Origin of the sequence: Actinoplanes sp. NPDC026670 (assembly GCF_040638175.1) — a bacterium.
Taxonomy (GTDB): domain Bacteria; phylum Actinomycetota; class Actinomycetes; order Mycobacteriales; family Micromonosporaceae; genus Actinoplanes.
Genome location: NZ_JBEZXU010000017.1, coordinates 113143 through 168968 on the forward strand (window position 1 = coordinate 113143; position 55826 = coordinate 168968).

Genomic DNA, 55826 nt, shown 5'->3' on the forward strand with positions numbered 1-55826 from the left:
GTGGAACGGGCGTCGAAGACCATGCGGCGATCCTGCCTGCTCCGGCAAGCCGGGGCAAACATCGTGTCACTGTGGCGTTCCCGGCGACCGCAATCCGACACCGCTGGAGAAGACGCCGAAGGGGTCACCGACCGGTGCTGAGCGGGCGGACCGGACCCTCCTCGACCAGCACCAACGGCGCTTCCTCACCGTATCGGGCGCGGAATTCCCGGCGCGTCGCCTCCAGATCGAGGGTGCCGATCTCGACACCCGCCCCATCGTGGCGACTACCCACCGTGGTGATGTGAATGCCCTGTGCCGACCAGTAGGGCAGGTCGGCCACCACCCGGTCGTGCCACTCGGTGAGTTCCGTCACGGCGTGCGCGGCGTCCCGGACCACCACGCAGTTGTCCTCTGCGCTGTTCCTGATGAAGGTGTCGAAGGCCGCTGAGGGAACCCGGTACACGATTGCCCGTACCCCAGCCTGATCGACCTCGAGGCCCGCGAAGCTGTCGGCGAACCGCTCACGCCCGCCACGGTCGATCCGTTCCATCGCGGCGGTGAGCCGCGGCGGCGTCGCCGGCAGCCGCCGGGTGCCGAGCGTCGTGAAGTGCGGCGGGTGATTGAACTCGCAGCCCGCAGTGCGCCAGCCGCCGGTCGGGCCGGCCGGCTGCGACGGGTCGGCGTCGTCGCCGGTGGCGCAGCCGGGCGCGGTCATGACGAGCGCTCCGGCGAGCAGCAGCCGGACCACTCGTTCGCGATGCATGGCATCCCCCTTCAATACCCGCCCGGGACAACGAGCAGCAACTGCCGACGTTCCGTCATCGGCGGGGCGGATCGGGAGCCTCAGCGGCGAATTAGCTTGAAAGAGGCTTGTCCGAGAATGAACACCGCGACCCCGGCCACCAGAAGGAACAATCCGGGCAGCGACTCGGCGCGCGGCGTCTGGCCCAGCCACCACCAGGCGAGAAACGCCGCACCCGGCACCTCCAGCAGGATCAGCACGCTGACCGTCGTCGCCGAGGTGCGCTGGAGCGCGTAGTTGAACATCGAGTGCCCGAGCAGCTGCGCGCCGGCGACCAGCGCCAGGATCGCCGCCCAGGTTCGGCCGTCGTAGCCGGTCAGCTCCACGCCGAAGGCCAGGCAGACCCCGAGCAGCAGGACGGCGCACGTGCCGTAGCAGATCCAGGTGTACGTGGTGGTGCTCAGCTCGGTGCGGGCCCGCTCGCCGAGCGCCGTGTACACCGCCGCGGCGAGGGCCCCGAGCAGCGCCAGCACGTCGGCCAGGACGGCCTGCGAGGACACTCCGAGGTCGACTCCGGTGGCCCAGGCCGCGCCGGCCACGGCCAGCCCGATGCCCAGCCAGCCGGCCGTCGACGGGCGCCGCCCCTGCACGGCCGCGATCAGGCCCTGCCACACCGGCTGGGTCGCGACCAGCGCCGTCGCGGTGGCCACCGAACCCAGCTGCACGCTCGGCATCCAGGTGGCGAAGTGTGCGGCCAGCGCGATGCCGGCCAGCACGCAGAACAGCCCGGCCGGGCCGCGGGCCGCCCGGCTCACCTCGGCCCGGCGCGGGCCGAGCGCGATCGGGGTGAGCACCAGGCTGGCGAGGCTGTTGCGCCAGAACGCGATCGCCAGCGCCGGGGCGGCCGCGAACGCGATGAGCGGCGCCGACGACGAGACCGCGAGCACGGCGACAGTCAACGCGATCGCGGTCGGTGCGGCCACTTGAGCCGATGAGCGCACATTCATCCCCGGCCATCGCTTCTTGCGGAGCCGACCAGTGCACTTGGTAACTGTCTATTGGCTGACAGTGATGGACTCGCTACAGTCACCGACGGCTTACCGCCCGTTTCCATCCCTCGATGTCCTGGAGGACGATTTACATGCCCGCGTACCGTGCGGTCGTGTTTGACTTTTTCGGCACTTTGACCCGATCTGTCCAGCGTGGCCCCCAGCACGCGGCGATCGCCAGGTCCCTCGGCGCCGATCCTGAGGCCGTCACCGGCGTCCTCGACCGCACCTTCCGGGCCCGTGCCTGCGGCCGATACGGCTCCGCGGAGGCCACCCTGCGCTGGGTCATCGAACAGGCCGGCGGACGACCGCGCCCCGGCGCCATCCGCGCCGCGATGCCCGCCCGCGTCGACGCCCTCCGCGCCGACACACAACTGCGACCGGAAGCGGTCAGCGCCCTGACCGCCATCCGAAGCCGTGGCGTGCGCACCGCGCTCATCAGTGACTGCACCCACGAGCTTCCCGCCTTCCTGCCCGGTCTCCCCGTGGCCCCGCTGCTGGACGCTCAGATCTACTCGGTCGAGCTGGGTGTCTGCAAACCGGACCCGGAGATCTACCTGGCCGCGTGCGCCCGCCTCGACGTCGAACCGGAGGACTGCCTCTACGTCGGCGACGGCGGCAGCCACGAACTCACCGGGGCCGCCGCGGTCGGCATGACCCCGGTCCGGCTGACCGCTCCTGATCTCGCCAACCACCTCGTCTTCGACGCCGACACCAACTTCGCGGGGCGGACGGTGCGTTCCCTCACCGAGGTCCTGGCCCTCCTGGACCCGGTTCCCGCCCTGCTATGACCGGATTCGGTACGGCCATCGGCCCCCGACCGCAGCCATGGCGCACCCGGGCCACCCCGCGACGCGGCTGCCCCCTCCCGCATCCAGCGCGCCCGCCGGGCGGGCTGCGTGGCCCCGGCGGGTCTGGTGCGCCGAGTGCGGGCCGGGTTCGTGGGAGGATGGCGCGGTGAGCTCTGGGGTGCTGGACGAGGCGATCAAGAAGGCGGCCATCGCCTGGATCTCCGTCGGGGACGGGCCGGCCTATGCGCTCTGGTGCATGCCGGTCGAGACCTCGCTGGTCGTGGTGAGTGGGCCGGGTGAGCAGTTCGCGCCGGGTCTGGCCGAGGCGGAGCGGGCCACGGTCCGGCTGCGCGGCGATCACGGCGGCCTGATCGTGCAGTCCGAGGCTACGGTGACGCGCCTGGTCCCGGGCTCCGAGGAGTGGACCGAGATCGCACCCCAGCTCGCCGGCAAGCGTCTCAACGCCAGCGGCACCGCCGACGATCTGGTCGCCCGCTGGGTGGCCGACAGCTGCGCGCTGGTCCGGCTGACCCCGGTGGCCGAGGCCGCGGCCGGTTCCGCGGAGCTGCCGGCTGATTCGCAGGCCGCACCGCCGCGGGAGACACCGGCCCGGGTCGAGACCCGCCGCCCGTTCCGTCTCCACCGGGTCACCAAGCGCTGACCCCAGCCGGGGCTCGGGGTCAGCCGATGAATGGGGGGACTGCCATCTCGCCCTTGGCCACCGGGTGGACGTGGCCGGTGACCGTCGTCGAGATCGCGGCGCCGGCCGAGGCGGTGACCGTGCAGTCGAGGCGGGACGGGCGTTTCATCTCCACGCCCTGGTGGATCCGGTAGGCCGAGGTGCCGTCGGGCGGGAGCAGGCCGGCGGCGACCAGCCAGACCCCCAGGGCCAGGGCGGCTGATCCGGTGGCCGGGTCCTCGTCGACGGTCCAGGTGGAGGAGAAGACCCGGGCGTGGGCCTCGCCACCGGACCACGCGAACACGCTCAGATCGGCACAGCCCGCCTCTTCGGCGGCCCGCGGGTTGACGCGGACCCGGGCGAGCGCCTCCCGGCGTACCGGAAGAAAGACCCAATCAAGACCACAGCCTGCGGTACGTGGGGCAGCAGCCCCGTCGAGGTCGGCGGCCGTCAGGCCCGCCGCCGAGAGCAGCGGCCCCGGGTCGAGTGGATCGCCGAGTGTCGGGGTGGCCCCGGTGAGGGTGGCCGAGCCCGCCGCGGTCACGGTGATCGGCAGCAGACCGGCGCCGCACTCCTGGACCACCTCGCCGGGCTGGAGGAGGCCGCGGCGCATCGCGGTGACCGCCGACCCGACGCTGGGGTGCCCGGCGAACGGCAACTCGATGGTCGGCGTGAAGATCCGGACCCGGTGGGTGGCCCCGGCGGTCACCGGCGGGAGCAGGAACACCGTCTCCGAAAGGTTGAACTCGCGTGCCAGCGCCTGCATCTGAACCGTGGCCAGATCGGCCGCGCCGAACACCACAGCCAGCGGATTGCCGGCGAACGGCCGATCCGTGAACACGTCGACGATCTCGTACGCCACGGTGGACATGTCCGGACCCTAACCTAATCTGGGGTCGTGACCATGGGGACGAGGGTTTACCTGGCTCGCCTCGCCGGTCTTCCGGTGTTCGACCCGAACGGCGACCGTGTCGGGCGGGTTCGTGACGCCGTCGTCCGGCTGCGTACCACCAACCGCCCGCCGCAGGTCGTCGGGCTGGTCGCCGAGATGAACCTGCGCCGCCGGATCTTCCTGCCGATCGGGCGGGTCACCAGCATGGACGCGGAGGCGGTCGTGCTCGGCACCGGTTCGCTGAACCTGCGGCGGTTCGAGAAGCGGCCGAACGAGCTGCTGGTGCTGGAGGACCTGCTGGACCGGCGGGTGACGGTGGTGGCGGAGCACGGCGACGGAGCGGATCACGCCGGTACGGTGCTGGACATCGGCATGGAGCTGAACCGGAACACCGAGTGGATCATCACGCGGGTGGCGGTCCGGGAGCACAGCCGGCTGGCCCGGCGGGGGCACGTCTATCAGGCCGAGTTCGATCGGGTACGCGGCCTGATCGGGCCCACCGACACGCAGGGCACCGCGAACCTGATCGCGCTGCTCGACCAGATGCGCCCGGCCGACATGGCGAACGCGCTCCAGGATCTGCCCGACGCCCGGCGCAACGAGGTGGCCGCCGCCCTCGACGACAGGCGGCTCGCCGACGTGCTGGAGGAGCTGCCCGAGCACGACCAGGTGGAGATCCTGGTCGGCCTGGACCGGGAGCGCGCCGCGGACGTGCTGGAGCGGATGGACCCGGACGACGCCGCCGACCTGCTGGCCGAGTTGCCGCAGACGGAGCAGACGGTGCTGCTGGACCTGATGGAGCCGGACGAGGCGGCCCCGGTGCGGCAGCTGATGAGTTACCGGCCGGGCACCGCGGGCAGTGTGATGACCTCGGAGCCGGTGATCCTCACCCCGGACACCACGGTCGCCGAGGCGCTGGCCCGGATCCGCAACCCGGAACTGTCACCCGTGGTCGCCGCGCAGGTTTTCGTGGCCCGTGCGCCGGCTGCCACGCCGACGGGTAAGTACCTGGGCATGGTGCATTTCCAACGGCTGCTGCGGGAGCCGCCGGCGTCGATCGTGGGCGGGCTGGTGGACAGCGGGATCGAGCCGCTGCGGACCGAGACCGGGCTGCTCGAGATCACCCGGCGGATGGCAACGTACGACCTGGTGGCGATGCCCGTGGTCGACTCGACGAACCGGCTGCTGGGTGCGGTCACCGTCGACGACGTGCTGGACCATTCGCTGCCCCGGGACTGGCGTGACCGGGACGCCCACGACGAGGGGGCGGCGTGAGCGAGCGCAGGGACCGGCTCGACCAGCCACGCGAGCCGGGTCGGGTGCAGTTGCCGAAATTCGATCCGGAGGCGTTCGGCCGCTGGTCGGAGAGCATCGCGCGGTACATGGGGACGGCGAAGTTCATCGTCTACATGACGGTGGTGATCGCCGCCTGGTTCGCGTGGAACACGCTCGCGCCGGAGAAGTTGCGGTTCGACCCGTACACGTTCACGTTCCTCACACTGGTCCTGTCGTTGCAGGCGTCGTACGCCGCGCCGCTGATCCTGCTGGCGCAGAACCGGCAGGCCGACCGCGACCGGCTGATCATGGAAGAGGATCGACGTCGCGCCGCGATGCAGAAGGCCGACACCGAGTTCCTGGCCCGCGAGATCGCCGCGCTGCGGATCGCCCTCGGTGAGGTCGCGACCAGGGATTTCCTCCGTTCCGAGCTGTCCCGGATGGCCGACGAGCTGGATGAAGCGGCGTTAAGGCGGGAGAAGCGGGCGCGTATGGACTGGGAAGAGGACCACACCTGACCTCGACGTAGCATGGGCTGCATGTCCGCTCCTGCATCCACGCTCGAGGACGCCATCCAGGCCGCTCTGGCGACCGTGGACGACCCCGAGATCCGCCGCCCGATCACCGACCTCGGCATGGTCTCGGGCTTCACCGTGAGCGACGGCCTGGTCAAGGTCGATCTGCTGCTCACCGTCGCCGGCTGCCCGCTGCGGGACAAGCTGAACAACGACATCACCGCCGCCGTCACGAAGATCCCCGGCATCGACCGGGTCGAGATCAACTTCGGCGTGATGACCGAGGAACAGCGCAAGGCGCTGCAAACCACCCTGCGGGGCGGCGGCGCGTCCGCCGAGCCGGTCATCCCCTTCGCCCAGCCCGGTTCTCGGACCAGGGTGTATGCGGTGGCCAGCGGCAAGGGCGGCGTCGGCAAGTCGAGCGTCACCGTGAACCTGGCCGCGGCGCTCGCCAAGCGGGGCCTGTCGGTCGGCGTGATCGACGCGGACATCTACGGCCACTCGGTGCCGCGGATGCTCGGTGTCGAGGGCAAGCCGACCCGCGTCGAGGAAATGATCATGCCGCCGCAGTCGCACGGCGTGAAGGTGATCTCGATCGGCATGTTCACCGCAGGCAATGCCGCGGTGGTCTGGCGTGGCCCGATGCTGCACCGGGCGCTCCAGCAGTTCCTCGCCGACGTCTACTGGGGCGACCTGGACGTGCTGCTGCTCGACCTGCCGCCGGGCACCGGTGACGTGGCCATCTCGCTGGCCCAGCTCCTGCCGAACGCGGAGATCCTGGTCGTCACCACCCCGCAGATGGCCGCGGCCGAGGTGGCCGAGCGGGCCGGCGCGATCGCCCTGCAGACCCATCAGCGCCTGGTCGGTGTGGTGGAGAACATGTCGTGGCTGGAGCTGCCGGACGGTTCGCGCATGGAGGTCTTCGGCGCGGGCGGCGGTGAGACGGTGGCCGACTCGCTGTCCAAGACGATCGGTGCCCGGGTCCCGTTGCTGGGTCAGGTCCCGCTGGACACCCGGGTGCGTGAGGCCGGCGACGGCGGCACCCCGATCGTGCTGGCCGACCCGGAGGCCCCGGCCGCCAAGGCCCTCGACGGTGTCGCCGACAAGCTGGCGGTCCGGCGGGAGTCCCTGGTCGGCAAGCCGCTGGGCCTGATGGTCAACGCCCGTAAACCCTAGGTGGCGTCGAGGTCGTAACGCTGCGCCGGTCGGGGAGCCTCAGCGGCTTTCTCGGCCGGCGCGCTGCCTTTGCGGATGTCGACGGCCGACGCGACGTCGTTCAGCTCGGACTTGACCCCGTTGAGGTCCTGCTTCACGTCGTCGAAGAGGTTCTGCAGGGGCTTGCGCAGCGCCTGCTCGTCCTCCTCGCTGAGCAGGTGCTTCCGGATGAACGCCTTCGGGTGCAGGTCTTCCAGCTGGATGTCGGTGCCGAGCTCCCGGCTCAGGTCGGCGGTCGCCCCCTGAGCCATGTTGCGCAGCCCGCGAAGCATCTTCAGCCCGTCGCCGAGCACCTTGGGCAGACGCTCACCGAAGATCAGCAGCGCGAGCATGAGCAGTGCGCCGATCTCCCACCAGTTCAGATTCTCGAACACGTCCGGCCTCCCAGGCTTTCCCGCGCCAAGACTACGCACGCTCCCTGTGTGAACGCAGCCCGCCCGGACCCCTCAGTTGGTGTCCGCGGCGAGGGTCACCGACGTCGACGTGATCTTGCTGCCACGCCGGTACTCGACGGCGACGACCGAGCCCGGAGCGTATTTCCGCACCATGGCGATCAGGCCGACACCGTCCTCCAACGGGTGCCCGTCGAGCTTGGTGATCACGTCACCGGCTTTCAGACCGGCTCCGGCGGCGGGACCGGCCGGCTGGACCGACTGGAGGCGGGCGCCGACCGCGGACTCCCCGGTCATCACCTCGGCGCCGATCACGGTGCGCCGGGCCTTGCCGGTGTCGATGATGTCCTCGGCGATCCGCTTGGCCTGGTTGATCGGGATGGCGAAGGCGAGACCGATGTTGCCCGCCTCGGCGGTGGTGCCGCCCACCGAGCGGATCACCGAGTTGACGCCGATGACCCGGCCCGCGCCGTCGACCAGCGGGCCACCCGAGTTGCCCTGGTTGACCGCGGCGTCGGTCTGGATGGCCGCGTAGTAGCGCCGGGTGCCGGACTCCTCGCCGGCCTGAATGGTCCGGTCCAGGGCGCTCACGATGCCCTGGGTCACGGTGTTCACCAGCGCCAGCGGTGAACCGAAAGCGAGCACCGGGTCACCGACCGCGATCTCGTCGGAGTTTCCGAGCGCCACCGGGATGAGGCCCTCTTTTGCGACTTTGATCACTGCGACGTCGGACTCCGGGTCACGCCCGACGAGCGTGGCGGCGGCCGTGGAACCGTCGTGGAAAGAGACCGACATGGTGTCGTCGGCGCCCTCGACCACGTGGTCGTTGGTGATCACGTAGCCCTCGGTGGAGACCACGAAGCCGGACCCGATCGCCCCGCTGACCCGGACCGTGACGACGCTCGGCTGGACCCGCTCGACCACTCCGCCGTTCGACTCGGGGGCCCGCTGGGCCGACTCCGGGACGCTCTGCCCGGACGCGCCGAGATCGGTGTGACCGCCCTGGACGTAACCGCCCTTGACCGCGAAGAGAAAGCCGAGCGTGCCGCCCACACCGCCCGCAAGCAGGGCGGTGACCAGGCACATCACCAGAATCGGGCCGAACGGGCGACGTGGCTCGTCGGGGTTGGGCGGGCTCTCCAGCGGGGGGCCGCCGCCTGGCGGCGGGGGCGGCAGAAGCACCGCCGACGGAGCGTACGGGTCACGCCACGGATCGGCCTGTCCACCCGACCACCAGGGCGACGGCTGCTGCGGCTCGCCGGGCGCCGGGTGCGCAGAGGACGTCGGTGGCCGGCTCCAGTTCCAGCCGTCGGTCACGTCGGTGCCTCCACTCCGCTAGCCCGGCTCCGCGCATCCAGGATGACACGGATTCACCGGTTCACACCTTGCCACGGGTCGGCACCTGCGCCGAGGTGGGTTGTTTATCCATCGACGGCGCGGTGCATCACCGGAGAACATCGCTCTACTCTCTTATCCGATGTGCGCGGTTCCGCCGCGGGCATCCATTGCCCGTACGGAGGTCGTCATCATCGGTCCTGCTCGTTCATTCGGTCAGCCGGCGGCTCAGTCAATGCCGTTCGCCGAGACCTTCGCCACCGAGGACCCGGTCCTGCAGACCGCGCGTGCTCTCGCGCACGAGCTCGGCCTGCCCTGTGTCTCCCCGGGGGCCGGCTCCGTGCTGAGCCTGCTGGCCGCCGCCGGGCGCGCCAAGGCCGTCGTCGAGATCGGCACCGGCACCGGCGTGAGCGGCATCTGGCTGCTGCGCGGCATGCGCCCGGACGGGGTCCTCACCACCATCGACGTCGAGCACGAGCACCAGCGGATCGCCCGGCGGATCTTCCAGGAGGCGGGGTATGCGCCCTCGCGTACCCGGATCATCAGCGGCCGTGCCCTGAACGTGCTGCCCCGGCTCTCCGACGGCGCCTACGACCTGATCTTCGTGGACGCCGACACCACCGAGTTCGCCGCCTGCACCGAGGCCGCCCTGCGCCTGCTCCGGCCGGGCGGGGTGCTGATCGTGAACGGGGCGCACGCCAACGGCCGGATCAGCGACCCGGCCGCCCGTGACGTGGACACCCTCACCGTCCGGGCGACGGTGAAGGCGATCCGTGAGTCCGAGGACTGGATCCCCGCGGTGATCTCGTCAGGCGCCGGCCTGCTGACCGCCGTCAAGCGCTGACAGATAGTTGAGCAACGTCCGGGCGCCCCAGCCGGTGGCGCCCTTGGTCAGCTCCAGGTCGTGCTCCTCGGCCCAGCTCGGGGCGGACATGTCCAGGTGGGCCCAGCGGACGTCACCGAAGAAGTCGCGCAGGAACAGGGCGGCCATCACCGAACCCGGCCCGCCCGGCGCGCTGACCCGGTCGGCGATGTCGCTGCGCAGGTTCTCCAGGTAGTCGTCGGAGAGCGGGAGCCGCCACATCTGCTCGCCGGCCTCGGCGCCGGCTGTGGCCAGCGCCGCGGCGAGCGCGTCGTCCGGACTGAACAGGGCGGCTGTGCGCTTGCCGAGGGCGACCGAGTTGGCCCCGGTCAGGGTGGCCAGGTTGATCACCAGATCGGGGTGCAGCACGTCGGCCGAGTAGCCGAGCGCGTCGGCCAGCACGATCCGGCCCTCCGCGTCGGAGTTCGTGTTCTCACTGGTCGAGCCGTCGTAGTGGGTGATCACGTCACCGGGGCGGAAGGCGGAGCCACTCACCGCGTTCTCGGCCAGCGGGGTCAGTGTGGTCACCCGTACCGGAAGATTCAGGTCGGCGGCGCCGAGCGTCGCGGCGATGACCGCGGCCGCACCGCCCATGTCCTTCTTCATCAGTTTCATGCCGTCGCGCGGCTTGATCGAGATGCCGCCGGTGTCGAACGTGATGCCCTTGCCGACCAGGACCACATGGGTGGTGGCGCCGGGCGGGTTCCAGGACATCTCGACGAAGCGGGGCGGTGACACCGAGCCGCCGCCGACCGCCAGCAGGCCGCCGAACCGGGCCAGTTCCGCACCGGCGCGCACGGTCACGGTCAGCCCCGGGCGTGTCGCGGCCTCGGCGACGACCTGGCCGGCGAGCCACTCCGGGTTCTTCACCGACGACGGGGTGTTGGTCAGGTCCCGGGCGAGCCAGGCGGCCCGCGCCGCGACCCGGGCCCGGGTGAGGCTCTCCGCGTGGGGCGTGCCGTGGATCCGCACCTCGCGGGTGCGGGGTTGCCGGGGCGCGTCGCGATACCGGTACCCGCCCAGCCACAGACCCTCGGCCAGGCCGCGCACCGCCTCGGCGGTGGTGCCGGCGGGCAGGTGGATCTCGAGATCCTCGTCGTCCGCGGTCTCCCGGATCGCGGCGGCGCCGGCGGCACGCCAGTCCGCCTCGGCGCCGTCGCCGATCCCGGCGAGCAGCACCCGGGCCGGGCTCCGCAGCGGGCGCGGGAACACCGTGATCCGGCCCCGGGCACCGGCGCCCTCGGTCGCGGTGACCAGCGCGGACATCTCGTCGTCCAGCTCGGGACCGACCGGGACGACCCGGGTGGACGTGCCTGGCACGTCCGTCAATCGGATGTCGAACACGGGAGGATGACCTTTCCGTAAGACGTGGAAAGCCCGCCGGTACGGGCGGTACCGTACCGGCGGGCTCGCGTGAAACGTCAGCCGGCGATCGACTTCAACGCGTCACCCAGCGCGTTGGCCTCGTCCGGAGTCATCTCAACGACGAGACGGCCACCACCTTCCAGCGGGACGCGCATGACGATGCCACGACCCTCCTTGGTGACCTCCAGCGGACCATCGCCCGTCCGCGGCTTCATCGCCGCCATCTTGTCTCCCCTCAGACCTACGTCAGGGTCGGTGGGTTGCCCCACAGCCACTTGCTCCTGGAATGCCAGCAGCCTCGTCACGTGCTCAGCCCCACGTGACGCGGTGCTCGTTTCCGACCGGCGGCCCGCTCAGGCTGTTTCACGTCTTCACGCGTTGCAGCCCACCGTGCCGATCAAACATTTTCCCTGATGAACACCGGCGAACCCAAACCCAGCCCGGGCGGATGTGACAGCGTCTAGCATATCGTCTTTCGGGCTGTCACAATGTGCGGTCATGCAGGCGCGGTCCGCACTCTTCGACCTGTACGGCGACTACCTGCGCGCTCGCGGTTCCCGAGCCCCGGTCGCGGCCCTCGTGAGGCTGCTGGCCCCGCTCGACATCGCGGCTCCGGCGGTCCGTACCGCTGTGTCGCGAATGGTGCGACAGGGATGGCTGCATCCGCTACGCCTGGCCTCCGGACCGGGATATCTGCTCACCCCCAAGGCCGCCCGCCGGCTGGACGAGGCCGCCGCCCGGGTGTACCGGACCGGTCGCGGCGGATGGGACGGCCGCTTCGACATGATCCTGCTCCACCAGCCGGTGGCACGGCAGGACGCGCTGCGTCTCACCTATCTGGGCTACGGACCGCTCAGCGATCAGGTATGGGTCGCCCCTCGCGCGTCAGAGGAGATCGAGGCGGTGCTCAGCGAGGCCGAGGCCGGGTACGAACGGTTCAGCGCCAGCCACACGTCAGGATCGGACATCGTGAGCCGGGCCTGGGACCTGAAACGGATCGGGCAGTCGTACGAGGATTTCGTCGAGACGCTGCGCCCGGTCATGAAGGCGGTCACTCCACGTAGCACCGACGAGGAGGCGTACGCCGCCCGGTTCCGGCTGGTCCACGCGTGGCGCTCGTTCCTCTTCCAGGACCCGCAGCTCCCCACGGCGCTGCTGCCGACGGGCTGGCCGGGGGTGAAGGCCGCGCTCTTCTTCGACAAGCACGCCACCCGGCTGCGCCCGGCCGCCGACCGGCACGTGGAACGTTGCCTGCAATCGGCCACTCGTGGTGGACGTGTGGGATTCTCGGATGTATGACCGACGCGCTGCTCGTCGACCGCACTGACGCGGTCGTCACCCTGACCCTGAACCGCCCCGAGGCGATGAACTCGTTCACCGTCGACCTCAAGGAAGCGCTGCGGGACACGCTCGCCCAACTGGAGAGCGACAGGTCGTGCCGGGCGGTCGTGCTGACCGGCGCCGGCGGCAACTTCTGCGGCGGCCAGGACCTCAAGGAGCACGCGACGCTGCTGGCGGCCGGCTCCACCGATCTGAACACGGTGCAGGCGCACTACAACCCGATCGCGCAGCGGCTGGCCAGCATGCCGAAACCGGTGATCGCCGCGGTCCGCGGGATGGCCGCCGGGGCCGGCGCGTCGCTGTCGCTGCTCGCCGACTTCCGGATCGGCGGCCCGAAGACCAGCTTCCTGATGGCCTTCGCGAACGTGGGCCTGGCCGGCGACAGCGGCATCTCCTGGTCGCTGCCGCGGATCGTGGGCCACGCCCGCGCGGTCGAGCTGCTGCTGCTGGCCCGGCCGGTGAAGGCGGACGAGGCGTCCCGCATCGGCATGCTCACCGAGCTGCTGGAGGACGACGAGCAGGTGCTGCCGCGGGCGCAGGAGCTGGCCGCCCGGCTGGCCGCGGGCCCGACGATCGCCTACGGCGCGATCAAACGGGAGCTGTCCATCGGTGACGCCGGCACGCTCTCCGACGCCCTGGCGGCCGAGGCGCAGGCCCAGGCGATCTGCGGCGCGACCGCGGACCACTCGGCCGCGGTCAACGCCTTCCTGAACAAGCAGAAGCCCGAATACCAGGGCCGCTGACGATTACTCGTCCTCGTCTTCTTCCTCGGGGTCCTGGTTCGCCTCGGCCCCGAGGACGAAGGCCTGCATGGCCAGCTCGTCACCGGACGGCCAGACGTAGGTGGGCAGCTCGGCCGGGCCCAGCTCCAGCACGTGCGACCAGAACTGGCGCACCGCCTCCGCCGGGTTCGCCGCCTCGATCGGCATCGCCACGCTGACCAGCCACGGTTTCTTGTCGGCGGGCGGGCCGAGGCGCCGGGCATACCGCTGGAAGGTCTCCTCGTCGATGGCACCGGCCGTGCCCTCAAACGGGATCGCCTCGTCGAAGGCGCGTCGCAGGTACCACAACGCGAGCTCGTCGTCCGATTTCTCCACTCGGGTCAGGGCCACGACCTGCTCCTCGGCGACCAGCAGCACCTCGTCACCGACCTCGGCGGAGTCGACGGCGGGCACCGTCACCGCGTCGTGCTGGAACAACCGTTCGGTCGCCCACTGCCCTTCCGGAATGATCACCACGAACTGAGCCATGGTGTCATCTCATCACGGGCACCCAGCAGTCCGTCAGGTGGTCGTCGACCATGCCGGTGGCCTGCATCAACGCGTACGCCGTGGTGGGTCCGACGAATTTGAAGCCCTGTTTCTTGAGCGCCTTGGCCATCGCGGTGGACTCGGGCGTGACCGCCGGGATGTCGGCACGGGTCTTCGGCCGATCCCGGCGCGCCGGCGCGAACGACCAGAGCAGCGCGGTCAGGTCCAGCCCGGCCGCCACCCGGGCGTTGTTCAGTGCCGCGTCGACTTTCATCCGGTTGCGGACGATGCCCGGGTCGGCCATCAGGCGGGTGGCGTCGGCCTCGGTGAACTCGGCGACTCTCTCGATCGAGAACCCGGCGAACGCGGCCCGGAACGCCGGCCGCTTGCGCAGGATGGTGATCCACGACAGGCCGGACTGGAACGCCTCCAGGGTGAGCCGCTCGAACAACGCGTCGTCACCGCGGACCGGCTTGCCCCACTCGTCGTCGTGGTAGGGCGCGTAGTCGGGTGTGCTGCCGCCCCAGAAGCAGCGGGGACGGCCGTCGGCGCCGATCACGATGCCGGTGTCGGTGTCGGTCACGGGAGGCGGCCCTGCTCGACGAGGCGGGCGAACCGCTTGAGAGCGCCGGTGAAACCCAGCTTCGACCCGGGCCACAGGACCGGCCAGGCGATCTTGCCGACCGCGCCGGCCGGCAGCTGGAACCACTCGTGCAGGACCACCTGGGTACGGTCGCCGGACATCGCGGTGCAGCGCATCGCCCCCGGGCCCTTGAGCACCTTGCCGCAGTGCACGACGCGTACCTCGTACGGTGCGTTGACCTTGACCACCCGCAGCTCGTCGCGGAGGGTGGCCGGACCGAGCGCGGTGACCGCCTCGACCAGACTGCCCTCGCCGCCGTCGCCCTCGACCACCCGGACCCGGGTGAACGGGATCCAGTCGGACTGTTTCTCCCAGTCCATGAACGCGGAGAAGACCTTGGGCGCGGGCGCGTTGACGATCACCGTGGCGGTGAACTCACCTGGGCCCGCCTCCGAGTCGTTGCTCATCTCTTCTCCACCGGCTCCTGGACCTGGTCGTCCTCGACGGACGGCTCCATCGGGATGACCGGCGGCTCCGGAACCGGCGGGACGGCGGCGGTCGGGGCGAGCGCCGCTTCGCGGGCCTTGCGCAGCGCGTCGGCGTCGTCGATCCGGCCCTCGCGCAGCGCGGCGACCTCGGCCTCGAGCACGCCGATCAGCTCGCCCTTGTAGCCGATGTCGTACGCCGCCCGCTGGAGGGCCTGGTCGACCTGAGCCATCCGGTAGCCCCGCCAGACCGTGTCGAACCTGGTCCGGGAGATGTCCTCCTCGCCGAGGGGACGGTCACCGGGCAGCGGGACCGCACGACCGTCGGGCTCGACCGGGGTCAGGCCGGGGTCGCCCCCGCTCAGCAACACGGTCACGCCGAAGACGATCGTCGCGACGACCAGAGCCACGACGATGAAGAGCAGAAGCTGACCCATGCGCACGATGTTGACATACCGGCGGCTTCGCCGCCCGATCGGCTCCGCCGCCTAAAAGCATCGACGCCTCCGGGGGCTGACTGCTGCCCCGCCCAGACAGGTGCTTCGCACGCCTAGGCGGTCCAGCGAAGGATCTTCTTGCGCCAGGCGTAGACGATCCCGAGCGCGAGCACCGCGACGAAGATGCCCATCTCCGCGATGGACAGGCCGCCGAAACCGGGACGATCGAAGATCACCGCCCACGGGAAGAGAAAAACCGCCTCTACCGCGAAAAGCACATAAAGGTACGCGTAGACGTAATACCGGATCTGCGCCTGTGCCCAGTCGCCGCCGACCGGATCGATGCCGCTCTCGTAGGAGATCCGCTTGCCCGCCGGTTCCGCCGGACGGCCCGGCCGGAGCAGCCGGTTCGCACCGAACGCGGCAACGAACAGCAGGACACCGGCGGCCAGGACGAGACCGAGAACCGCATACGAGCCCAGATATCCCTCCACGATCGTGCAGCCTACCGAAGAGCACTAGCTCGCTGTGGTGCCTGATAGCTACTGTGGGCAACGGTCCGCGGCCCCTTCGTAAGGAGCGGCGACGTAGTGTGGAAGTGACGATCAGCGGGCTGGCTCATCGACACTCGTGACGCAGCCGACCGCGCCTTATGGAGGTTGAATCGTGGCCGCTCCCGAGAAGCCAGTCGAGAAGCGAGTCGAACAGCTGGACCGGGTGGTCATCCGATTCGCCGGCGACTCCGGTGACGGCATGCAGCTCACCGGAGACCGGTTCACGTCGGAGACCGCCCAGCTCGGCAACGACATCTCGACACTTCCGAACTTCCCGGCGGAGATCCGCGCACCAGCCGGGACCCTGCCCGGGGTCTCCAGCTTTCAGGTGCACTTCGCCGACTACGACATCCTGACCCCCGGCGACGCGCCGAACGTGCTCGTGGCGATGAACCCGGCCGCGCTCAAGGCGAACGTGGCCGACCTGCCCGCCGGGGCCGACATCATCGTCAACACCGACGAGTTCACCCGCCGCAACCTGACCAAGGTCGGTTACGCCGCCAGTCCGCTCGAGGACGGCTCGCTCGACGAGTTCGCGGTGCACCCGGTGGCCCTCACCTCCCTGACCCTAGGCGCGCTGGCCGAGAGCGGCGTCTCGAAGAAGGACGGCGAGCGGGCCAAGAACATGTTCGCGCTGGGGCTGCTCAGCTGGATGTACTCGCGGCCGTACGAGTCGACGCTGCGGTTCCTGGAACGCAAGTTCGCCAAGCGGCCCGACCTGGTCGCGGCGAACAAGGCGGCGTTCCGGGCCGGGTGGAACTACGGCGAGACCACCGAGGCGTTCTCGGTGCGCTACGAGATCAAACCGGCGAAGATGCTGCCCGGCACCTACCGCAACATCACCGGCAACCAGGCGCTCGCGCTCGGGCTGGTGGCGGCCGCGGTCCGGTCGAAGCTGCCGGTGTTCCTCGGCGCCTACCCGATCACCCCGGCCTCCGACATCCTGCACGAGCTCTCCAAACACAAGCGGTTCGGCATCACCACGATGCAGGCCGAGGACGAGATCGCGGCGATCGGGGCGGCTCTCGGGGCGGCGTACGGCGGGGCGCTCGGGGTCACCACCACCTCCGGCCCCGGCGTGGCGCTCAAGGGCGAGACCATCTCGCTCGCCATCGCCCTGGAACTGCCGCTGGTGGTCGTCGACGTGCAACGGGCCGGGCCGTCGACAGGCATGCCGACCAAGACCGAGCAGGCCGACCTCAACATGGCGCTGTTCGGCCGGCACGGTGAGGCCCCGCTCGCGGTGATCGCGCCCAAGTCGCCGTCCGACTGTTTCCACGCGGCGCTGGAAGCGGCCCGGATCGCGCTGACCTACCGCACCCCGGTGATCCTGCTGTCCGACAACTACGTGGCCAACGGGTCGGAGCCGTGGCTGCTGCCGGCCGTCGACGAGCTGCCCGACCTCCAGGTCCCGTTCGCCACGGCGCCCAACACCGAGGACGGGCGCTTCCTGCCGTACCTCCGCGATCCGGAGACGATGGCGCGGCCATGGGCCGTGCCCGGGACGCCGGGCCTGGAGCACCGCATCGGAGGTCTGGAGAAGGCCGACAAGACCGGTGACATCTCCTACGACCCGGCGAACCACGAGTTCATGGTCCGCACCCGGCAGGCCCGCATCGACGCCATCCCGGTGCCGGATGTGGATGTCGAGGACCCGTCCGAGGCGGCGAGTGTGCTGGTGCTCGGCTGGGGTTCGACCTACGGGCCGATCGGCGCGGCCTGCCGTGCGCTGCGCCAGCGCGGGCTCACCATCGCGCAGGCGCACCTGCGGCACCTGTCGCCGCTGCCGGCCAACCTCGGCGAGGTCCTGGCCGGATACGACAAGGTCGTCGTCCCGGAGATGAATCTCGGTCAGCTGGCCGCCGTGATCCGGTCGAGGTACCTGGTCGACGCGGTTCCGTTCAACCAGATCAGCGGCCTGCCGTTCACCGCCGCGACGCTGGAGAGCATGCTGGAGGACGTGGTCAAGAATGGCTGACACACATGGGGCTCCGCCCCCCGTGATCCCCCCGAAGGCAGCGAGCCGGCAAGCCGGCGCAGTTCTTCTGGACGCCCCTCGCAAGCTCGGGGCGAAGGACTTCAAGTCCGATCAGGAGGTCCGCTGGTGCCCCGGCTGCGGTGACTACTCGATCCTCGCCGCCATGCAGCGGTTCATGCCCGAGCTGGGCATCCCGCGCGAGAAGATCGTCTTCGTCTCCGGCATCGGCTGCTCGTCCCGGTTCCCGTACTACATGAACACGTACGGGATGCACTCGATCCACGGCCGGGCCCCGGCCATCGCGACCGGGCTGTCCACCTCCCGCCCCGACCTGAACGTCTGGGTGGTGACCGGTGACGGCGACGCCCTGTCGATCGGCGGCAACCACCTGATCCACGCCCTGCGGCGCAACGTGAACCTGAAGATCCTGCTGTTCAACAACCGGATCTACGGCCTCACCAAGGGCCAGTACTCGCCCACCTCGGAGATCGGCAAGATCACCAAGTCGACGCCGACCGGCTCGGCGGACACCCCGTTCAACCCGCTCTCGCTGGCGCTGGGCGCCGAGGCCACCTTCGTGGCGCGGACCATCGACTCGGACGCCAAGCACCTCCAGTCGGTGCTGCGGGCCGCCGCCGAGCACCAGGGCTCGGCGTTCGTCGAGATCTACCAGAACTGCAACATCTTCAACGACGGCGCCTTCGACCTGATCAAGGACGCCGACACCCGGGACGCCCACCTGATCCGGCTCGAACAGGGCGAACCGATCACCGTCGGCAACCTCAACGTGGTGCACCCGGAGGGCAGCTTCGGCCTGAAGGTGCAGGAGGGCGGCACGCCGATCGTCCACGACGCGACCGTGGACGACCCGGCGTACGCGTTCGCGCTCAGCCGGCTCTCCGGCTCGGACCTGAACACCACCCCGATCGGGATCTTCCGCAGCGTGCGGCGGCCGTCCTACGACGAGATCGTCCGCAAGCAGGTGCTCGACGCGCAGGCGCAGGCCACCGGAACCCCCGAGGAGATGCTCGGTGATCTCCTCGGCAGCGGTGACACCTGGACCATCCTCTAAACGCTGACCCCGCTGGGCACGGTCTCGTCGTCGCGGATGTAGACGAGCAGGTCGCCGGTCTCGATCGTGACGGCCTGCTCGCCACCGAGCGGCAGCACCTTGCCCCGGCGGATCAGCGCCACCACCAGGGTCATCAACTCCCGGGGATTGCGGCCCACCTCGGCCCGCTCGGCCGACCGCATCGCCAGCGCCATGCCCTGGCCCGGGGTCAGCAGGTCCTCCACCACGTCGATCAGCGGCGGCGCGGTCGTGGTCAGGCCCAGCAGGCGGCCGGCCGTCGACGACGACACGATCACGTGGTGGGCGCCGCTCTGCTTCAGCAGGGCCGCGTTCTCCTGCTCGCGGACCGCTGCGATGATCCGCACCTGGCCGGCCGTCAACTGGCGCACGGTCAACGTGATCAGGACCGACGCCTCGTCCCGGTCGGTGGCGATGATGACCGACTTGGCGTTCTTCACATCCGCCTCGTTCAGCACCGACGACCTGGTGGCGTCACCCTCGATCACCACGAATCCGCTGGCCGCGGCCTGGCGTACGCCCGCTTCCCGATTCTCCACGATGACGATCCGGGACTTGTCGTATCCGGTCTCCAGCAGCGCGGCGACCGCGGCCCGGCCCTTCGTGCCGTAACCGCAGATGATCACGTGGTCCTTCAACTTACGCCTCCACCGGCTGACCCGAAGGCCCTTGCGGTACTGGTCGGTCAACACCTCAAGTGTGGTGCCGACCAGGATGATCAGGAAGAGGACCCGGGCCGGGGTGATGAACAGGACGTTCACCAGACGGGCCGCCTGGGTCGACGGCGTGATGTCGCCGTAGCCGGTGGTGGAGAGCGAGACGACCGCGTAGTAGAAGCAGTCGAGCAGGGTCAGGCCGTCCTCGTTGACGTCCCGATAACCGTCCCGGTCGATGTAGATCACCGTGACCGCGAGCAGCACCAGGGAAGTCGCCATCAGCAACCGGAGCCCGAGAGCTTTCAGCGGTCCCTGCCGGACCAGAGGTAGATGAATCATGGAACCGCCCGCACGCGATCACCTTAACGGTCAAGCTGAAGGACGTATCCCAGGACATCACATCAGTCACCGGCCGCGCGTCGGAGGTCCCACATGCCCCACATGGCGGTAACCGCGGCCCTCGTCGCCGCGCTGCTCCCGGCCTTGCCCGCGACCGCCGCCTCTTCGGCGAGTCGCGACGAGATCCTGGCCGGCTGGACCCAGCCGACCGCGGAGAGCACCGCCGCGTGGCTCGCCGCCCGCCGGGATCAGGCCCGCTGGGACGCCTACCGTTTCGACTGGTCCAGCGACGTGTGCTCGCGGGCGCCGGACGTCCCGGCCGGATTCGACTTCGGCGACGCCTGCCGGCACCACGATTTCGGCTACCGCAACTACCGGGCCGATCTCGCCCGCCACAAGGACCGCCTGGACGAGGTCTTCCGGGCCGATCTGCGCCGCGTCTGCGACCGGCGGCACATGCTCGCGCAGCCATTCTGCAACGGCATCGCGTTCACCTACTACGAGTCGGTCCGGTTCCTGCCAAGACCATGATCATTCGGTACGCGCTCCGCCGCCCACAACCGCAGACCCGGCCGTACCGCCTGTGCCCCGCGACGACCGAAGCCGGTCCCGGCCGCCAGCGCGACCGCCGGGCTGATCCGGTGGCTCAAAACCGCCGGCCGTCGCTCACCGCGGTAATCACCGCCCGAAAAGCCACGTCAGCGACGGCTCACGGGTCCGGTCACCGCCAGCCGTCGCTCACCGCGGAAATCACCGCCCGATAACCCGCGTCAGCGACGGCTGGCGGGTCTGGTCACCGGACTATCTGGGCGAAACGGGCGGCGCCGTTCTCCAGGTCGGGGTGTTCCACGGCCAGGGCCATGGCGACTATCCGGTCGAAGCCGATGCCCGCGCCGTCGGCGTAGGCCACGTCGAAGGCGGCATCACCGAGCGCGGCCCGCAGTGACGCCTGCTGGGCCGACCAGAACGCGCCGAACGACTCGGTCCGGCGGGCGCCCCGGGCCGCCTCCGCGCCACCGAACAGCACGGCCGCGGTAGCCGGATCGCCGCCCAGCACGCAGCGGACCGCGATCGCCGCCACCGCGTCGGCGGCCGCGCCGCGGAAACCGTGCCGCAGCCGGGACCGCAACGCCACCACCAGGTGATCGTGGGCGGCCACCAGGTCACCGCGACGCAACGCGACCATGCCGAGCAGCCAGTCGACGGCCCGGCGGCCCCGGTCCTCGGGGCGGGCGGTCTCCAGCTGGCGGGCGGCGCCGAGCAGTTCGGCCGCCTCGGTCAGCGCGTCCCGGCGCCAGAGCAACTCGGCCAGGGTCAGTACGGCCGGGAACGCGGTGTTCGGGACGCCGGCCCGATCGGCCCGGGCGATCACCGCACGACAGTCCTGCTCGGCGGCACCCGGATCGTCCCCGGCCACGGCCAGACGGGCGACCTCGAGCTGGACCGCGAACGCCGGCTCGTCAGCGCCGCCCGGCGCCGTCACCGTGCTCTCGGCGAGGTCCAGGTAGTGCTCCTGCTCGGCGCGTTCGGTGCTGAGACCGGCATGCATCAGATAGGCCGCGGCCAGATCCGGCGGCGGGATGTCGGCGGGCAGGCGGCGGTAGAGAGTGTCGAGCAGTTCCCGCCCGTCACGGGTGTCGTCGTGCTCACGCCACCACGGGTCGAGGACCGCGGCCAGCCGCAGCCCGGCCGCCACGTCACCGGATTCGGCGGCCCAGCGCAACGCGGCCTGCCACTCGTCCACGTACGGCCCGAACTCGGTGAGCGACAGCGTGCGGACCTGGTCGTCGGGGTCGGTGGTGACCCGGTCCAGGGTGTGCAGCGACCAGGTGAGGTGCCGGTCCCGGGCGGCCGGTTCGTCGCCGGTGGTGGAGAGCCGGCGCAGCGCGTACGCGCGGACCTGCTCGGACAGCCGGTAGCGGGGGCCGGGCAGCACCTCGACCAGCGACTTGTCGGCGAGTTCGGAGAGGGCGCTGAGGGCTTCCGGGTCGTACCACTCGACGGTTTCCAGGTCGACCGGGCCGGCGAAGACGGCCAGCCGGCGCAGCAGTTCGGCCGCGCGGCTGCCGAGCGTGCGGTAGGACCAGGCCAGGTTGTTGGCCAGGCTGGCGTGCCGGCCGTCGCCGGCGGCGTCGTTGTCGAGCGCGCCGAGCGGGTCGTCGAGCCGCCGGGCCAGCTGTTCCGCCGGAAGCAGCCGCAGCCGGGCCGCGGCCAGCTGGATCGCCAGTGGCGAGCCCTCCAGGCGGGCGGCGAGCCGGGCCAGCTGCGGGTCGCCATCGTCCGGCCGGCCGCCCTGCGCGGCCGCCGCCCGGTCCCGGAGCAGGGCGAACGCGTCGGCCGGCACGAGCGGCGGGATCCGCCACACGGTCTCCCCGGCGAGCGCGAGCGGCGCCCGGCCGGTCGCCACCACATCCAGGCGGCGGCAGCGGCTGAGCAGCCGGTGCACCATCGTGGTGGTCAGCACCGGCGCGGCGTCACACGTCTGGAGCACCACCAGCATGCGACGCTCGGCGCACTCCTCGACCAGCGTGTCGATCACCGGACGGCCCGGCTCGGGACGCAGGCCGAGGGCCGCGGCCAGGGCGGTGGGCAGGCCTTTCGCCGCGCCTGCGGCATCAATCGTCCAAACACCGCCCGGGTACGCGGGAAGCAACTGCTCGGCCACGGCATGAGTGAGGCGGGTCTTGCCGGATCCACCGGGACCGACGACCGTGACGAGGCGGTGGTGGCTGATCAGCCCGGCCAGCTCGGTCAGCTCGGTACGGCGGCCGACGAACGGGCTGTGCTCGGCCGGGAGGTTGTGCCGGGGCGCCTCCGCGGTCCGCGGCCGGGGGAAGTCCCGTTCCAGGCCGGGCGCCATCACCTGGAACAGCCGCTCGTCGTCGTCGAAGCCGCGCAGCCGGTACGCGCCCAGGTCGAGCAGGTCCACGGTGGCCAGCGTGGCGGCGGCCGCGGCCCCGGTCGAACCGCCGGTGGTGGCGGCGTACGTGGCGGTCACCGCGAGAGCCGTCGCCTCCGAGCAGAGCACCTGGCCACCGTGGGCAGCGGCGGACACCCGCGCGGCCCGGTGGACTTCGGCGCTCGCGTACTCCTGACCGATCGGAACCGCCCGGCCGGTGTGCAGCCCCATCCGGACCAAGGGCACCGCGTCGGCGCGCGGCCAGTCGTGAGCGGACAGTCGGCGCTGCGCCTCGACACATGCCGCGACCGCCGCGTCAGCGTTCGAGAAAGCCACGAAAAAGGAGTCACCCTCGGTGAGGAGCTCGACACCAGAAAAGTCGTCGAATACTCCGCGTAGCACTGCTCGATGCGCTCCGAGAACACTCCGGTACGCGTCACCGAGCATCCGGGCAAGTCGCGTCGAGCCCTCGATGTCGGTGAACATAAAGGTCACCAGGCCACTGGGTAGCTCGATCCGTCCCGACACGGTGGAACCTCCGCCCCCTTTGGGAAGTCGCGAAACATGCTGCCGTATCTCTGCGTTACCGCCCATCGTAGAAACGGACGGTAATCGTTTGCCCGCCAAAGCCGACCCCTTACGGAGGACATCCTGATCGCGGCATCGACCGGAGGCATACGGGACTACGCGTCTCGTAACGAAAGAGATCGAACGCGGAAACGCTGTGCACGGCCAAAACCGCGGAGGCGGAAGGGTGTACCCGTATGGGGCAATGAATCGCCACCGGGAGCAAGGAGAAGGTCACCGGCCGAAGTCGACAGCCGCGCGGCCGGACCGGGGGGGAACCGCGCGGCGCGAAGCCGATCAGCAGCCGCAGCCCCCGCCGCAACAGCCGCCCCCGCCACCGCCGGACGGACCGGGTGTGGCCGCGCCGCCACGACCGGTGACGGCGACTGTGGACAGCAGTTTGACGGTGTCGGCGTGCCCCTGCGGGCAGTCCGCCGGGTCGCCGGCCGCACGCATCGGACGGCTGACTTCGAACGTGGCGCCACATGCGCGGCACCGGAACTCATAACGCGGCATCCGACCAGCGTAGGGCCCATCCGGTAGGGCGTGCACAGCGAGTTCGGCGAGGAGTTGCCGGACCGTTGCCGAGGCGTTGTCCACAGGCGGCCGGCGTACCTCCCGAGAGTGGTTTCCGGCGGGTAGGGTCGACCCGTGGTGGAGGCGTCGAACAACCCAGCAGAGCGGCCGGAGCTGCGATCCGCGGCGCCTCATCAGCGTGGGCCGCTGGCTAGTTCCGGCGCGGCCCCGGCCGACAACCCACCGGCCGACACCGCGCCCGCCGAGGCCGCCCCCGCAGTCGACGCCGACGCCGCTCCCGCTGACGCCTCCGCCGTCGACGCCGCTGCCGCTGACACCGCTCCCGCCGCCGCGCCCGCCGCGCCCGCCGTCGACGCCGCTGCCACTGACACCGCTCCCGCCTTCGACGCCGCTCCCGCTGACGCCGCTCCCGCCGCCGCTGACGCCCCGTCGCCGCAGGCTGCCGCGAAATCTGACGCCCCGACACCGCAGGTCGCCGCGAAGTCTGACGCCGAGACGTCGGCCGGAGCCACGCCCGCGCTCTCCGACCCGCCGGCCGGACCGAGCGACACCGGAATGTCGGCCGCGGACACAACGGACTACAGCGAGCCTTTCGGCGAGGAGGAGGCCGAAGCCGCCCGAGCCGAGAGCGCCAGGACCGCTGAGGCCGCGAAACAGGCCGGCCCGAAGCCGGGCGACGCTGACCCGGCCGGGACGAAGCCGGGCGATGCCAAGCCTGCCGAGGCGAAGCCGGGCGACGCGGATCCGGGTTCCGAGGCCAAGGCCACCGGAGTCGCGAAGCCCGGCGCGGAAGCCAAGCCGACGGGCGACACGAAGCCAGGCGAAGCAGCCAAGCCGACGGGCGACGCGAAACCGGGCGAAGCAGCCAAATCGGCGGGCGACACCAAACCGGGCGACGACACCAAACCGGCGGGCGACGCGAAACCGGCTGCCGGGAAGGCGCGGCGGCGGTTCCGGCCACTGCACGCCACCGGGCGGGCCGCCCGCGGGACCTACCGATGGACCAGAGGGCCGGCCGGCCGGGTCGTGGTGCCCGGCGTACTGGTGACGGCGTCCGTCGTGCTGGCCGTGTGGCTCGGCGCCTATATGGTGCCGCAGGCGCTCGAGGCGGCCCCCGCACCGAGCGCCACTCCGACGTTCGGCGCGGATCCGCAGGGCTCGGCGCCACCGGCGGTGTGGGAGTCGGCCGGAAACCAGCCGGGGCTGCCGGGCACCGGCACGTTGCCGAGCAATCCGGTTCCGGGTGCCACCACCGGCCTGCCGGGTGTGCTGCCCACTCAGCCGGCGGTGAACGCGGCCCGGCCCGCGGACGCGCTGGCCGCCTGGGCCGAGCAGACCGGCACCCGGGTCGGTATCCCGGTGGTGGCGGTGCAGGCCTACGGCTACGCCGAACTGGTGCTCGCGCAGACCAACCCGGGCTGCCGTCTGGACTGGACCACGCTCGCCGCGATCGGCAAGGTCGAGTCGTCGCACGGCAGCTTCAACGGCGCGGTGCTGGGTGCGGACGGAGTGGCGCAGCCGACGATCCTCGGGTTGCCGCTCGACGGCCAGGGCGGCCGGCAACTGATCGCCGACACCGACCGGGGCGCGCTTGACGGCGACACCGCGTTCGACCGGGCGATCGGGCCGATGCAGTTCATCCCGTCGACCTGGAAGGAGACGGCGGTCGACGCCGACCGGGATGGCGTGGCCAATCCGAACGACATCGACGACGCGGCGCTGACCGCGGCGACATACCTGTGCAAGGGCAGCCGCGACCTGTCCAAGCCCGACGCCTGGTGGGACGCGATCCTGTCGTACAACGCGGTTCGGCCGTACGCGCAGAAGGTGTTCGCGACCGCAGACGACTACGGCAAGCGCAGCAAGCTCTGACCGCACCGGCCGTCGAGGCATCGGTGATCATAGCGACGCTGTGTGAGCGCCGCGTACTTTTGCGTGGTCAGCACTTCCCTGAAGGTCTCACAAACGGCACGATGTACGAGTGAGGGTGCGTGAATGGGATCCCCGCTCCGCGTCCGCGGCCGAGATCAACTCGCTCGTGGAGGCGGTGAACGCGGTCCTGGCGGTCGATCTCCCGGATGATCCACCCTGGCGGGACGTGCAGGTCAGGGAGTATCTGGCCGAAACCATGCCCGGGGAGCGCCGGATCACCTGGATCGCTGAGGACGATCGCCTCCCGGAGGGCGAGGGAAAGATCTTCGGGCACGTGAACATCCTGCTGCTCGGCGATATCGGCGTGCTCGAGGTGCTCGTCCGGCCCGAGTTGCGGCGTCGTGGGCTCGGCCGGCAGTTGCTGGCAGTGGCGGCCCGCCGGGCCTATCTGGAGGGTTTCTCGTCGATCGGCGTCGAGGCGATCGGTGGCACGTCGGCGATCCCGTTCTACGAGTCCCTCGGATTCGAGCGGGAGTATGTGGAGACCCGCAGTGTCCTCAACCTGAACACGGTGGACTGGCTGGCGCTCGGCGGGATGGCCAGTGGGATAAGTGCCGGCTATCGCATCGAGTACCACCCGGGCGGGCCGCCCGATCATCTGCTCGCCGCCTACGCGCAGGCCAAGGCGGAGGCGCAGCGTGACGACGACGATCTGGACCTGGCACCGCGCTCGTCGGATCCGCAGCGGCTGCGTGACTCGCTGGAGACGCTGCACAAACGCGGCCTGAAACCTTACATCGTGCTGGCCATCCACGAGTCGACCGGAAACGTGGCCGGGCTGACCGAGGTGGTCGTGCCGGCGCAGCATCCGGAGCGGGCCGATCAGTACGACACGATCGTGGTCCGGGAGCACCGCGGGTACGGCATCGACCGGGCGATCAAGGCGCGGATGCTGTTCGAGTTGCGGGCCGCCGAGCCGACACTGGGTCAGGTGCAGACGTGGAACGCGCAGCACAACGAGTCGATGCTGAAGGTCAACGCGGAGCTGGGCTACCAGTCCGACCGTGACTGGTTCGAGTACATCGCCGACGTGACCCAGTTGGTCCAGTCCTTGGAGCCGACCGAATGACCGGCCGGCTCGCACCGTCGTCTCAGCGCGGCTGAGACAACGGTGGAAGCCGGCCGGGCAACCACCCGATCAGCCCGGCGGTCGCGTTTCGGCCGGGAGCGGGGCCTGCCTCGCGTGGCCGCCACGGGAGGTGTGGTTCGGCGTGGGGCGGCCCACGCCGTATCCGCTAACGGTTTTGAATGAGGTCTGCCGCCTCGACGGCCCAGTAGGTGAGGGTGATCTGGGCGCCGGCGCGCTTGATCGACGTGAGCGATTCGAGGATGACGCGCTCGCGGTCGATCCAGCCGTTCGCGGCGGCCGCCTCGACCATCGCGTACTCGCCGGAGACCTGGTAGGCGGCGACCGGCACGGTCACCCGGTCGCGGATCGCGGCGATGATGTCCAGGTAGGGCAGTGCCGGTTTGACCATGACGATGTCGGCGCCCTCGGCGATGTCGAGGTCGACCTCGCGCAGCGCCTCGCGGAGGTTCGGCGGGTCCTGCTGGTACTGGCGGCGGTCACCCTGCAACGTCGACTCGACGGCTTCGCGGAACGGGCCGTAGAAGGCGCCCGCATACTTCGCGGAGTAGGCGAGGATCGCGATGTCCTGGTGGCCGGCCGCGTCGAGGGCCCGGCGGATGACGCTGATCTGGCCGTCCATCATGCCGGACGGGCCGACCATGTGGGCGCCCGCGTCGGCCTGCGCCACCGCCATGTCGGCGTAGATCTTCAAGGTGGCGTCGTTGTCGACCGAGCCGTCACCGGCGAGCACACCACAGTGGCCGTGCGAGGTGAACTCGTCGAGGCACAGGTCGCTCATGATGACCGTGGAGTCGCCCAACTCGGCCCGCAGGTCGCGGAGGCCGACGTTGAGGATGCCGTCCGGGTCGAGGCCTGCCGAACCGGTCTCGTCCTTGTTGGCGTTGTCCGGCACGCCGAACAGCATCAGGCCGCCGACGCCCGCCGCGACCGCCTCGGCCGCGGCCTTACGCAGCGACTCGCGGGTGTGCTGGACGACACCCGGCAGCGAGCTGATCGGTTTCGGCTCGGTCAGTCCCTCTTTGAGGAACATCGGGAGGACCAGCTCGGACGGGGAGAGACGAGTCTCCTCGACCAGCCGGCGGATCGCCGGGGTACGCCGCAGACGGCGCGGGCGGATGTCAGGGAAGGACATCGTGGCTCCCTTTTGGTGGGCCGGACCGGGCCGGCCCACCACAAACGGTCAGCGGAAGCGGAGGGCCGTCGGGCCCTGCACCTTGGAGCCGCGGCGCTGCTTGGCCGGCATCGCGGCCAGCTTCTCGCGGAGCTCCAAAGCGTACTCGGCGAGCGCCTCGACCAGGTCGGGCACCGAGGCGTTCTGCGGCTGGGTGTCGACCCGGAGGCCGAACTCGACGGCGGTCTCGGCGGTCTTCGGGCCGATCACCGCGACGACCGTGCGGGCGTGCGGCTTGCCGGCGATGCCGACCAGGTTGCGGACCGTCGAGGACGAGGTGAAGAGCACCGCGTCGAAACCGCCGGACTTGATGGCGTCGCGGATCTCGGCGGGCGGCGGAGCAGCGCGGACCGTCCGGTACGCCGTGACGTCGTCCACCTCCCAGCCGCGCTCGATCAGCCCGGCCGCGAGAGTCTCGGTCGCGATGTCGGCCCGCGGCAGCAGCACCCGGCCGACCGGGTCGAGGATCTCGTCGTGCGGCGAGAACTCGGCCAGCAGACCGTCGGAGGACTGCTCACCGGCCGGGATCAGCTCGGGCTGGATGCCGAACGCCCGGACCGCGTCGGCGGTGGCCTCACCGATGCACGCGATCTTCACACCACCGAAGTGACGGGCGTCGAGGCCGTGCTCGCCGAACTTCTCCCAGACCGCGCGGACCGCGTTGACCGAGGTGAAGATGACCCACGCGTACCGGCCGTCGACCAGGCCCTTGACGGCCCGCTCCATCTGCGCCGGGGTACGCGGAGGCTCGACCGCGATGGTCGGCACCTCGCACGGGATCGCGCCGTAGGCACGGAGCCGGGCGGACATCGCGCCGGCCTGCTCCTTGGTCCGCGGGACGAGGACCTTCCAGCCGTACAGCGGGCGGTTCTCCCACCAGCTGAGGCTGTCACGCTCGGCCACGTCGGAGCCGACGGTCAGGACGACCCGGCCGGTGAAGCCGAGCGCCGCCGCGACGAAACTGTCCACGGTCGAGGTGGTGGTGTACTGCGTCTCGCCGGTGCCGTCGCCGGTGACGCCGACCGGGACACCCGGCTCGACGCCTGCCGCCAGCAGCCCGTCGCGGACGGCGGCGAGGTCACCGGCGTCCACGGCCACGGCGAAGGAGCCCTTCTGGGCGGCCGTGGCGAGCGCGTCGAAGTCGAGGTTGGTGACGTCGTCGACGTCGGCGGAGACGCGCACGCCGGGCAGCGGCACACCCGCGTAGGCGGCGACGCCCTCGGCCTGGCCGATGCCGGGGATGACCTCGAAGTGCACCGCGGTACGCGCGACCGCCTGCACCTCCTTGACCACCGAGTCGTGGCCGAACGGGTCACCGGCGACCAGGTGCACGGCGGACAGGCCGGACTTGGCCGCGGAGAGCAGCACCTTGGCGACATCGCCGGGGGCGCCCTCGGCCGGGCTGAACTGCGCGTCCTCCTTGGCGTCGGAGCGGATCGCGCTGAGCAGGGAGTCGGGCACGCCGCGGTCGTAGACCACCTGGTCGGCATCGGTCAGCGCCGCATACGCGCGGCGGGTCAGCAGCTCCGGGTCGCCGGGTCCGGCGCCGATGAACGCGATGCGTCCGGCTGGCTTACGGGCGGTGCGGGTGGTCATTCTGTGCTCCCCATCAGGGTATCGGCTCCGGCGTCGAGGAGATCGATGGCAAGCGCCTTGCCGATCTCCGCCGCGCCGGCGGGCGTTCCGGTGCGCGACAGTCGGACGGCTCGGACGCCATCCGGGCTGATCACCGCACCGCGCAGGTAAATCTCGTCGCCGTCGTCGCCTTCGGCGATCTCGGCGTGTGCCGCGACCGGGGCGGAGCACCCGGCCTCTAGCGTCGCTAGCATCGACCGCTCCGCCACCACGGCGGCGCGGGTCGGTGCGTGATCGAGAACGGACAGCAACTCGATCAGGTCGGTGTCGCCGGCCCGGCACTCCACGGCCAGCGCACCCTGAGCCGGGGCGGGCAGCATGAGCATCGGGTCGAGCGTCTCGGTGATCTCCGCGAATCGGCCGAGACGGGCCACTCCGGCCCGGGCGAGAACGACGGCGTCGAGATCTGCCTCGGGTCCGAGTACCCGGGCGATTCGCGAGTCGACATTCCCTCGGATCGGCGTGACCTGCAACTCTAGGCCCAAAGCACGCAGTTGCGCGATTCGGCGCACCGCACCGGTGCCGATGGTCGAGCCCGGTGGGAGCTCGGCGAGGGTCAGTCCGTCGCGGGCGATCAGGGCGTCACGTGGGTCCTCACGCACCGGCACGGCCGCGATGTGCAGGCTCGCGGGCTCGGCGGTGGGCAGATCCTTGAACGAATGGACGGCGAAGTCGATCTCACCGGCCAGCAGCGCGTCACGCAGCGCGGAGACGAACACACCCACGCCGAGCTGGGCGACCGGGGCGGCCGAGCGGTCACCGGGGGTGACGATCCGGACCAGCTCGACCGGGCGGCCGGTGGCGGCGGTCAGCGCGTCGGCGACCATCTGCGACTGGGTGAGCGCCAGTGCGCTCCCCCGCGTGCCGAGACGCAGCGTCATGCTTTCCCCCCGATCTCAGGTACCGCGTCGGCCTGGGTGGCGAGCGGGACGTCCAGGTCGAACAGCTCCCGGAGCAGCGCGGCGTACTGGTCGCCGCCGGGCTCGGCAGCGAGCTGACGGACCCGCACGGTGGGCGAGTGCAGCAACTGCTGGACGACCCGGTGCAGGGTACGGGAAACATCCCCCCGCTGCTCCTCGGTGAATTCCGGCCGCCGGGACATCAGCTTGCGCATCTCCGCCGACACGACCTCCTCGGCGCGGGTCCGCAGCGCCGCCACCGTGGGCGCGATCTCGGCGCCGCGCAGCCAGCCGAGGAAGTTGTCCACCTCGGCGACGACGATCTGCTCGACGGCGGCGGTCTCGGCCGCGGCCGGGCTGGTGCGGCGGCTGTTGGCCAGGCTGTCGATGTCGACGACGGTCAGGCCGGGCAGACCGGCGGCGTCCGGCGCCACGTCACGCGGGACGGCCAGGTCGAGGACGATCAGGTCCTTGCCGACCCGTTCCAGGCGCTCCCGGGTGAGCACCGGCTCGGTGGAGGCGGTCGCGCACACCACGATGTCGACCTCGCGCAGCACCTCGTCCAGCTGGTCGAACGGGATCGCGATGGCGCCGTAGGCCTCGGCGAGACGGTCGGCCCGGTCGTGGCTGCGGTTGGTGATCCGAAGGGGGCCGACACCGCTGCGGGTGAGGGTGGCGACCGACAGCGAGCCCATCGCCCCGGCCCCGATGATCAGGGCGGACCGGCCGGTCAGGTCACCGCCGAGGTGCTCGGCGGCCACGTCGAGGGCGGCCGTGACGACGCTCTGCCCGGCCTTGTCGATCCCGGTCTCGGCGTGTGCCCGCTTGCCGACCCGCAGCGTCTGCTGCATCAGCTCGTGCAGCAGCCGGCCGGCCGAGTCGACCTCGGTGGCCGCGTGGTACGCGTCACGCAACTGCCCGAGGATCTGGGCCTCGCCGACGACCATCGAGTCGAGACCGGACGACACCCGGAACGAGTGCCGGACCGCGGCCTCGCCGTAGTGCACGTACAGGTGGCCGGCCAGCTCGGTGGCGGGGATGCCGGAGTGCTCGGACAGCACGTTGCAGATGTCGCCGAGGCCGCCGTGGAAGCCGCTGACCGCCGCGTAGACCTCGACCCGGTTGCAGGTGGAGACGACGACGGCCTCCCCCACGTAGGGCTGGGCGACCAGGCGCTGGAGCAGGTCCGGGACGGACGACTCGGGGATGACCAGGCGTTCGAGGACGGCGACGTCAGCCGTCCGGTACGAGGCGCCGATGCTGAGCAGGTTCACGACCCGACCGCCTCCTGATCGCCGCTCGCCGGCGGCGCGGACCGGCCGCCCGGCAACGCGGTCAGAGACGCCTTGCGGTGCTCGTGGAAGGAAAGGATCTGCAGCTCGATGGCGAGATCCACTTTACGGACGTCAACGTTGGACGGCACCGACAGAACCCCCGGGGCGAAATTGAGGATGCTTGTCACTCCCGCGGCGACCAGCGCGTCGGCGACCGCCTGGGCGGTGCCGGGCGGGGTGGCGATGACTCCGATCGCGATCGACTCCTCGGCGGCGATCCGCTCCAGGTCGTCGGTGTGCTGCACGATGAGGCCGTTGATCTGCTCGCCGACCTTCTTCGGGTCGGCGTCGAAGAGCGCCACCACCCGGAAGCCGCGGCTCGCGAAACCGGCGTAGCCGGCCAGGGCGTGCCCGAGGTTGCCGACGCCGACCAGGCAGACCGCACGGTTCTTGTCGAGGCCCAGGATGTACTCGATCTGGTCGACGAGCAGGGCCACGTCGTAGCCGACGCCGCGGGTGCCGTAGGACCCGAGGTGCGACAGGTCCTTGCGGAGTTTCGCCGAGTTGACCCCGGCGGCTGCCGCGAGACCCTCGCTCGACACCGTCTCCGCGCCGGTCTCGGCGAGGTGGTGAAGGGCACGAAGGTACTCAGGCAGTCGCGCGATGGTCGCCTCCGGCAGATCCGGGAAGGCCGGGACGCCATCGGCTTCGCCGGGCGTGCTTCCGTGACGTTGCTGACTCATCTGACTCCGTGCCGACGAGGCGAACCTGCGGTGAGCCCCGTCTGTGCGATACCGGTGGAACCCTCGTGGGGTGGCTGTGGTAGCGGGGCTCGTCGGAGTCACAGAGTAGGCGCTTGTGAAGGCGTGCACAAATCGCGATCTTGTCGGGACAATTGGACAAGATCGACCCGGCTGTGTTAGTCGGGCCGACCTGTCGAGTATTACCGTTCGAACCCCGCCAGGGCCACTCAGCTCAGAGTGACATGGCCATCTTTACCGCCTCTACCAGCGTGTCGGCGACCGGACGCCCGGATTCACGCAACCGTGACGGATCGGTGAACCCGCCGGTGTAGAGCACCGCGTGCCCGCCGACCGACTCGGCCGCGTCGGCGTCGTCGAGCGAGTCGCCGATCATCACCACATCGGCGCCGTCGACGCCGAGTCCGGCCAGGTGGGCGGCGAGATGGGCGGCCTTGAAACCACCGCCCAGGTCGGCCCGCAGCCCGTCGATCCGGGTGAACATCCCGGCCAGTCCGTAGCCCTCGACCGCCGGGACCAGCTCGTGGTGGAACCACATGGACAACAACGACTGACTGCCCGGCCAGCTCTTGATCGCCGCCTGCGCGTCAGCGGCCAGGCTCACATCGGTCAGCCCGACCCGGTACGCCTCGTGGAAGATCCGATCCAGCCGGCCGAACTCCTCCTCGTCGACAGCCCGGCCGAGCATCTCGGCGTAGAAGTCGGCGACCGGCCGCCGGAAGGCCCGCCGGTGCTCGTCCGAGCCGACGTCACGGCCACCGGCCGAGGCGAAGGCGACGTTCGTCGAGGAGACGACCAGGTGCAGGTCGTCGAGAAGGGTGCCGTTCCAGTCCCAGACCAGGTGCTTAGCTGTCACCCGGAGAACCTACAGGCGAGGCTCACCCGGCTGTCGAGCCAAATCCCGCAGGAGCCGGTCCTCCTCGATCCGCCAGTAGCCGTGCTCCTTGCCGTCCAGCAGCAGCACCGGCACCCGGTCGCCGTAGTCGCGCTCCAGCTCGATGTCGGAGTCCACGTCGATCCGCGTCCAGCCGTCCGGCGCGATCCGGTCCAGCGTCTGCTCGGCGACCTCGCACAGGTGGCAGCCGGTCCGGCTGATCAGGGTCAGTCTCACAGGTCCCTCTTCCGTACCTTGCCGATCGCGGTTCGCGGCAGCTCGTCCACCAGCTCGACGCCGGGCAGCTTGAACCGGGCCAGCCGGGCCGCGCAGTGCACCTGGAGCTCGGTCGTGGTGGGTGACGGGTCGCCGGTGACCGTGACGTACGCGTACGGCCGCTGCCCGCTCGCCGTGTCCGGCACACCGACCACCGCCACGCCGGTGACCCGCGGGTGCGCCATCAGCACCCGCTCGATCTCGGCCGGGTAGACGTTGAAGCCGTTCACCAGGATCAGCTCGCCGATCCGGTCGACCAGCACCAGATCACCGTCGCCGTCGGCGTAGGCGATGTCCCCGGTCGGCCACCAGCCGTCCGGGTCAGGCCCGTCCCGGCCGTCCGGCCAGTACCCGGAGAACAGGTTGGCGCCACGCACCACGATCTCGCCCGGGTCGGTGCCGGCCGACTCGGCGATGTCCAGCTCCTCGTCGATCGAGGCGGTGCCGTCCCGCCACAACTCGGCGCCGGACGCGGTACGCAGCAGCAGCTCGACACCGGGCAGTGGCCGGCCGATCGAGCCGCTCTTGTCCCGGTCGCTGACAGCCGTCGTGGTCAGTACCGGGGCGGTCTCGGTCAACCCGTACCCGATCAGGATCGCCCGGCCGGTCAGTTTGCGGAATCGCGCGGCGACGCCGGTGTCCAGCGGCGCCGCGCCGCACACCGCGGTCCGCACGCCGCTCAGCGCCTCGCCGGCTGACGGGACCGCGGTCCAGGCCTGGTACATCCCGGGCACGCCGATGGTGACGGTGACGCCGTGCCGGGTGATCAGGTCGAGCGTCGCCTGCGGTTCGAAGCGCTCGGCCAGCACGCCGGTGGCCGCGTGGTGTGCGACGCTGCCGAGCCCGGTGTTCAGCCCGTAGGCGTGGAAGAACGGCACGGCGAGCAGCACCACGTCGTCCGGCCCGACGACGGGCGGCTCGATCCGGTCGAGCTGGTCATGGTTCGCGGCGAGCGCGGCGTGGGTGAGCATGGCGCCCTTGGGGCGCCCGCTGGTCCCCGAGGTGTAGAGCAAAACCGCAAGATCATTTGGTTCGGGTACGGCCGGAGCAGCGCCGTCCGCAGCGGAGCCGGGCGGCCCGTCCACCACCAGCGAGGCCCCCGAGTCGGCGATCGCATGGTCGCGCTCGTCGGCGGTGTAGCCCGGGTTGAGCGGCACCGCGACCCGCCCGGCCCGCAGCACCCCGAAATAGGCGACCGCGAAATCGACGGTGTTGCCGAGCAGCAGTGCGACCCGATCGCCTGGCGCCGTGCGGGACGAGATCCAGCGGGCGGCGGCGGACACCCTGGTGTCCAATTCCGACCAGGTGACCACAGTGTCCCCGGCGATCAGCGCGGGGTGGCCGGGGCGGCGGCCGGCGGCCTCGGCGACCGCGTCGCGGGCGGTTTCCTCCACGAGGCCCGAGTCTGGCACAAAGCGGCCGCCACCGGGACGTCGGACAGCCCGTCCGTCCGGAACGCGGCTTGTTCGGCCAAGGTGACCTTGACGTGACTTGCCGTGTTAGTGCGATTCGCGGCTTTGAGCGCAGCGCACACACTGTGCGACTCCGCGTGTCCGAACTCGGCAATACTTCCGCACTGTGTAACGGAATACACACCAACGGGTGAGGTTGACCGGTCTATACGCCGGTTACCCACCCATTTTGTTGTGATTGACCACTTTTGTTATGAGTGACCCACCCTCATCCCGAGGAGGCCGCTGTGCCACACAAAGCACGGAATCACGGTGAATTCACGTCTGGCGGGACGGATTCGCTGTCGCCGGAGGCCCGCCGGGCTGAGGAGGCGCAGTGACTCATGTGTACGCGGAGGGTCCGTACCACCGCGACGTCCTGCACACGTTGCGCGACACGGCCGGGGGGATGATCGTCAACGCCATCCGGGGCGACAGCCCCAAACAGACCGGCAGCCGCCGCACGCCCAACGGGCCACCCGCGGTCGCCTCGCCGAACACCGCAAACGGGAAGTTCGGCGCCAGCCGGCCCGGCGCGCCACGACCGCCGGCCCAGCCCACCGCGGGCCAGCGGTCCAATCTCGGCGAGGGTGAGACCACCACGCCCGGCGAGCACACCGTGGTCCTGCCGACGCAGAGCACCACCGGACCGCCCACCGAGTCCGCCCCGCCGAAGGCCCGGCCGGATCGTGGCGACCCGGCCGCCGAGGTGTGGGCGCTGGTCGAACGGGCCCAGGCCGGCGAGGCCGAGGCGTTCGGCCTGATCTACGACAGGTACGTGGACACCGTCTTCCGGTTCGTCTACTTCCGCGTCGGCAACCGCCAGCTCGCCGAGGATCTCACCTCGGACACCTTCCTGCGTGCTCTCAAGCGCATCGGAAGCTTCACCTGGCAGGGCCGCGACCTGGGCGCCTGGCTCGTCACCATCGCCCGGAACCTGGTCGCCGACCACTTCAAGTCCGGCCGCTACCGCCTTGAGGTGACCACCGGCGACGTACTCGACGCGGACCGCGAGGACCGGGGGCCGGAGGGCAGCCCGGAATCCGCGGTGGTCGATCACATCACGAACGTCGCCCTGCTCACCGCGGTCAAGCAGCTCAACCCGGAGCAGCAGGAATGCATCGTGCTCCGGTTCCTCCAGGGCTTCTCGGTCGCCGAGACCGCACAGACCATGGGCAAGAACGAGGGCGCCATCAAGGCGCTTCAGTACCGGGCCGTACGCGCGCTGAACCGGCTCCTGCCCGACGGGTTCCAATCTTGATCGAACGTCCGAGAATTTCGATCTCCGATACCCGATGGCACCGCCCGGCACCCGTAACCGTGGCCGCGTGTCGCGCGTTTGTCCGGATGCGACCCAGGGCCGTGTTCCACGGTCCGGACGCCGACGTCGGCCGCCAGGCCGGCGAGACAGTCACGAGCGAGGGGAGGTGCCCACGGTGAAGTTCGCATTCCCGAACTCCCGGAGTGCCGAGCGCTTCGCGGAACTTCTCGACGACGGTGGCGCCCGTCGGCACCACAGTCGTGGGCAGGCCGACGAGGAGATGAATCGGCTGGTCGCGATAAGCAACCGGCTCTCCACGGCCCGGCCCGGCGCGCCTGTCGACTCCGAGTTCCGCGTCGGCCTGCGCGCCATGCTGGTCGCCACGGCCGAGCGGGACGGCATCGGGCGGAGCGCCCCCGAGGCGGAGGCCGATCCCGAGCCGGCCGCCGAGCCCGCGGCCCGCCGGCCCCTGTTCGGCCGTCGGATACGGGCCCGCGGCGCGATCGTGATCGGCGTGGCCGCCGGTGCGATGGCCGTCTCCGGCATCTCCGCGGCGAGCGAGAGCGCGTCACCCGGCGAGATGTTGTACAGCGTCAAACGCCAGACCGAACGCGCCCAGCTGGCGATCGCCGGGTCGGATGTGACCCGTGGTCAGCTGTCGCTCGACTTCGCGCGCACCCGGCTCAACGAGGCGATGGCGATGAGCGGCGACTCGTCCGACTTCGCGCTGGTGCTGGACGACATGGACGCCGACACCCGCAAGGGCGTCCGGCTGCTGACCACCTCGGCGGTGTCCCAGCAGGACACCAAGCCGCTGGCCACACTGGACGACTTCGTCGACGACCAGCGCACCACGTTCACCCCGGCGCTGGAACGGCTCTCCACGCCCAACCGGGACCGCGCGACCCTGTCGCTCGGCCTGCTGGAGGACGTCGTCAAGCGGGCCGAGACGCTGCGCTCCGGACTCGGCTGCGACAAGGTCACGCCGGTCGGCGCCGACGCGCTCGGGCCGAAACTGCGCGACTGCGCGCCCGACGACGACAGCGCCGCCGAGCCCCCGCAGGTGGCACCGCAGAGCGGTCACGGCACCAAGACCGGGACCCGGCAGAACGGCCAGGCCACCACGCCGAAGACCGCCAAATCGGATGCCGCCGACCCGGCCGCGACCGGTAAGGCCGTGACGCCGAACAAGTCCGCCACGCCGGCGGCGAGCCCGGCCGTCATCGACGGAGTGACACCGATGTACGACGACGGGGCCGTCGACCCGGCACAGATCGATCCGCTTCCGGAGGAGGAGGGTGTGCTGGGCGGACTGCTCGGCGACATCTTCTGAGACTGAGGACATGGCGAGGGGCGGTGCCGGAGATCATCACTCCGGGGCCGCCCCTCAACTGTCACTATAGGACGGTTCGGGTGGACCGCTCCAGAAGATTGGCACTCCTGCAGGTCACGGGCCGAACGGGTCCGGGCGCTTCTCCAGCAGCTCGTGCAGGGTCGCCTGGATCGTCTCGCGCACCTGGTCGGCCAGGTTGTAGACGACCAGCGGATCGTCCGCGAACTCGGTGAGATGCGCGGTCGGGATCGGCGGGCAGAACTGGATCAGCCACTTGCTCGGCAGCGGGATCATGCCCAGCGGCCCCAGCCAGGGGAAGGTCGGCGTGATCGGGAAGTACGGGATCCCGAGCAGCCGGGCCAGCGGTTTCAGGTCGGCCAGGATCGGATAGATCTCCTCGGCGCCGACGATCGCCACCGGGACGATCGGGGTGCCGGTCCGCAGCGCCGCCGAGACGAACCCGCCCCGCCCGAACCGCTGGAGCTTGTAGCGGTCGGCGAACTTCTTCCCGATGCCCTTGAAGCCCTCCGGGAACACGCCGACCAGCTGGCCCGAGTTCATCAGGCGCTCGGCGTCCGGGTTGCAGGCCACGGTCGCGCCGGCGGCCCGTGCCAGCTCGCTCATCAGCGGCATCCGGAACACCAGGTCGGCGCCGAGCAGACGCAGGTGCCGCTGCTGCGGGTGCTTGTCGCGGAGGCCCACGGTGAGCATCAGGGCGTCGAGCGCGATCGTGCCGGAATGGTTGCCGACCACCAGGGCGCTGCCCTCGGCCGGCACGTTCTCGATACCGAGCACCTCGGTCCGGAACCAGTCCCGGTAGAGGATCTTCAGCAGCGGGTGGAAGATCGTCTCGGCCAGCTCCGGGTCGAACCCGAACTCGTCCACCTCGTACGCCCCGGCGAGCCGCCGCCGCAGGAACGCCAGGCCGTCGGCGACCCGCTGGTCCCAGACGTCCAGCCCGGCACTCACGGCGGCCACCGGCTCCGGCATCGGTTCGGGCATCGGTTCGCCCTTCTCCGGGATCGGGCGCCGGCCGTTGACCCGCTGGGCCGGCGGCGGCTCGGGCAGCTTGAACTCGGTGTGACCGGGCAGCATCTCGCGGTACTCGTCCTGGCTCACGGCGTCTCCTGCCCGGCCGCCGCACGGACCCGCCGGATACCGTCCAGAATCGCGGTCTCCGCTGCGGCCAGCCGGTCGGCGGTGAGCGTGGAACCGGCCGCGTGCGCCTGGATGAACTCCTCGAACGCCTCGACGGTGGTGCGCGGGGTGAAGCCGAACTCCTTGACCAGGCGGGTCGTGTCGACCACCCGGCCGTGCACGAACAGGTCGATCTGGTCCATGCCGATCTGCTCGACGCCGAGATTGCGGAGCAGGGCCGCGCCGGTGGACAGCGCCGGCTCGGGCAGCGGCAGGGAGATGCGGCCGGCCCGGCGGACCGCCTGGGACAGCATCAGGACACCGGAGCCGGCGACGTTGAAGGTGCCCGGATGGTCCTCGGTCACCGACCGGTGCAGGATCTCCAGCGCGTCCTCGACGTGCACGAACTGGAGACGGGCGTCCCGGCCGAGCACGGTGGGCACCAGCGGCTGGGCGAAGTAGCGGGTCAGCGACGTCTCGGCGGACGAGCTGATCATCGGGGCGAAACGCAGGACGGTCGCCGCGACCTCGGGCCGGCGGCGGCGGAACCCGCGAACATACCCCTCGACGTCGAGGATGTCGCGGGCGAACGCGCCACGCGGCACCGCTCGGGGCTCGGTGTCCTCGGTGAAGACCGCGGGGTCGCGGAACGACGCGCCGTAGGCGGCCGTCGACGAGCGCACCACGAGTTTGCGCAGCCCGGGAGCGCCCTGGGCGGCAGCAAGCACCTGCATGGTGCCGATGACGTTCTGTTCTTTCATCGCGGCCCGGCCGCCGTGCCGGCTGTCGGGCACGCTGGTGATCGCCAGGTGCACGACTGCCTCGGCGCCGAGATCGGCGATGGCCTCGGTGGCCGCACGTGCGTCGGCCCGGATCCGCTCCACACCCTCCAGCAGGCCAAGAAGGCGTGCAGGCGGGTCGTGCGGATCCAGACCGACGACACGGTCGATACGAGGATCAGCGGCGAGGCGGGCGGCCACCTGAGCGCCGAGATAACGGCTGACTCCGGTGACCACGACAACGCTGGGCGGTGAGGTCACCACGGGGGCACCCTTCGATGCGCGGCCTCGATCAGTTGGCAAGTGCCGTCGGTGGCCGGACTGTCAGCCCGGCCGACGATCACTTGCCGAGACGGCGACGCTGGACGCGGGTCTTGCGCAGCAGCTTGCGGTGCTTCTTCTTCGCCATACGCTTGCGGCGCTTCTTGACCACGGAGCCCATACGAAAAGCCTCTCGAAACCATGTGGGTGGCCCGGCGCACGGCCGGGACCGGACTGGGACGGCGCCCGGAGCAGCGGCGCCAACTTAACGGCACGCGTGGACCGGGAACCAACCGGTCCAGCGTACCGGCATGCCCCAGCCGGGCCAACACGGCCCCGGGAGTCAGGCGCTCTGTGAGAACGCGCCGCGCAGATACTCGTGTACCGCATGCTCGGGCACCCGGAACGAACGACCGACCCGGACAGCTGTGAGATCACCGCCGTGCACGAGCCGGTAGACGGTCATCTTGGAAACCCGCATGAGCGCGGCCACCTCGGCCACGGTCAGGAAACGAACCTCCGAGAGGCGTTCCTCGGTCTGGGCTGGACCCGTCATCGCGTCGCACCGATCCTTTCGCAATCCTCCGCGGTGGTAGCGGCCGGAGGGTCCCGGAAGTCCGCGGGGATGACGTGCGTGTCATCAGAACGGTATCGATACGGCTGTGACCAACGCGATACGTTCCGTGAAATGCCCAGAAAAAGTCAAGCCCGACACGCCGGATCCGTGGTGGTATCGCCCGTTATTTCCGAGAAGCGACGGCACGGGCCATGAAACCCACGTTCGCCGGGCGCTCGGCCAGGCGGCGCATCAGATGCGGATACCACTCCGCGCCGTACGGCAGATGGACGCGAACCGTGTGCCCGCTGCCGGCCAGCCGGGACTGCTCCTCCGGGCGGACCCCGTAGAGCATCTGGAACTCGTACTCCGTGGTGGACCTGTCGAACCAGCGCGCCCGGTCCTCGGCGATCGCGATCAGCCGCGCGTCGTGGGTCGCCACCATCGGGTAGCCCTCCCCCGCCATCAGGATGTTCAGACAGCGCACGAACGACTTGTCGACATCCAGCGCGGACTGGAACGCCACCGACTCCGGCTCGGCGTAGGCGCCCTTGCACAGCCGCACCCGCGAACCGGCCGTCGCCAGCTCACGACAGTCCCCCTCGGTACGCCGCAGGTGGGCCTGTAGCGCCGCCCCGGTGGACGGGAAGTCCCGGCGCAGCTCGACCAGGGTCTCCAGGGTCGCGTCGGTGGTGCTGTGATCCTCGGCGTCCAGCGTCACCGTGGTGCCCGCCTCGGCCGCGGCGGCACAGATGGCGCGCGCGTGCTCGTACGCCAATTTCTCGTCGATCCGCTGACCGAGAGCCGAGAGTTTGACGCTGACCTCGACCGCCGGCGTCAGCCCGGCGCCCTTGAGCCGGCCGAGCACCGTGACGTACTCGTCCCGGGTGGCCACCGCCTGCTCTATCGTCCGGGTCTCCTCGCTCAGATGGTCGAGGCTGACCGACAGGCCGTCATCGGCGAACTGGCGGCTGACCAGCAGAACCTCGTCGGCGCTGGGCCCGGCGACGAAGCGCTGCACGATCCCCCGGCTGACAGGGGCCGACTCGACCAGCCGCCCGAGCCGGGCGGATCCGGCCGCGGCGAGAAACAGGGTACGGAGCATGCGCCGAGCGTAACGTCCGGACCTGGCACGGACCCCGGGCAACACATACGTGCCCCATCGGGTCAGGTGCGGCTACCGTTGTCGGGTGAACTTCGATGCGTACGCCCGTACGGCGATAGACCTCGTCAACGCAGGTCTGGACGATCTCGCCGGATTGCGGGCCCTGTTCAGCGGCGAGCAGGAATACATGCGCGACCAGGTCACCGAGAAGGACCTGGCCCCGTTCCGCCGCGCGCAGCGGCGACTGCGGGAGGTCTTCGAGTTCGGCACCTCCGGGCAGGACAACGAGGCGGTGCGCGAGCTCAACGGTCTGCTCGAGGCCTATCCGGTGCAGCCACGCATCTCCGGGCACGACGCGAGCGACTGGCACATGCACGTGACCAGCCGAGGCTCCTCGGTCAGCGCGGAGTACCTGGCCGGCGCCGTCTGGGGCCTGTCGGTCTGGCTCTGCGAGTATGGGAGCGCCCGCTTCGGCATCTGCGCCGACGAGCGGTGCGGCAACGTCTACCTGGACACGTCGTCCAACAACTGCCGCCGGTTCTGCTCGGAGCGCTGCGCCACCCGGTCGCACGTCGCCGCGCACCGGGCCCGAAAGCGAGCGGCAGCCGATCTCACCCCTGCGTGACCGCTCTCAGCCTGCGTGACCGCGCATTTCGCCGCCGGTGTCGAGGGCACTGAAAACGGCTAGCGAAGCGTGGTCGTTTTCAGCGCCGTCGACACCGGCTCAAGGGCGAAATGCCGCCGAGCCGGAGGCGAGGCCATCAGGCACGCTCGGCTCCAGGTGCTTGCGGGCGAACTCCAGGGCCTCGCGGAGATCGGCCTCGCGGGCCGGGCGGCTCGCCGCCTTGCGCGTGTTGATCTCCAGGGCGACTGAGCCGGTGAACCCGCGCCCGGCCAGTGACCGCAGCAGCTCGGCGCACGGCTGATTGCCGCGCCCGGGCACCAGGTGCTCGTCGCGGCCCTCGCCGGTGCCGTCGCCGAGGTGCACGTGCCGCAGGCCGGCGCCCATCCGGTCGGCCATCTCCAACGCGTCGATGCGCGAGGCCGCGCAGTGCGACAGATCAAGCGTGTACGCGTCGAAGCCGGTCTCGGTCGGATCCCAGCCGGGGTTGTAGGGCACCACCCAGCGGCCGGCCATCTTGACCGGGAACATGTTCTCCACCGCGAAGGTCAGGTCGGGGTGCCGGCCGCGGACCTTGGCCAGGCCCTCGGCGAAGTTACGGGCGTAGTCGCCCTGCCAGCGGAACGGCGGGTGCACCACCACGGTCGGCGCGCCGAGCGACTCGGCGAGCTGGGCGGCCCGGGTCAGCCGCTCCCAGGGATCGGAGCTCCACACCCGCTGGGTCACCAGCAGGCAGGGGGCGTGCACCGACAGGACCGGGACGCCGTAGTGGTCGGCCAGTCCCTTGAGGGCACCGGTGTCCTGGCTGACGGCGTCGGTCCACACCATGACCTCGAGGCCGTCGTAGCCGACGGTGGCCGCCATCTCGAACGCCGCCGCCGTCGGCTCCGGGAAGACCGAGGAGCTGGAGAGAAGCACGGGTACGCGGGAAGTCACGCCCTCCAGCGTAGCCGCGCGCCACCCAGCCGGATATATCAGCTCTAAACGGTCATGATCCACCGGTGGGCGTACGCTGACCCGGATGAGCCGCGCGACGCCACCCCGGGAAGTACCGCTCGACTTCCCTCGCGAGTGGATCGAATTCCTCGATCCCGCCGACGAGCAACACCTGGTCCGGGCCGATCTGACCTGGCTGCTCTCCCGCTGGACCTGCGTCTTCGGCTCCGCCTGCCGGGGCATCCTGCCCGGCCGCGCCGAGGACGGCTGCTGCTCGCACGGCGCGTTCTTCACCGACGCCGACGACGAGAACCGGGTGAAGGCGGCCGCCGCCAAGCTCACCCCGCAGACCTGGCAGCACTACCGGCGCGGGTTCAAGAATTACACCGAGGTGGACACCGTCGACGGCAGCAAACCCGCTCGGCGTACGGCCACGCAGTCCGCCGACGGCCCGTGCGTCTTCCTGAACGACGCCGATTTCGCCGGCGGCGGTGGCTGCGCGCTGCACGGTCAGGCCCTGCGGGACGGCGTGCACCCGCTCAAGTACAAGCCGGACGTCTGCTGGCAGCTGCCGGTCCGCCGCGAGCAGGACTGGGTCACCCGGCCGGACGGCACGAAACTGCTCCAGTCCACTTTGAGCGAGTTCGACAGGCGCGGCTGGGGGCCGGGCGGGCACGATCTGGCCTGGTGGTGCACATCGTCGCCGGACGCCCACGTGGGGACCGAGCCGATGTACGTCACCTACGCGCCGGAGCTGACCGAGCTGATCGGCGAGGCCGCATATGACCGCCTCGCCGAACTCTGCTCGGCCCGCATCAAGTCCGGTCTGATAGCCGTCCACCCGGCGACGGAGGCAACAAACCCCAAGCGTCGGGTGACCCGATCACGGGCGGGTCACCCGACCGCACCATAGTCGCATGCTAGTTAGCAGGGGACAAGGGTGAATCACGGCTCGAACTTGTAGCCCAGGCCCCGGACGGTGACGATGTAACGCGGCGCGGACGGCTCCGGCTCCACCTTGGAACGCAGCCGTTTCACGTGCACGTCCAGCGTCTTGGTGTCACCGACGTAGTCGGCGCCCCAGACCCGGTCGATCAGCTGGCCGCGGGTGAGCACCCGGCCGGCGTTGCGCAGCAGCAGCTCGAGCAGCTCGAACTCCTTCAGCGGCAGCTGCACGCCGGAACCGTCGACGGTGACGACGTGACGCTCGACATCCATCCGCACCGGGCCGGCGGCCAGGGTCGGCGTGGTGACCTCGGGCGCGTCGGCGCCCTGGCGGCGGAGCACGGCACGGATACGGGCGACCAGCTCACGAGGCGAGTACGGCTTCGTGACGTAGTCGTCCGCCCCGATCTCCAGACCGACCACCTTGTCGATCTCGCTGTCCCGGGCGGTGACCATGATGATCGGGACCGCCGAGCGCTGCCGCAACTGACGGCAGACCTCGGTGCCGGACATCTCCGGAAGCATGAGGTCGAGCAGCACGATGTCGGCACCGGTCCGGTCGAACTGCGTCAGGGCGGAGGTACCGGTCGCAGCGACCGACACCTCGAAACCCTCCTTGCGCAGCATGTACGACAGGGCGTCGGAGAACGACTCCTCGTCCTCGACCACGAGCACGCGGGCCAATGAAGTTCCTTCCGTCGTCGGCGGCGGGCTCAGCGCCCGGCCACACCGGACTCGATCTCAATCGCCGTCGGTGACGACGAGGGGGACTCGGGGGGTCGCGCCGGTAGGCGCAGGGTGAACGTAGAACCATCGCCGAGTGAACTGGTCACGTCGACGCGGCCGCCGTGGTTGGTGGCGATGTGCTTGACGATCGCCAGGCCGAGGCCGGTGCCGCCGGTGGACCGGGAACGGGCCTGGTCAGCACGGTAGAACCGCTCGAAGACCCGCTCGACGTCCTGCGGGGCGATACCGATGCCCTGGTCGGCGACGTCGATCTCGATCCAGTCGTCACTGTTACGCAAGGTGAGCGAGACGGTGGTGTTCTCGCCCGAGTACGCGATCGCGTTCTCCACCAGGTTGGTGACCGCCGTGGCGAACTGACTGTCGTTGCCGTACGCCATGACGCCTTTCGGCCCCTCGTACGCGACGTCGATGCTCTTCGCCGAAGCCGTCGTCCTGGTCCGGTCGATCACCTCGGCGATCACCCAGTCCAGCGAGACCGGCTCCGGATTGGGCAGCGGCTCGGCGCCCTGTAGCCGGGTGAGCTCGAGCAACTCGTTCACCAGGCGGCCCATCCGAGCCGACTCGTGATGGATGCGCTCGGCGAACCGGCGGGCGGCCAACAGGTCCTCGGACTGCGCCTCGGGTGCCGCGTCGGGCAGCTGGGTGGCGTCCAGCAGCGCCTCGGCCAGCAGCTGGAGCGCCCCGATCGGGGTCTTGAGCTCGTGACTGACGTTCGCCACGAAGTCACGGCGCACCCGGGCCAGCCGATGCGACTCGGTCACGTCGGCAGCCTCGACCGCGACATGTGTCGCATTCAGCGCGACCGCCCGCAGGTGCAGGCCGAGCGGGGCGTGCCCGCCGCCGGCCCGGCCGCGTGGCAGATCGAGCTCCACCTCCCGGCGCACCCCGGTCCGCCGGACCTGGCCGGCCAGCGTGCGCAGGATCGGATGGGCGGCGATCGTGCCCGGCGCTCCACCGGAACGCAGCAGGCCCATCGCGCGGGCCGCCGGGTTCACCAGCACCGGATGATCGTCGGCGTCGAGGACGACGACTCCCACCCGTAACGAATCGAGGCTCTTGCGTCCGAGCCCCTTGAGGCCGTGTTTGCCTCCCGGGCGATCGTCGTCCGGTTCGATGGCGGCGCTCCCCTCCGGTGCCCCGGTCCGAGCCTCTCCGCCCGGCCGGCGGATCCGGGCAAGGGCGAGCCCCGCTCCCACACCGACGGCCAGCGCGGCAGAAACCATGCCGACGGCGTATTCCCACTCCACGCTGCGATCGTAGGGTCATTGTTTACCTGAACCACAGGGCCATTACGGCAAATCGGGCGCGCGTCGAATAATGTTCACCACTGCGCCCGCCCTCGTTCACCGGTGTTCATGTTGAGGCCGTTCCGCGCCCATAGCGTGGGCAGCGCACCCGGCCGACGCCATCGGCCGACGCCGTCGAAAGAGGGATCTGAGAAATGCGCGAGGAGTACCAGGCCGATCTGGTCGAGGTGAGCCGCCTGCTCGTGACCATGGCGGAGTCCGTCCGCGCGGCGCTCCGCAAGGCGACGTCGGCACTGCTGACCGCCGACCTGAAGGCCGCCCAGTCGGTGATCGAGCGGGACTCCGAGGTCGACGCCATCTACGAGCAGGTCGAGCTGAAGGTGGCCGACACCATCGCCCGGCAGGCGCCTGTCGCGTCCGACCTGCGGCGCGTCATCACCGCCCTGCACATCGGCGCCGACCTGGAACGGATGGGCGACCTGGCCGAGCACGTGGCCAAGACCGCGGCCCGCCGGCACCCGTCCCCGGCCGTCCCGGCCGAGCTGCGCCCCACCTTCAAGGGCATGGCCGAGGTCGCCGACCACATGGCCGAGCAGATCACCGAGCTGCTGGCGAAGCCGAACGCGGCACAGGCAGCGCAGTTGGAGAAGGACGACGACGCGATCGACGACCTCGAGCGCAAGTTGTTCAAGATCATGCTGGCCGACGACTGGCCGTACGGGGCGGAGACCGCGATCGACGGTGCCCTGCTGGGCCGTTTCTACGAGCGCTACGCCGACCACGCGGTCAACATCGGCGAGCACCTCATCTACCTGATCACCGGCGAGACCGTCGGCCAGGCGGAGGAATCCGAGGACTGATCCGATCTCCGGCGCGCGAGCCAGGAGATCCGGAGGCCGGGACACCACGGGGGTGTCCCGGCCTTCGTCTTACTTGCGGCCCTGGGCGGCGACCGCGGCGGCGGCCTCCTTGGCGGCGACCGGGTCGAGGTAGGTGCCGCCCGCGGTGATCGGGCGGAGGTTCTCGTCCAGGTCGTAGCGCAGCGGGATGCCGGTCGGGATGTTCAGGCCGGCGATCGCCTCGTCGGAGACGTCGTCGAGGTGCTTGACGATGGCGCGCAGCGAGTTGCCGTGCGCCGCCACCAGCACCGTCTTACCGGCGCGCAGGTCCGGGACGATCGCGTCGTACCAGTACGGCAGGGCCCGCTCCAGCACGTCCTTCAGGCACTCCGCCTTCGGCAGGATCTCCGGCGCCAGGTCCGCGTAGCGCGCGTCGCCGGCCTGGGAGAACTCGGAGCCGTCCTCGATCGGGGGCGGCGGCACGTCGTACGAACGGCGCCAGAGCATGAACTGCTCCTCGCCGTACGTCTCCAAGGTCTGCTTCTTGTCCTTGCCCTGCAGGGCGCCGTAGTGGCGCTCGTTGAGCCGCCAGTGACGCTTCACCGGGATCCAGTGCCGGTCGGTGATGTGCAGCGCGATCTCACTGGTCCGGATCGCACGCCGAAGAAGGCTGGTGTGCACCACGTCGGGCAGCACCCCCTGCTCCTTGAGAAGTTCGCCGCCGCGCCGGGCCTCGTCCTCACCCTTGGCGTCCAGGTCCACGTCGACCCAGCCGGTGAAGAGGTTCTTGGCGTTCCACTCGCTGTTGCCGTGTCGCAGCAGCACCAGGGTTCCAGTCATGACCACATCTTCCCCCGAGCTCCGGCCCGCTGTACCGGCCACCCGGCACGTGTCCGCCGCCACACCGAAACCCGCTTGCGGAAGATCCGTAGATGTAAGGGAATAAACCCCGCCGACTACTTACGGGGAGACGATCGTGCGAGGTTGGTTACGGCAGGCCGCCGGTGGGCTGCCCCGGCAGTTCTGGTTCCTGTGGGCCGGCACCCTGATCAACCGGGTCGGCTCGTTCGCGGTGCTGTTCCTGAGCATCTACCTGACCTCGGAGCGGGGCTTCTCGCAGAGTCAGGCCGGTCTGGTCCTGGGCCTGTACGGCGTCGGCGGCGCGATCGGCACCCTGGGCGGCGGCGTGCTGGCCGACCGCTGGGGCCGCCGCCCGACCATGCTGGTGGCCCAGTTCGGCGCGGCCGCGCTGATGCTCGCCCTGGGCCTGGCCCGGACCTACCCGCAGATCGCCGTGGCGACCCTGCTGCTCGGGTTGTTCGCCGAGGCGGTCCGGCCGGCCTTCTCGGCCATGATGATCGACGTGGTGCCGGAACAGGACCGGGTCCGGGCGTTCTCGCTGAACTACTGGGCGGTCAACCTCGGCTTCGCGGTCGCGGCGATCCTCGCGGGCTTCGCGGCGCAGGTCGACTACCTGCTGCTCTTCGGCGCCGACGCGGCCACCACCCTGATCACCGCGACCATCACGGCGATCTTCCTGGCCGAGACCCGGCCGGCCCGGACCACCGGGCGCAGGGCGGCGCCGGGCGGGCTCGGCACCGCGCTGCGGGACCGTCACTTCGCCGTCTACCTGCTGCTCAGCTTCATCTCGGTGCTGGTCATCCTCCAGCACCTGTCGACGCTGCCGATCAGCATGCTGGCCGACGGGCACACTGCGGCCACCTACGGCACGGTGATCGCGGTGAACGGCGTCCTGATCGTCTCCGGCCAGCTCTTCGTCCCGAAACTGATCGAGGGCCGGGACAGCGCGAAGGTCCTGGCGGTGGCGGCGTTGCTGGTCGGGTCCGGGTTCGGGCTGGTCGCCCTCGCCGAGACCCCGATCATGTACGCGGTGACGGTGCTGATCTGGACCCTGGGCGAGATGCTCCAGTCCCCCAGCAACGCGGCCACCGTGGCGGCCCTCTCCCCGCCCGCGCTGCGTGGCCGTTACCAGGGCCTGAACTCGCTCTCCTGGTCGGCCGGGACGGCGCTGGCCCCGATCCTGGGCGGCCTGGTCCTTCAGCGGGCCGGCGACGCCGTCCTGTGGGGCGGATGCTTCGTGCTGTGCGCCCTCGTCGCGGCGGGTCAGTTGCTGGCCGGTCCGGCACGGGCCCGGCAGGCGATGCGGCTGCGGCTCGCGCAAGAGGAGGAGTCGGAACGCTCGGCGACAGCCGCCTGACTCCGCCCGGGAAATCGGATTCCGGTGGCTCTCACGCCATTAGACGGACGCCGTCGATAGACAATGCTCCGGGTGTGTCCAATAAGTGAACAGCAGAAACAAGCCGGAAACAAAAGCGCCGGCGGCGGCGGACGACACCCATCCCCATAGGCGCCGTCCGCACTTACCGCCGGTCTCGGGTCGCGCCGTCCCCCAACGGCTCATGCCACCCGTCCCCAAACGCCGATCCGTGGCGATCATTGCTGATCGACCCGTTCCCCGAACTGACGGCTCGGCGTCCATCGACCACGCTAGTTGGGCCATGCAAGCCTCACAACCAAAAATCGTGTCGACATCTGTCTCAACCGTCACATTCACCAACAACCAACCGATCGGACGAGCCACCAATCACTCTTCCGGGTTTGTCAGTCGGGAAGAAAACACGACAACTACTGTTCGGTAACCAGGCTCCGGCAAATGGCGCGCGAGTCTAGACCGCCATCGAACCAGCCGCCCAGAGGCTCCAGGGAATCCTCAGCACATCGCCAGGAGACTGCCAGTACCCAGCGGCGGCACGATCCACACATCGACGGATTGGCACACGATTCCCGCACCGGCGGGCCACAATGGACCATCCGGTACGGATAGACCGCTCTAGATGATCAATAAACTGCTAGTCGGTCCGCTCGACCAGGTGCTTGAACGCCTGCAGGTTGGCCGTCGACTCGCCCCGGCTGACCCGCCACTCCCACTCCCGGCGGATCGACGACCCGAACCCGATCTCCAGCATCGTGTCGAAGGACTCGTCGGCATACGTCAGCACCGACCCGAGCAACCGGTCCAGCTCGTCCTCGTCCAGGCCCTTGAGCGACACCCGGCCGGTCAGGTAGACGTCACCGGCGGTGTCGATCGAGAAGGCCACCCCGTACATCCGGGCGTTGCGGCGCAGCAGCCACGCCCAGAGGTCCTCGTGCCGCTCGTCCGGCCGGCGCATCACGAACGACTCGATCCGCAGCGAGTGCTCCCCGACGATCAGGTTGCAGGCCGTCTTCAGCTTGTGGGCGCCGGGCAGCGAGACCACATAGGAGCTCGCGCCGGTGGCCTCCCACTCCAGCTCCCGCTCGGTCAGGACCCGCTCGATCAGCTCGGTCACCATGCGCAGGACGCCCCCTCGAGTCGCGCCGCGATCAGCGCCCGATGCTCGCTCACCGCGTCACGGTAGACGCGCAACAGCGTCTCGGCGGTGCGATCCCAGGAGAACTGCGACGCGTGGGCGACCGCCCCGGCGGCCAGCCGGTGCCGGTGGCCGGGCTCGTCGAGCAACCGGTCCAGCACCTTCGCCCAGTCCCGCGGGTCGTGGCCGTCGACGAGCAGGCCGCTCACCCCGTCACGCACCGCGGTGACCAGACCGCCGACCGCGGCCGCCACCACAGGCGTGCCGCAGGCCTGCGCCTCCAGCGCGACCAGGCCGAAGGACTCGTTGTAGGACGGGACGGCGACCAGGTCGGCGGCCCGGTAGAGGGCGGCCAGGTCGTCACCCGTCTGCGGCGGCAGGAACACCACCGAACCGGCCACGCCGAGAGTGGCGGCCAGCTCGATCAGGGCGGTCGGCCGGTCCAGACCGCTGCCGCTCGGGCCGCCGCAGATCACCAGCGTGGTGCCCGGGCTCATCTCGGCCAGCGCGGCGATCAGTACGTCGGGCGCCTTGAGCGGCTGGATCCGGCCGACGAACGCGACGATCCGGCCGTGCTCGGGCAGGCCGAACCGGGCCCGGTCGGCCGCGCCGGGCCGGAACCGCCGCAGGTCGACGCCCGGCTGCACCACGCTGACCAGCGACGGATCGGCGCCGTAGTGGGTGATCAGGTCCTGCGCCTCGAAGTCGGTGTTCGCCACCAGGCGGTCCGAGGCGGCCACCACCTGCTCCTCACCGATCACCCGGGCCTTCGGCTCGGGCCGGTCGCCGGCCGCGATGAACCTGTTCTTGACCTTGGCCAGGGTGTGCGCGGTGTGCACGTGCGGCACGCCCCAGCGCTCCCGGGCCAGCCAGCCGACCTGACCGGAGAGCCAGTAGTGCGAGTGCAGCAGGTCGTAGTGGCCCGGCGGGTGCGCGGCCTCGGCCCGGAGCACGCCGTTGGTGAAGGCGCACAGCTGGGCGGGCAGCTCCTCCTTGGCCAGCCCCTCATAGGGCCCGGCGGTCACGTGCCGCACATGGACCCCGGGCGCCATCTCCACCACCGGGGGCAGGTCACCGGCGGTGGCCCGGGTGAAGATCTCCACCTCGACACCGCGCTCGGCCAGGCGTTTGGCGATCTCGACGATGTACACGTTCATACCGCCGGCGTCGCCCGTGCCCGGCTGCTCCAGCGGCGACGTGTGCACGGAGAGGGTCGCGATCCGGCGGGGCGTCGGCCATCGGCTACCGGCCCGTAGATCAGCCACGCTGACTCCCTCCGTATCAGTTTCGCAACATGCTTGTTGCGCCAACGTTCATCTTCCCCATCGGCGTCCGCGGAACCACCACTCAGCCGACCCGGGGTGATCCAGGTCATTGATCGCGTGGGACGTTCCTCCGGATGGCCCAGAATCGGGGCATGCAGAACATCGCGGTTGTCACCGGGGCGTCCAGCGGGATCGGCGCGGCCACGGCCCGCCGGCTGGCCCGGGAGGGATTCCACGTCGTCGTCGCGGCCCGGCGGGCCGACCGGCTGGAAGCGCTGGTCAAGGAGATCGGGGAGACCGCCACGGCGGTCGAGTGCGACGTCACCTCGGACGACTCGGTGGCCGGCCTGGCCACGGCGGTGACCGCGCTCGGTGGCCCGGTGACCCTGCTGGTCAACAACGCGGGCGGGGCGCGCGGCGTGGATCCGGTCGCGACCGGGTCGGTCGACGACTGGCAGTGGATGTATGACGTGAACGTGCTCGGCACCCTCCGCGTGACGAAGGCACTGCTCCCGGCGCTGGAGGCGAGCGGCCGCGGCACGATCGTGACGGTCGGGTCGACGGCGGCCTTCACGCCCTACGAGGGTGGCGGCGGCTACGTGGCCGCCAAGCACGCCGAGACCGCCCTGGTCGGGACGCTGCGGCTGGAGCTGGCCGGCCGTCCGGTGCGGGTCATCGAGATCGACCCGGGCATGGTGCGGACCGACGAGTTCGCGGTCAACCGGTTCGGCGGCGACCAGGACAAGGCCGACGCCGTGTACGCGGGGGTCAAGGAGCCGCTGGTCGCCGACGACATCGCGGACTGCATCGCCTGGACCGCCACCCGGCCCCAGCACGTCAACGTCGACCGGCTGGTGGTGCGGCCGATCGCCCAGGCCGCCCAGCACAAGGTCCACCGGGAGCTGTAGGCATGCGGCCGGTCGGCGCGATCACCCGGGGGACGACCAATCCCAACCGGCTCCGGCGCGTCGACAACTTCATCTCGTACCGCTGCGGTGAGCTCTTGAAAGAAGCGGCGCAGCCGCTGGTGATCGATCTCGGCTACGGCGCGACCCCGGTGACTGCGGTGGAATTGCGGGGACGCCTGGCGGCCGCGGTCCGCGCGGACGTCGCGGTGGTCGGTCTGGAGATCGATCCGGTACGGGTGAGCGCCGCCCAGCCGTTCGCGGACCCGCCGTGGCTGGAGTTCCGGCGCGGCGGGTTCGAGCTGGCCGGGCTCGCCCCGGTGGTGGTGCGCGCGTTCAACGTGCTGCGGCAGTACGCCGAGGACGAGGTGGCGGCGGCCTGGCGGACGATGACCGCGACCGGCGCGTTGCTGGTCGAGGGCACCTGCGACGAGCTGGGCCGGATCGCCACGTGGACGGTCGTCGAGGCGGGTGTGCCGTCGACCCTGACCCTGTCGGCACGGTTGCCGGCGCTGGAGCATCCGGCGGTCTTCGCCGAGCGGCTGCCGAAGGCGCTGATCCACCACAACGTTCCCGGTCATCCGGTGCACGAGCTGCTGCGCGGGCTGGGCCGGGCGTGGGAGACCGAGGCGACGCCGTTCGGGCCGCGGCAGCGCTGGCTGGCCACGGTCCGGCGGATGCGCGACGAGGGCTGGCCGGTGCTCGACGGCCCGGCCCGGTGGCGGCTCGGCGAGCTGACCCTGCCCTGGCCGGGCTGAGCGCCTAGTTCTGGTCCTTGCGGTCCAGGGCCTCCTGCACCGCGGACAGCAGGGCGTCCGCGGTGAACGGCTTCTTCACCAGGATGTCGTCCTCGGTGATCTCGCCCTTGGCGACCGCGTGGTCCTTGGGCAGGCCGGAGACGAAGACCACGCCGATCCCGGGCCGGACGTTGCGGATGGTCCGGGCCAGCTCACCGCCGGAGGCGCCGGGCAGGGTCAGGTCGGTGATCAGCACGTCGATCTTGCCGGGGTGGTCCCGGACGATCGAGAGGGCCTCGTCCGGTTCCCCGGTGGCCAGCGTCGTGTACGACCCGCGGCGCTCCAGCATCCGGCGCATGATGTCGCGCAGATCCTCTTCATCGTCGACGACCAGGATTGTCGGCCTCTCGGGGACCGGCGCCTCGGACATCTCGGTCCTCCTCGGGCTAGGGTCGCTCTCACGCTATCCGCCCCCGAGGCCCGGCGTACGGCTCACGCTCAAACAAGCTGGCTCTCAGTGCTGTCTTCGGACAGCGCTGAGAGCCAGCCGGGTTTCAAAGCAGGTGACCGGTGTAGAGCAGACGGTTCGGGGCGCCCTTGAGCGAGCCCTTGACCAGGTCGACACCGGCGTTGGCGACCAGGTCGTCCCGGACCTGGCGGGGCGTCCAGTCCGGGTGCGCGGCCAGGACCAGGGCGGCCGCGCCGGCGACGTGCGGGGCCGCCATCGAGGTGCCGCTCATCTTCTGAGTCGCGGTGTCCGAGCCCTTGGCCGACGACACGATGTCCACACCCGGGGCGAAGATGTCCAGGCAGGTGCCCCAGTTGGAGAACTTCGCCCGGTGGTCGGCGGAGTCGACGGCGCCGACCGTGATCGCGTCGGGAGCGGCGGCCGGCGAGCTCTTGCAGCCGTTCGCGTTCTCGTTGCCGGCGGCGATCGCGTAGGTCACGCCCTTGTCGATGGAGCGCTTGACGGCGGCGTCCAGAGCCTTGCTGCGCGGGCCGCCGAGGCTCATGTTGGCCACCGCGGGCAGCTGGGCGTGCGAGGTGACCCAGTCGACGGCGGCGATGAAGTCGGAGAACGAGCCGGAGCCGTCACAGCCGAGCACCCGCAGCGCGACGATCTTGACGTCCTTGGCCACGCCGTAGGTGGCGCCGCCGATCGTGCCGGCGACGTGGGTACCGTGGCCGTGGCAGTCGTTCGCCTTGGCGTCGTTGTCGACGAAGTCCCAGCCGCTGGTGGCGCGGCCACCGAACTCCTTGTGGCTGGTACGGACACCGGTGTCGATCACGTAGGCGGTGACCGCCGAGGCCGGCTTGTAGGTGTACGACTTCGACAGCGGCAGCGAGCGCTGGTCGAGCCGGTCCAGACCCCAGGCCGGCTTCTTCGACTGGGTGATCGAGGCGGTCGGCGCGGCGGCCGGCAGGGCCTTGCCGTCGACCACGGCGTCCTGCTCGACGAACGAGACGGACGGGTCGGCGGCCAGGCGGGCGGCTTCACCGGCGGTGGCCTCCAGGTGGAAGCCGCGGACCGTGGAGAGGTAGTTGCCGGCGACCTGGCCGCCGTACCGCTGAACGAGCTCCTGCGAAGTAGCGGTGACCCGGTCGGCGGCCGGCGTGCCGGGCTTCAGCACCACGATGTAGCTGCCCGGGATGGCGCCCTCGGCGCCGGCCCCGGAGATGGTTCCCACCGCGGGCGCGGCCGGGGCGGCGACGGCCGGCCCGGTCAGACCCCAGAGGGTGGCGGTGGCGGCGCTCGCAACGGCGGTCAGTCGAATGGCCAGGCGGCGGGCGTCGTTACCGAACATATGTGGTGGTTCCTCTCGGTTGTGTTCTCAGGTCGTCTTTGAATCCGGCCCGGGGGCATGCCGAAAGCAGCTGAGGGGAATATTGGAGAGGGGAGGTTGTCCTCCCGGGTTCCTCCGGGTTGTGGCCGGGTTGCACAATTCGGGCCGCCAGAGTCACACCGCGAACCTCTAAGCCGACCGGGCGGAGGGCCGAATTTCTCGCTGTCAGGACCGCTGTACCGCCACCGAAGCACCCCACCGAGACACCGCGAGCCACTAGGAGAGCGATATGACCGCACTGCTGTCGCCCGAGATCGACACCGTCGGCGAGATGTCCGAGCGCTGCGATCGTTGTGGGGCGGCCGCCAAGCTGGAGGTCGTCCTGACCAGTGGTGGGGACCTGGCCTTCTGCGGGCACCACGCCAACCGTCACCGGGCCGACATCGCCAAGGTGGCCAGCAAGATCCGCCTGGAGGACGGCTTCGACTGGGCGGGCAAGTAACCAACCGCTCACCCCGGGTAGCGCGCGTTATGCTCTTTCCCTCACGTCTTGGGGGTATTTGTGCATATCACGGCGCACGACGTGGGCAGGTTGTCCCGGCTGACCGCCGGGTGCGCCGGAGTCACGGTCGCCGTCTTCGGCGTCCTGCACACGTTCCACCCCGGGCCGGCGCCGGCCCTGATTCCGGCCGGCGTCGCCCTCCTGCTCCAGGTGGTCCCGGCCACCGGTAGACGGACCGGCCGGCTCCGCGCCGGGGCGGCGGCGCTTCTCGCGCTCGCCGCCACCGGCGTGGGCGCCGCCAACCTCGGGACCCACCCCGCC

The 55826-nt window shown here is 70.6% G+C and carries 58 protein-coding genes and 2 pseudogenes (2 of these 60 only partly in view); 23 read left to right on the plus strand and 37 right to left on the minus strand.

Annotated features, from left to right (window positions below):
* From AB0E94_RS18695 to AB0E94_RS18705, 3 genes are all read right to left on the minus strand, one after another.
* Positions 1-23: the 5' portion of an SDR family NAD(P)-dependent oxidoreductase gene (locus AB0E94_RS18695; RefSeq protein WP_360327606.1), read on the minus strand. The gene continues 916 nt to the left of window position 1, outside the view; 23 of the gene's 939 nt are visible here — the first part of the coding sequence; it begins with the start codon at positions 21-23; its stop codon lies off the left edge, out of view.
* 101 nt (positions 24-124) lie between these two features.
* On the minus strand, positions 125-745 hold the full coding sequence (locus AB0E94_RS18700; RefSeq protein WP_360327608.1) for a hypothetical protein: 621 nt from the start codon (positions 743-745) through the stop codon (positions 125-127).
* An 80-nt stretch (positions 746-825) separates the two neighbouring features.
* Positions 826-1731 carry a DMT family transporter gene (locus AB0E94_RS18705; protein WP_360327610.1) on the minus strand — a complete coding sequence of 302 codons (906 nt, stop codon included), beginning with the start codon at positions 1729-1731 and terminating at the stop codon, positions 826-828.
* 134 nt (positions 1732-1865) lie between these two features.
* Here AB0E94_RS18705 and AB0E94_RS18710 point away from each other — a divergent pair, with 134 nt between their 5' ends.
* Together AB0E94_RS18710 and AB0E94_RS18715 are read left to right on the plus strand one after the other, a co-directional pair.
* Positions 1866-2564 (plus strand): HAD family hydrolase, encoded by a 699-nt coding sequence (locus AB0E94_RS18710; protein ID WP_360327612.1) that lies wholly within the window; start codon positions 1866-1868, stop codon positions 2562-2564.
* Positions 2565-2730: 166 nt separating this feature from the next.
* Positions 2731-3225, plus strand: a complete 495-nt coding sequence (locus tag AB0E94_RS18715) for a hypothetical protein (RefSeq protein ID WP_360327614.1) — start codon at positions 2731-2733, stop codon at positions 3223-3225.
* Positions 3226-3244: 19 nt separating this feature from the next.
* Here AB0E94_RS18715 and AB0E94_RS18720 read toward each other — a convergent pair whose 3' ends face one another.
* A complete protein-coding gene (locus AB0E94_RS18720) occupies positions 3245-4114 on the minus strand; it encodes a PhzF family phenazine biosynthesis protein (protein WP_360327616.1) in 870 nt (289 codons plus the stop codon).
* Positions 4115-4141: 27 nt separating this feature from the next.
* Between AB0E94_RS18720 and AB0E94_RS18725 the strand changes: the two genes are divergently transcribed.
* Genes AB0E94_RS18725 through AB0E94_RS18735 form a run of 3 tightly spaced genes read left to right on the plus strand, consistent with a single transcriptional unit; the run spans position 4142 to position 7101 of the window.
* Positions 4142-5410, plus strand: coding sequence for a CBS domain-containing protein (locus tag AB0E94_RS18725; RefSeq protein WP_360327618.1), 1269 nt, complete (start codon positions 4142-4144; stop codon positions 5408-5410).
* The gene (locus tag AB0E94_RS18730) at positions 5407-5928 is read left to right on the plus strand and encodes a DUF1003 domain-containing protein (protein WP_360327620.1); all 522 of its coding nucleotides are present in this window, start codon (positions 5407-5409) and stop codon (positions 5926-5928) included. Before AB0E94_RS18725 ends, AB0E94_RS18730 begins: the two co-directional genes overlap by 4 nt.
* Before the next feature lie 21 nt (positions 5929-5949).
* Positions 5950-7101 (plus strand): Mrp/NBP35 family ATP-binding protein, encoded by a 1152-nt coding sequence (locus tag AB0E94_RS18735; RefSeq protein ID WP_360327622.1) that lies wholly within the window; start codon positions 5950-5952, stop codon positions 7099-7101.
* Here AB0E94_RS18735 and AB0E94_RS18740 read toward each other — a convergent pair.
* Both AB0E94_RS18740 and AB0E94_RS18745 read right to left on the minus strand, forming a co-directional pair.
* The gene (locus tag AB0E94_RS18740) at positions 7098-7514 is read right to left on the minus strand and encodes a preprotein translocase subunit TatB (protein ID WP_360327624.1); all 417 of its coding nucleotides are present in this window, start codon (positions 7512-7514) and stop codon (positions 7098-7100) included. The two genes, AB0E94_RS18735 and AB0E94_RS18740, sit on opposite strands and share 4 nt — an antisense overlap.
* Positions 7515-7586: 72 nt before the next feature.
* Complete coding sequence (locus tag AB0E94_RS18745; protein ID WP_360327626.1) at positions 7587-8849, minus strand: trypsin-like peptidase domain-containing protein; 1263 nt, start codon at positions 8847-8849, stop codon at positions 7587-7589.
* A gap of 253 nt (positions 8850-9102) precedes the next feature.
* On the opposite strand from AB0E94_RS18745, the gene AB0E94_RS18750 reads away from it, so the two are divergent.
* A complete protein-coding gene (locus AB0E94_RS18750; RefSeq protein WP_360327628.1) occupies positions 9103-9711 on the plus strand; it encodes an O-methyltransferase in 609 nt (202 codons plus the stop codon).
* On the opposite strand, the gene AB0E94_RS18755 is transcribed toward AB0E94_RS18750, so the two are convergent.
* Complete coding sequence (locus AB0E94_RS18755) at positions 9676-11073, minus strand: leucyl aminopeptidase family protein (RefSeq protein ID WP_360327630.1); 1398 nt, start codon at positions 11071-11073, stop codon at positions 9676-9678. The two genes, AB0E94_RS18750 and AB0E94_RS18755, sit on opposite strands and share 36 nt — an antisense overlap.
* Before the next feature lie 77 nt (positions 11074-11150).
* Positions 11151-11318 (minus strand): DUF3117 domain-containing protein, encoded by a 168-nt coding sequence (locus AB0E94_RS18760; protein ID WP_014447667.1) that lies wholly within the window; start codon positions 11316-11318, stop codon positions 11151-11153.
* Between the two features lie 274 nt (positions 11319-11592).
* On the opposite strand from AB0E94_RS18760, the gene AB0E94_RS18765 reads away from it, so the two are divergent.
* Both AB0E94_RS18765 and AB0E94_RS18770 read left to right on the plus strand, forming a co-directional pair.
* Complete coding sequence (locus AB0E94_RS18765) at positions 11593-12393, plus strand: PaaX family transcriptional regulator C-terminal domain-containing protein (RefSeq protein ID WP_360327632.1); 801 nt, start codon at positions 11593-11595, stop codon at positions 12391-12393.
* The gene (locus tag AB0E94_RS18770; RefSeq protein ID WP_360327635.1) at positions 12390-13178 is read left to right on the plus strand and encodes an enoyl-CoA hydratase-related protein; all 789 of its coding nucleotides are present in this window, start codon (positions 12390-12392) and stop codon (positions 13176-13178) included. The genes AB0E94_RS18765 and AB0E94_RS18770 overlap by 4 nt, the downstream gene beginning before the upstream one ends.
* Positions 13179-13181: 3 nt before the next feature.
* Here the strand turns inward: AB0E94_RS18770 and AB0E94_RS18775 are convergent, their stop codons facing one another.
* From AB0E94_RS18775 to ndhC, 5 genes are all read right to left on the minus strand, one after another.
* Entirely contained in the window at positions 13182-13685 is a 504-nt protein-coding gene (locus AB0E94_RS18775) for a hypothetical protein (protein WP_360327637.1), read from the minus strand.
* A 4-nt stretch (positions 13686-13689) separates the two neighbouring features.
* Entirely contained in the window at positions 13690-14268 is a 579-nt protein-coding gene (locus AB0E94_RS18780; protein ID WP_360327640.1) for a DNA-3-methyladenine glycosylase I, read from the minus strand.
* Positions 14265-14735 (minus strand): SRPBCC family protein, encoded by a 471-nt coding sequence (locus tag AB0E94_RS18785; protein ID WP_317790004.1) that lies wholly within the window; start codon positions 14733-14735, stop codon positions 14265-14267. The genes AB0E94_RS18780 and AB0E94_RS18785 overlap by 4 nt, the downstream gene beginning before the upstream one ends.
* Positions 14732-15190 carry a DivIVA domain-containing protein gene (locus AB0E94_RS18790; RefSeq protein ID WP_360327643.1) on the minus strand — a complete coding sequence of 153 codons (459 nt, stop codon included), beginning with the start codon at positions 15188-15190 and terminating at the stop codon, positions 14732-14734. Before AB0E94_RS18790 ends, AB0E94_RS18785 begins: the two co-directional genes overlap by 4 nt.
* 113 nt (positions 15191-15303) lie before the next feature.
* Positions 15304-15684, minus strand: a complete 381-nt coding sequence (gene ndhC, locus AB0E94_RS18795; protein ID WP_360327645.1) for an NADH-quinone oxidoreductase subunit A — start codon at positions 15682-15684, stop codon at positions 15304-15306.
* A gap of 172 nt (positions 15685-15856) precedes the next feature.
* Here ndhC and AB0E94_RS18800 point away from each other — a divergent pair, with 172 nt between their 5' ends.
* Complete coding sequence (locus AB0E94_RS18800) at positions 15857-17722, plus strand: 2-oxoacid:acceptor oxidoreductase subunit alpha (protein WP_360327648.1); 1866 nt, start codon at positions 15857-15859, stop codon at positions 17720-17722.
* Between the two features lie 67 nt (positions 17723-17789).
* Positions 17790-18794 (plus strand): 2-oxoacid:ferredoxin oxidoreductase subunit beta, encoded by a 1005-nt coding sequence (locus AB0E94_RS18805; protein WP_360327782.1) that lies wholly within the window; start codon positions 17790-17792, stop codon positions 18792-18794.
* Here AB0E94_RS18805 and AB0E94_RS18810 read toward each other — a convergent pair.
* On the minus strand, positions 18791-19807 hold the full coding sequence (locus tag AB0E94_RS18810; RefSeq protein WP_360327650.1) for a potassium channel family protein: 1017 nt from the start codon (positions 19805-19807) through the stop codon (positions 18791-18793). The two genes, AB0E94_RS18805 and AB0E94_RS18810, sit on opposite strands and share 4 nt — an antisense overlap.
* A gap of 102 nt (positions 19808-19909) precedes the next feature.
* On the opposite strand from AB0E94_RS18810, the gene AB0E94_RS18815 reads away from it, so the two are divergent.
* Positions 19910-20338 carry a phospholipase gene (locus AB0E94_RS18815; RefSeq protein WP_360327652.1) on the plus strand — a complete coding sequence of 143 codons (429 nt, stop codon included), beginning with the start codon at positions 19910-19912 and terminating at the stop codon, positions 20336-20338.
* 262 nt (positions 20339-20600) lie between these two features.
* Here AB0E94_RS18815 and AB0E94_RS18820 read toward each other — a convergent pair whose 3' ends face one another.
* Both AB0E94_RS18820 and AB0E94_RS18825 read right to left on the minus strand, forming a co-directional pair.
* On the minus strand, positions 20601-23234 hold the full coding sequence (locus tag AB0E94_RS18820) for an adenylate/guanylate cyclase domain-containing protein (RefSeq protein WP_360327654.1): 2634 nt from the start codon (positions 23232-23234) through the stop codon (positions 20601-20603).
* Between the two features lie 336 nt (positions 23235-23570).
* Complete coding sequence (locus AB0E94_RS18825; RefSeq protein WP_360327657.1) at positions 23571-23789, minus strand: zinc ribbon domain-containing protein; 219 nt, start codon at positions 23787-23789, stop codon at positions 23571-23573.
* Between the two features lie 135 nt (positions 23790-23924).
* On the opposite strand from AB0E94_RS18825, the gene AB0E94_RS18830 reads away from it, so the two are divergent.
* On the plus strand, positions 23925-25682 hold the full coding sequence (locus AB0E94_RS18830; protein WP_360327660.1) for a lytic murein transglycosylase: 1758 nt from the start codon (positions 23925-23927) through the stop codon (positions 25680-25682).
* 109 nt (positions 25683-25791) lie between these two features.
* On the plus strand, positions 25792-26811 hold the full coding sequence (locus AB0E94_RS18835; protein ID WP_360327662.1) for a GNAT family N-acetyltransferase: 1020 nt from the start codon (positions 25792-25794) through the stop codon (positions 26809-26811).
* A gap of 166 nt (positions 26812-26977) precedes the next feature.
* Here AB0E94_RS18835 and hemB read toward each other — a convergent pair whose 3' ends face one another.
* The 8 genes from hemB to AB0E94_RS18875 all read right to left on the minus strand — a co-directional run bounded on the left by hemB (position 26978) and on the right by AB0E94_RS18875 (position 35116).
* Complete coding sequence (gene hemB, locus AB0E94_RS18840) at positions 26978-27964, minus strand: porphobilinogen synthase (RefSeq protein WP_360327665.1); 987 nt, start codon at positions 27962-27964, stop codon at positions 26978-26980.
* Between the two features lie 48 nt (positions 27965-28012).
* On the minus strand, positions 28013-29599 hold the full coding sequence (locus AB0E94_RS18845; RefSeq protein ID WP_360327667.1) for a uroporphyrinogen-III synthase: 1587 nt from the start codon (positions 29597-29599) through the stop codon (positions 28013-28015).
* Entirely contained in the window at positions 29596-30519 is a 924-nt protein-coding gene (gene hemC, locus AB0E94_RS18850; RefSeq protein ID WP_360327669.1) for a hydroxymethylbilane synthase, read from the minus strand. Before hemC ends, AB0E94_RS18845 begins: the two co-directional genes overlap by 4 nt.
* Complete coding sequence (locus AB0E94_RS18855) at positions 30516-31811, minus strand: glutamyl-tRNA reductase (RefSeq protein WP_360327672.1); 1296 nt, start codon at positions 31809-31811, stop codon at positions 30516-30518. The genes hemC and AB0E94_RS18855 overlap by 4 nt, the downstream gene beginning before the upstream one ends.
* Positions 31808-32554, minus strand: a complete 747-nt coding sequence (locus AB0E94_RS18860) for a redox-sensing transcriptional repressor Rex (RefSeq protein ID WP_360327675.1) — start codon at positions 32552-32554, stop codon at positions 31808-31810. Before AB0E94_RS18860 ends, AB0E94_RS18855 begins: the two co-directional genes overlap by 4 nt.
* Positions 32555-32786: 232 nt before the next feature.
* Positions 32787-33428 carry an HAD hydrolase-like protein gene (locus AB0E94_RS18865; protein ID WP_360327678.1) on the minus strand — a complete coding sequence of 214 codons (642 nt, stop codon included), beginning with the start codon at positions 33426-33428 and terminating at the stop codon, positions 32787-32789.
* Positions 33429-33437: 9 nt separating this feature from the next.
* Positions 33438-33683 carry a glutaredoxin family protein gene (locus tag AB0E94_RS18870; protein ID WP_317789987.1) on the minus strand — a complete coding sequence of 82 codons (246 nt, stop codon included), beginning with the start codon at positions 33681-33683 and terminating at the stop codon, positions 33438-33440.
* Positions 33680-35116: an AMP-binding protein gene (locus tag AB0E94_RS18875; protein ID WP_360327680.1), complete on the minus strand. Its 1437-nt coding sequence runs from the start codon at positions 35114-35116 to the stop codon at positions 33680-33682. Before AB0E94_RS18875 ends, AB0E94_RS18870 begins: the two co-directional genes overlap by 4 nt.
* A 394-nt stretch (positions 35117-35510) precedes the next feature.
* On the opposite strand from AB0E94_RS18875, the gene AB0E94_RS18880 reads away from it, so the two are divergent.
* Both AB0E94_RS18880 and AB0E94_RS18885 read left to right on the plus strand, forming a co-directional pair.
* On the plus strand, positions 35511-36434 hold the full coding sequence (locus AB0E94_RS18880) for an ECF subfamily RNA polymerase sigma factor, BldN family (protein WP_360327682.1): 924 nt from the start codon (positions 35511-35513) through the stop codon (positions 36432-36434).
* A 175-nt stretch (positions 36435-36609) separates the two neighbouring features.
* A pseudogene (locus AB0E94_RS18885) lies at positions 36610-37446 on the plus strand (DUF5667 domain-containing protein); the annotation flags it as partial.
* Positions 37447-37881: 435 nt separating this feature from the next.
* Here the strand turns inward: AB0E94_RS18885 and AB0E94_RS18890 are convergent.
* The 5 genes from AB0E94_RS18890 to AB0E94_RS18910 form a co-directional block, all read right to left on the minus strand.
* Complete coding sequence (locus tag AB0E94_RS18890) at positions 37882-38886, minus strand: lysophospholipid acyltransferase family protein (RefSeq protein WP_360327685.1); 1005 nt, start codon at positions 38884-38886, stop codon at positions 37882-37884.
* Complete coding sequence (locus tag AB0E94_RS18895; RefSeq protein ID WP_360327688.1) at positions 38883-39947, minus strand: NAD-dependent epimerase/dehydratase family protein; 1065 nt, start codon at positions 39945-39947, stop codon at positions 38883-38885. The genes AB0E94_RS18890 and AB0E94_RS18895 overlap by 4 nt, the downstream gene beginning before the upstream one ends.
* A gap of 76 nt (positions 39948-40023) precedes the next feature.
* Entirely contained in the window at positions 40024-40125 is a 102-nt protein-coding gene (locus AB0E94_RS18900) for an AURKAIP1/COX24 domain-containing protein (protein WP_007465623.1), read from the minus strand.
* Between the two features lie 162 nt (positions 40126-40287).
* Entirely contained in the window at positions 40288-40500 is a 213-nt protein-coding gene (locus tag AB0E94_RS18905; RefSeq protein ID WP_014447695.1) for a helix-turn-helix domain-containing protein, read from the minus strand.
* Between the two features lie 184 nt (positions 40501-40684).
* A complete protein-coding gene (locus AB0E94_RS18910; RefSeq protein WP_360327690.1) occupies positions 40685-41605 on the minus strand; it encodes a proline dehydrogenase family protein in 921 nt (306 codons plus the stop codon).
* Positions 41606-41690: 85 nt separating this feature from the next.
* Between AB0E94_RS18910 and AB0E94_RS18915 the strand changes: the two genes are divergently transcribed.
* A complete protein-coding gene (locus tag AB0E94_RS18915) occupies positions 41691-42230 on the plus strand; it encodes a CGNR zinc finger domain-containing protein (RefSeq protein ID WP_360327692.1) in 540 nt (179 codons plus the stop codon).
* A gap of 99 nt (positions 42231-42329) precedes the next feature.
* On the opposite strand, the gene AB0E94_RS18920 is transcribed toward AB0E94_RS18915, so the two are convergent.
* A complete protein-coding gene (locus AB0E94_RS18920; RefSeq protein WP_360327694.1) occupies positions 42330-43163 on the minus strand; it encodes a sugar phosphate isomerase/epimerase in 834 nt (277 codons plus the stop codon).
* An 85-nt stretch (positions 43164-43248) separates the two neighbouring features.
* Between AB0E94_RS18920 and AB0E94_RS18925 the strand changes: the two genes are divergently transcribed.
* Positions 43249-44076, plus strand: a complete 828-nt coding sequence (locus AB0E94_RS18925) for a hypothetical protein (protein WP_360327697.1) — start codon at positions 43249-43251, stop codon at positions 44074-44076.
* Positions 44077-44108: 32 nt separating this feature from the next.
* Here AB0E94_RS18925 and AB0E94_RS18930 read toward each other — a convergent pair whose 3' ends face one another.
* Positions 44109-44792 carry a response regulator transcription factor gene (locus AB0E94_RS18930; protein ID WP_093619604.1) on the minus strand — a complete coding sequence of 228 codons (684 nt, stop codon included), beginning with the start codon at positions 44790-44792 and terminating at the stop codon, positions 44109-44111.
* Positions 44793-44821: 29 nt separating this feature from the next.
* Entirely contained in the window at positions 44822-46078 is a 1257-nt protein-coding gene (locus tag AB0E94_RS18935) for an ATP-binding protein (protein WP_360327785.1), read from the minus strand.
* Positions 46079-46296: 218 nt separating this feature from the next.
* Between AB0E94_RS18935 and phoU the strand changes: the two genes are divergently transcribed.
* Entirely contained in the window at positions 46297-46962 is a 666-nt protein-coding gene (gene phoU, locus AB0E94_RS18940; protein ID WP_360327700.1) for a phosphate signaling complex protein PhoU, read from the plus strand.
* A gap of 69 nt (positions 46963-47031) precedes the next feature.
* Here phoU and AB0E94_RS18945 read toward each other — a convergent pair whose 3' ends face one another.
* Positions 47032-47781 (minus strand): phosphoglyceromutase, encoded by a 750-nt coding sequence (locus tag AB0E94_RS18945; RefSeq protein ID WP_360327702.1) that lies wholly within the window; start codon positions 47779-47781, stop codon positions 47032-47034.
* A 136-nt stretch (positions 47782-47917) separates the two neighbouring features.
* Here AB0E94_RS18945 and AB0E94_RS18950 point away from each other — a divergent pair, with 136 nt between their 5' ends.
* Positions 47918-49159 carry an MFS transporter gene (locus tag AB0E94_RS18950; protein ID WP_360327703.1) on the plus strand — a complete coding sequence of 414 codons (1242 nt, stop codon included), beginning with the start codon at positions 47918-47920 and terminating at the stop codon, positions 49157-49159.
* Between the two features lie 652 nt (positions 49160-49811).
* Here AB0E94_RS18950 and AB0E94_RS18955 read toward each other — a convergent pair.
* Both AB0E94_RS18955 and mshA read right to left on the minus strand, forming a co-directional pair.
* Positions 49812-50294, minus strand: a complete 483-nt coding sequence (locus tag AB0E94_RS18955) for a YbjN domain-containing protein (RefSeq protein ID WP_360327705.1) — start codon at positions 50292-50294, stop codon at positions 49812-49814.
* A pseudogene (gene mshA, locus AB0E94_RS18960) lies at positions 50288-51608 on the minus strand (D-inositol-3-phosphate glycosyltransferase). The gene AB0E94_RS18955 and the pseudogene mshA overlap by 7 nt, the downstream one beginning before the upstream one ends.
* A gap of 121 nt (positions 51609-51729) precedes the next feature.
* Between mshA and AB0E94_RS18965 the strand changes: the two are divergent.
* Positions 51730-52485, plus strand: coding sequence for an SDR family oxidoreductase (locus AB0E94_RS18965; protein ID WP_360327708.1), 756 nt, complete (start codon positions 51730-51732; stop codon positions 52483-52485).
* Positions 52486-52487: 2 nt separating this feature from the next.
* On the plus strand, positions 52488-53240 hold the full coding sequence (locus tag AB0E94_RS18970; RefSeq protein WP_360327711.1) for a class I SAM-dependent methyltransferase: 753 nt from the start codon (positions 52488-52490) through the stop codon (positions 53238-53240).
* A 4-nt stretch (positions 53241-53244) separates the two neighbouring features.
* Here the strand turns inward: AB0E94_RS18970 and AB0E94_RS18975 are convergent, their stop codons facing one another.
* Entirely contained in the window at positions 53245-53649 is a 405-nt protein-coding gene (locus tag AB0E94_RS18975) for a response regulator (protein ID WP_360327713.1), read from the minus strand.
* Positions 53650-53773: 124 nt separating this feature from the next.
* Positions 53774-55024, minus strand: coding sequence for a S8 family serine peptidase (locus tag AB0E94_RS18980; protein ID WP_360327714.1), 1251 nt, complete (start codon positions 55022-55024; stop codon positions 53774-53776).
* A gap of 268 nt (positions 55025-55292) precedes the next feature.
* Here AB0E94_RS18980 and AB0E94_RS18985 point away from each other — a divergent pair, with 268 nt between their 5' ends.
* Positions 55293-55505 carry a hypothetical protein gene (locus AB0E94_RS18985; RefSeq protein WP_317789965.1) on the plus strand — a complete coding sequence of 71 codons (213 nt, stop codon included), beginning with the start codon at positions 55293-55295 and terminating at the stop codon, positions 55503-55505.
* An 81-nt stretch (positions 55506-55586) separates the two neighbouring features.
* A protein-coding gene (locus AB0E94_RS18990) for an ATP-binding protein (RefSeq protein ID WP_360327717.1) crosses the window boundary here: on the plus strand, positions 55587-55826 show its 5' end (the start). 1527 nt of this gene lie beyond the right edge of the window; the window shows 240 of its 1767 coding nt (coding positions 1-240); the start codon lies at positions 55587-55589; its stop codon lies beyond the right edge, outside the window.

Bases quoted from the DNA above. Each gene is read 5' to 3' on its own strand.
- AB0E94_RS18700 (WP_360327608.1), bottom strand. From the start codon at position 745: ATGCATCGCGAACGAGTGGTCCGGCTGCTGCTCGCCGGAGCGCTCGTC.
- AB0E94_RS18705 (WP_360327610.1), bottom strand. From the start codon at position 1,731: ATGAATGTGCGCTCATCGGCTCAAGTGGCCGCACCGACCGCGATCGCG.
- AB0E94_RS18710 (WP_360327612.1), top strand. From the start codon at position 1,866: ATGCCCGCGTACCGTGCGGTCGTGTTTGACTTTTTCGGCACTTTGACC.
- AB0E94_RS18720 (WP_360327616.1), bottom strand. From the start codon at position 4,114: ATGTCCACCGTGGCGTACGAGATCGTCGACGTGTTCACGGATCGGCCG.
- AB0E94_RS18735 (WP_360327622.1), top strand. From the start codon at position 5,950: ATGTCCGCTCCTGCATCCACGCTCGAGGACGCCATCCAGGCCGCTCTG.
- AB0E94_RS18750 (WP_360327628.1), top strand. From the start codon at position 9,103: ATGCCGTTCGCCGAGACCTTCGCCACCGAGGACCCGGTCCTGCAGACC.
- AB0E94_RS18760 (WP_014447667.1), bottom strand. From the start codon at position 11,318: ATGGCGGCGATGAAGCCGCGGACGGGCGATGGTCCGCTGGAGGTCACC.
- AB0E94_RS18765 (WP_360327632.1), top strand. From the start codon at position 11,593: ATGCAGGCGCGGTCCGCACTCTTCGACCTGTACGGCGACTACCTGCGC.
- AB0E94_RS18770 (WP_360327635.1), top strand. From the start codon at position 12,390: ATGACCGACGCGCTGCTCGTCGACCGCACTGACGCGGTCGTCACCCTG.
- AB0E94_RS18775 (WP_360327637.1), bottom strand. From the start codon at position 13,685: ATGGCTCAGTTCGTGGTGATCATTCCGGAAGGGCAGTGGGCGACCGAA.
- AB0E94_RS18785 (WP_317790004.1), bottom strand. From the start codon at position 14,735: ATGAGCAACGACTCGGAGGCGGGCCCAGGTGAGTTCACCGCCACGGTG.
- AB0E94_RS18790 (WP_360327643.1), bottom strand. From the start codon at position 15,190: ATGGGTCAGCTTCTGCTCTTCATCGTCGTGGCTCTGGTCGTCGCGACG.
- AB0E94_RS18810 (WP_360327650.1), bottom strand. From the start codon at position 19,807: ATGATTCATCTACCTCTGGTCCGGCAGGGACCGCTGAAAGCTCTCGGG.
- AB0E94_RS18815 (WP_360327652.1), top strand. From the start codon at position 19,910: ATGGCGGTAACCGCGGCCCTCGTCGCCGCGCTGCTCCCGGCCTTGCCC.
- AB0E94_RS18825 (WP_360327657.1), bottom strand. From the start codon at position 23,789: ATGCCGCGTTATGAGTTCCGGTGCCGCGCATGTGGCGCCACGTTCGAA.
- hemB (WP_360327665.1), bottom strand. From the start codon at position 27,964: ATGTCCTTCCCTGACATCCGCCCGCGCCGTCTGCGGCGTACCCCGGCG.
- AB0E94_RS18845 (WP_360327667.1), bottom strand. From the start codon at position 29,599: ATGACCACCCGCACCGCCCGTAAGCCAGCCGGACGCATCGCGTTCATC.
- hemC (WP_360327669.1), bottom strand. From the start codon at position 30,519: ATGACGCTGCGTCTCGGCACGCGGGGGAGCGCACTGGCGCTCACCCAG.
- AB0E94_RS18860 (WP_360327675.1), bottom strand. From the start codon at position 32,554: ATGAGTCAGCAACGTCACGGAAGCACGCCCGGCGAAGCCGATGGCGTC.
- AB0E94_RS18900 (WP_007465623.1), bottom strand. From the start codon at position 40,125: ATGGGCTCCGTGGTCAAGAAGCGCCGCAAGCGTATGGCGAAGAAGAAG.
- AB0E94_RS18905 (WP_014447695.1), bottom strand. From the start codon at position 40,500: ATGACGGGTCCAGCCCAGACCGAGGAACGCCTCTCGGAGGTTCGTTTC.
- AB0E94_RS18910 (WP_360327690.1), bottom strand. From the start codon at position 41,605: ATGCTCCGTACCCTGTTTCTCGCCGCGGCCGGATCCGCCCGGCTCGGG.
- AB0E94_RS18925 (WP_360327697.1), top strand. From the start codon at position 43,249: ATGAGCCGCGCGACGCCACCCCGGGAAGTACCGCTCGACTTCCCTCGC.
- AB0E94_RS18935 (WP_360327785.1), bottom strand. From the start codon at position 46,078: ATGGTTTCTGCCGCGCTGGCCGTCGGTGTGGGAGCGGGGCTCGCCCTT.
- phoU (WP_360327700.1), top strand. From the start codon at position 46,297: ATGCGCGAGGAGTACCAGGCCGATCTGGTCGAGGTGAGCCGCCTGCTC.
- AB0E94_RS18945 (WP_360327702.1), bottom strand. From the start codon at position 47,781: ATGACTGGAACCCTGGTGCTGCTGCGACACGGCAACAGCGAGTGGAAC.
- AB0E94_RS18955 (WP_360327705.1), bottom strand. From the start codon at position 50,294: ATGGTGACCGAGCTGATCGAGCGGGTCCTGACCGAGCGGGAGCTGGAG.
- AB0E94_RS18965 (WP_360327708.1), top strand. From the start codon at position 51,730: ATGCAGAACATCGCGGTTGTCACCGGGGCGTCCAGCGGGATCGGCGCG.
- AB0E94_RS18970 (WP_360327711.1), top strand. From the start codon at position 52,488: ATGCGGCCGGTCGGCGCGATCACCCGGGGGACGACCAATCCCAACCGG.
- AB0E94_RS18975 (WP_360327713.1), bottom strand. From the start codon at position 53,649: ATGTCCGAGGCGCCGGTCCCCGAGAGGCCGACAATCCTGGTCGTCGAC.
- AB0E94_RS18980 (WP_360327714.1), bottom strand. From the start codon at position 55,024: ATGTTCGGTAACGACGCCCGCCGCCTGGCCATTCGACTGACCGCCGTT.
- AB0E94_RS18985 (WP_317789965.1), top strand. From the start codon at position 55,293: ATGACCGCACTGCTGTCGCCCGAGATCGACACCGTCGGCGAGATGTCC.